This is a genomic window from Paenibacillus sp. GQ49 (genome assembly GCF_059759055.1).
Map to the genome: position 1 here is coordinate 115,344 of NZ_JCAXEL010000008.1, position 57,671 is coordinate 173,014.

The following is a 57,671-nucleotide window of genomic DNA, read 5'->3' on the forward strand; positions in this document are numbered from 1 at the left end:
GCAGGGCATTTGCCATCGTACCATGACTGAATGAACCGAGCAGTCTGCGATTACGAGACATCTCGATATAACGGGCCGCCCATACTGTCGGAGTACCGACATCACAGGTGAAGATGGCATTTTCAGCTGCGGCATCACTAATAACCTTGGTTAGGTACTGCGGATGGATGGGCTTTTTACCCGGTTTTCCAACGGCCAGCTCGTCCAGATCTTTGCGTACTTTCACATAACGATCCACACTTTTACGCAGATGTTTGTCACTGTGTTCCTCTGTCAGATAAGGAAGCAAAGTTTCAATGGTCGCTTTTACATCCCCACATACGCCGTAATCCAGCTTCGTGCGCCGACCCAGATGGGAAGATTGAATGTCGACCTGAAGGACTTTCGCATCTTCGGGATAGAATTGACGATATGGGAAATCCGTTCCCAGCATCAGTAGTACATCACAGTCCATCATGGCATGATAACCGGATGAATACCCAATTAGACCCGTAAGACCCACGGAATAGGGGTTGTCATACTCCAAATATTCCTTGCCTCGAAGTGCAATAACCATCGGGGATTTCAAGCGATCACAGAGCTGCATAAGGGGCTCCCGAGCGCCCGCGCAGCCTGCACCGCACAATAACGTAATTTTTTTGCCTTGATTCAGATACTCCGCCAGTTTCACGAGTTCGGGCTCAGAAGGATGTACCACGGGGTTGGTTGCGTGATACACATGCTCAGGCACAGGAAGATCCGCTGCTTCAAGTCCTGCTACATCCCCCGGCAATACAACGACGGACACACCTGAACGCGCGACTGCTGTCTGAATGGCCATCGTCAGAGAACGCGGCATCTGTTTTGCTGTTGTAATGACTTCACAATAATCACTACATTCCTGGAACAGATACTCCGGATGCGTCGCCTGAAAATATTCACTGCCAATCTCGTCACTTGGGATATGTGCAGCGATAGCGAGTACAGGAACACGATTGCGGTGACAGTCATACAGACCGTTAATCAGATGCATATTACCAGGACCACTACTACCTGCGCAGACAGCGATACTTCCACTGACCTCAGCGTCCGCCCCAGCAGCAAATGCAGCTACTTCTTCATGACGTACATGAATCCATTCGATCTTGCCCGAACGACGAATGGAGTCAAGTACCGCATTCAAGGAGTCTCCAACAATGCCATATATGCGTTTGATGCCAGCGTTCAATAAGGATTCAACCAGAACGTCCGCGACTGTTTTTTTCATAAGTGATGGGTCTCCTTTAATTGCTCATTTTGATTATGTTTCCACTCTGTTAATATACCTATTCTTATACCCCAATCTTCCGAAAACCGAACCAACTCATATGTATGTCTGGATATATGAAACAAAAACCTGCCCCTTGAACCGTTATTCCAGCCAAAGCAAATGCCAAAAAATCCGCTTGTCGAATGACAAACGGATTACGGTTACACTCAGTTTATTCATTTTCATGTGAACTCCTAATCCAAATCAGACATTAGATAGCAGGCATCACGTTGCCACCACTTACCGGAATATAGGCACCTGTGATAAATGAGGACAGATCCGAAGCGAGAAAAGCTACCGCATTGGCGATCTCCTGATCCTCACCCCTGCGCTTCAGCGGCACGGTACGCGTATATGCCTCATCATGTCCAGGCTCACTGGACCGATCACGTTCGCTAATTGTCCATCCAGGTGCAACCTGGTTTACGGTAATCTGATACTCGCCAACCTCCTTGGCAAGTACGCGATATACACCGTCCATTCCACGTTTACCAGCGGTGTAGGCCGATTGGTGAGCGAAATTTTGCATTGCACATTCCGTATTAATACCAATGAACCGACCAGATTTGATATCTTGCATATGTGGAATGAAAGCTTTGGCAAGATAGACACTCTGCATGACACAGGATTCGAACTGGCTCAAGTAATCTTCAGGAGACTGTTCCAACACCGTTGTCCATTCATATTGAATGACTGCATTGGCAACAACGATATCCACTCCGCCGAGGACAGGCTGAATTTCATCACGCATCCGAATTGCTGTATCCTGCTTTGTAATATCTCCCTGTACAATAACAGCCTGACGACCGAGTGCTTTAATCTCACCTTGAAGCTCCCGAGCCTTGGTATCATTATTTATGTAATGTAGAGCCAGATTGGCGCCACAGGCTGCCAACATGCGGGCGATGACTCTCCCCAGTTGTCCGGTTGCGCCTGTAACAAGAGCCGTTTTTCCTGAGAGATCCAATTGCATAACAGCGAAAACCTCCTTGAATTTATTTGGTCGAAATAGTCGAAAACGATTTCGGAAATATGATATTTTTGTTCATTAATTACGCGTTATTCAGAGAGATATACAGCATTGTTCAATGCTGTATATGGTAGTTCAACTTTTTTCCTATATGTGGAGACTATTAATTATGATGTTGAATAAGATCAATTTCCTGGAAGCGACTGACTTCCTTTTCCCAACGCTCTTCTACATATTGATGGTGAACCGGGTGATTGTTGTATGCATCATACGCAGCCTGATCTGCAAAGACCATCGAGAAGCTGTAGTCAAACTCGTTCTTCTCACTTACCTGTCTCAAAACCTGAAATTGCTCTACCCCAGGAATGACAGCCAGTGCATCCGAACTTTCCTTCAAAAAGGCTTCGGCCTCCGGTGTATCTTTACCCGCGTAAAGTGTAAACGTTACCATATGTGTGATGCTGCTCATCTCTATTTCCTCCTCCAATATGTTCGTACTCTGTTTCCTAGTGTACATCCGAATGTGTTGTAAGCGCAATAATTGGTTGAATTAATTTTTAATGTACACAAAAAAACCTCAGGACAAATCCCGAGGTTTTTTTGTAATGTATGGACAAAATTATTTGGTGATGTTGTATTTACGGTTAAATTTATCAACACGGCCACCGATATCCACGTTTCTTTGTTTACCAGTGAAGAACGGGTGGGATGCGGAACTAGTGTCCACACGGATTACTGGGTAAGAGTTACCGTCTTCCCATTCCATAGTTTCGTTAGAGAACTTCGTGGAAGAACTCAGGAATTTGAAATCAGCACTTGCATCGTAAAAAATTACGAGTTGTGTCTTTGGATGGATGTCAACTTTTGGCATAATCTATTTACACTCCTTTAATATGGGTACTTCTTTAGAATCAAACTACATTTTATTATACTCTTTTTTTGGACAAAGTACCAGCAGGTTTTGAGGAATAGCTAAAAAAAATATGATATCTGTGATTTTGCACCTAATCAGGTGTCACGCCGTCCCTTTCTCCAGTACATTCAACATGTACTCCAAAGCCTCCAGTTCATCCCTGCCTCTTGTCTGTAATCTGACAACACTACCATATCGAATGGGTAGTAACGCCATTCCAAGCAGGCTTTTGACATCTACACGATGCTCATGTTCAGACTCCATATACGACAAAATAATATCCGAGGAAAAACGCGACGCTTGAGAAGATACCGACATCAGATCATCCCGATGAAAATCAGCGTGTATCATAAATTCATGTACTCTCACAACCTTCAGTTCCTTTCGCTAAGTACTTATTCACCAATATGGTGTGTATCCATTTATATATTAAAATCTTCATGAATTATACCATGTTATGGGAGCTTGACCCATACTTTTTTGTGAAAAAAAACAAAAAAGAGTCCTGAACCGCAGGACTCTTTCCAGGCTGTTCTTACATACCGTTCGGATAAACCATGACCTTCAGACTGCCACTTTTATTGTGTAATGCACGCTCCATCGCTTGCTGTGTCTCTTCGAGTGAATAACGATCTGTAATCAGGGACATCACGGCATGCTGCCCGGAGCTCAGAAATTCAATTCCTGCCGGATACGTATTGGCATAACGGAATATGCCATAGATATCAACTTCATTGTCCGCAATAAATGGAACATTGAGTGGGATCTCGTCCTGTGCAGGCAAGCCCACAATCGCAAGTTTCCCTCCACGTCGAAGTGAATACAGAGCAGATTGTAGCGCCTTCGGATTCCCCGCTGTTTCCCATGCAGTATCAACACCCACACCATTTGTTAACTCGCGAATCACAGCCAGCGCATCTTCATTCCGCACATTAATGGTATGCGTGGCACCCATGCGGCGAGCTGCTTCCAGCCTAACTTCCTCCAGATCCGTTACTATGATCTTCTCTACACCGAAAGATTTGGCAGCAGCCACGGCCATGAGTCCAACGGGACCCATGCCCATAATCGCCAGGGTTGTACCCGGAGCCAACTTGCTACGGCGTGCAGCGTGAATACCAACAGAGAATGGCTCGTTCATAGCTGCTTCCTCATAAGACAGATGATCCGGGATCGGGAATACCATATCTTCACGCATCACCATGTATTGTACAAATGCCCCATCCACCGGAGGGGTCGCCAGAAATTGTACATCCGGACACAGGTTATAACGACCTTCCTTACATGCCGTGCAGCGTCCGCAAGTCACCCCAGGCTCAATAGCAACCCGATCCCCTGTTTTCAGACGTGATACGTTCGAGCCAACAGCAGCAATGATCCCAGCACACTCATGACCCAGAATGATCGGTTTCTCCACCACAAATCTGCCAATGCGTCCATGTTCAAAATAATGCACATCCGAGCCACACACCCCGACAGCCATTACCTGGATTAACACCTCATCCGCTGCCGGTTGCGGGACGGGTTGTTCCTCAATAATAATGTGTCCTGGCTCTGTCATGACAGCGGCCTTCATGGTCTCGGGTAGTTGATGTTGTCCCATACGGTTCTCCTCCTCATGTATGTCCATGCTGTCTATTGTACATCAAAGAAAACAAGGTATCTTTTTTCTTCATAACACCAAGTTCATCCGCATTCCCAATTCCACTCAATAGATTGTTCGACCTTGTTCATCCGCAATGCCGCTCTTGCGATAGAAGTACGTATTGATCATGTCCCGCCATTCCTTGGCATGTTCGGCCTGGTTGTCCTGTAATGAAGCAACTTTGCTGAAAATAACCGGGTCGATTTTGCCCTCCAGCTGTCTCCATATCTCGGCTAACGCCTCTGCCTGCACAACACCTTCAAAGTGTGTATCATAAATATGCTGAATGACCGTTTTACCAGAATGCAGAACATGGGTGTACGGCACGTGATGGAAAAATAAGATCAGCTCATCCGGACAGGTGTCTACGGACTCATAACGATCAGCATTCTCAGGGTGATACTGTGAAGTGTATCCTGTGCCGCTGTTCACGGTGCGATCTACACCAATGCCATGACAATCGGCAAAGTGATACGTTCCCCATTTGGAATACTCGTATCCATCTACATTCGGCCCGTAATGATGTTCCGGGTTAACCATCCAGCCTACACCGAGAGGCGCCGTATAATTCTCATAGATATCTAGTGAAGTCAAAAGCATGCCCGTAACCTGCCGCACAACTTCGTCTTCATGTCCAAATGTGAGTCTCACCCACTCATCAGCAATCTCTTCCGCGGACAGCTCCGGGTTCCACGCAAGTCTTCCATATCCATATAGATTCGCCTGCGCGAGTGGATGTCCTGTCCAACAGGCATCTGCACCAATATTGGATACTGCGGCGAAGCCACTGTATGGTCGTTTATACAGAGAACCGTCCGCGATTCGCTTGATCTCTGAACCTTCGCCTTTGGCATATGTGTCAAAGTCCAATACTTCTTTCCACTGAGGAACCAGATAACAGAGATGACGTTGTTGCCCGGTATACTCCTGTGTAATCTGAAATTCAATCACCTGATTTGTATTTTCCATGGCACCAAACAGCGGGGATACCGCCTCTCTCACCTGAAAGTCCATCGGCCCGTTTTTGATCTGCAAAATGACATTTTCGGCAAAACGCCCGTCCAGCGGCGTAAAGTGGTCATAAGCTGCACGTGCACGGTCAGTGGAACGATCCCGCCAGTCCTGCTTGCAGTTATAGACAAAGCAACGCCAGATGACCAATCCACCGAATGGCCGAAGGGCTTCAGCCAGCATGTTCGCACCATCGGCATGATCACGGTTATACGTGAACGGTCCCGGACGATTCTCGGAGTCTGCCTTGATCAGGTAACCGCCAAAATCCGGAATCGCTGCGTACACCTTGGCCGTTTGAATGTTCCACCATTCCCGTACCTGCGCATCCAGCGGATCAGCCGTACGTAAACCACCAATCTCAATTGGACTTGCGTAGTTGGCGCTCAGGAACAATCGAATACCATACGCTCTGAATTCAGCGGCAACCTTCGCCACATCACTAAGATAACGTTCTGTCAGAAACAGACTCTCACGGCGGTGAACATTGACGTTGTTGATCGATATGGCATTGATTCCCGTGGAAGCGAGCAAACGTGCGTAATCCCGGATGCGTCCCAAGTCCAGCGTGAATTCCCCGTTATCATAGAAAATGGATTCTCCTGCGTAACCACGCTCAATGCTGCCGTCCACGTTATCCCACTGATTAATCATCCGTAGCGCATTCGTTGGCTGCTCTGTAATGAAGCTCCACTTCTTCACAGCGCTATCCGCCTCATGTGCACTTCCTTGATCCATTGTCAACTCTCGAAGCAGATGGAATGCACCATAGAGCACACCTTGGGGGGTCTCTGATCCAATGACCAGCACACCCTCGGTCTCGTTCTCACGAATGATGTACCCTTCTCCTTGAACAGTTGAACGCTCTGTCTCGCTGAACAACCCGGCCACGGTATCGCTCCCTGTCCAAGTGCCGATTTGTATTGCGGGAGCGGAAGCATGATTGTCCCGTTCACTTTCCTGAGTATCAGACAGATGACTGACCGACGGTTTCACGCCATATAACCTTTCCAGTCCCCGTGAAAGTTCGGTCAGAGCTGTTGTGATCACTCCATGGTCCTCTCCCACCAATATCAGCTTGCTCCACGCAGGAGCCGTCTTTTGAGCAAGTCCATTCGCTTCTGGCAATTCAGAGTGATACCCCAGCCACGCATCGTACTGTGGACCCGACAAGACAGATTGAACGACGGATTGGCTCATTGTACCGCCTCCTTGCTCGCATAGATCTGCGCAAGGCGATTCCCTTTTCCTTCGAGTAGCCATAGAATCGACGTTACACCACGCGGATAGTACTTGCTGCCAACCGCCACACCAGACAGGATCTGGTCACTCCAGCACCAGTAGGATTCCTCCGGATGCAGAAGCCAGTTGACATGAGCCGCGTCTGCTGCCTTGCCTGTCTCATTCCATTCCACACCCAGCAGCTCTCTAGCGATAAACTGGGACAAATAGATTTTGCTCAGCCACGAGTTATTGCTTGTTGAGGACAGTTTCCAGCCCCCATCTTCGAACAGACATGTTGCCGGTACAAGAACCGTGTTCAGATGAGTTTGGAGTGCTTTCAGATAAGGTCCAAAACGACCATTGACATCCAGTGCTGCTTCACAGCCTGTAAAGTACGGGAACACCAAACCTTCAATCGCCGGAATGATTCGAGAATCATTATTTTCTGCAATAACAGCTGGAATGTAGCCGCCATCAGTCAACTGTGCAGCAATACTGGCAGCGCAGCGATCCGCTTGAAGCCCTGCTTGATGGGACAGATCGGCCAACTTCTCAGTTGCGAACAGCTTCTCCAATGCAACATAGACCGCCCAACATTTACCCGCCAGATAGATATTATTGCGAGACTGACCAAGTGACACATCCAGGCTATCGTAAGTTGTAATCTCCGCTCCACCTTGGGTGCGGCTGCTATCCAGACCCATCAGACCGTTACGCTGCTCTGCGTCGGGATGGTCACGATTAAGCATGCTTTCGAAGCAATCCTGGATAACAGGCAACATGTTTTTCACAAAAGCTTGATCCTGTGTCTGTTCAATGTATACTGTCGCGCAGCAGAGCCAGTTCACCAGTTCCTCGTGGCTCATCTGTGAGAAACAGTCGTCAATGCCAACCAGCTCATATGCCGAGTGTCCAGGGCGTGAGAACACATTGGCAACACCAATATCATGGGTAAAGGTAATTCCGCCCGGATATAACTTCTCTTCCCCCGGGAAACGAACCTGATCCGTATAACTGTATCGTTTCACAAACCACTCCAGCTCATTACGCACCGTCCATGGATTCAAGGCAAGCTCGAAGTACAACTGATCAGCCGTCAGATCAAGTGTGTTCATCATCCGATACTCCCCTTCGTTCACCACCCAGAGTGGCTCACCATCGGCATCCAGCAGTTGAGTACTGGCATAATAGCTGTGAATGGAATGAGCAAGCATGAATGATTGATCTTCGGTCAAAGCAGCCGATCCAAGGCGTTGTTCAACCTCTCCACAGGATGCAGTCAACTCACTGAAGCGTTGAAGTGCATACTCTCCTGCAGCCTGAATATCGGAGAAGTACCGCGTATACCAATACGTTGTGTCCATTCCTGTCGTCACAATGCCCCCGCGATAGAAACATACTGCGAATTGATACGTACGTTTCTCTCCAGCCGGAACCTCCATCAGTAGTGCAGCTGTTGAACCAAGTCCAAATGCCAGATTCTCCTGATGTTTCTCCTGCAACAGTTTCTCCAGCGTAAATCCGCGTGCGGGCCACAGTCCGTCATCTGCTGACATAATCGCTGTAAGTCGACCTTGTCCCACACCTGTGATGGAGCCACCTTCCGGTCCCCCAATCAGACGCATCGCAGAGTACGGATCATTGCCCTGATAACCAAAGTAGGCTTTGCGGGATTGTTGACCTTCCGTATTATCAATTGTCATCTCAACCAATACGGCAGGTACGAGTGCATCCATTAATTCTTCACGATCCCCATTCGTTGGATCAGGTACTGGACGTACAGGCGAGTAGATACGGAACGTCAGATCTCCAGCAGTCCACGTATCCGTACCTGAGGTAAATTCACGCGTAATATCTTCATCGCGAAAAGCCGTAATAAGAGGTTGTGGAACTTTGGTCGCTGTTGTCGACGCCGGGTCCCCATTTTCCAACTTCTCTACATCATAGCGGCTGCTCTCATCCTCGGAAGCTTCATAAAAAGGAAGCGCCTGATAATTGTCGCCATCGCGAGATTGTAATCCAATATATACATTCTGGTCAGCCGGCTTGCCGAGTTCAAGACCCAGCCCGCCTTTGGCTCCTTTGTAACCCAGTGTAAAACTCGCAAAAGCACCAATCGGTGCGTGATGTGCATTATAAAAGATGGATTTGAATGTGCTCATGAATCATAACCCCTCTCAGAATGGTATGCATACGTTTTCATTAGCCCCATCCTAACACGTGGTTCCACCTCCGACCATGATCAAATCAATCGGATATTTACCCAAATCAAGCTGATAGACTATAATGAATTAAAGCGGTTACACAAAAACATTCCATTTGATATAAGTGCATGTTCAAAATCGCACTTTTTGAACAACCTCTAAATAAAGGAGGATCTTCCATGTCTTCAACGTATTTGCCTCCTACTTTGGGAGAAAGTGTCCATGAAGTTTTTTATCCAGATGTGCAAACAACGGTTAATCTGTTCGCCATTCATTTACGAAGTGTCGGTACGGACTGGGATTATCCGGCGCATGAGCACCCTCAATATGAATTGAATTATGTCACGGAAGGCGAGCAACGCATGATGGTGAACGGCACCCTATATATTCAAAAGGCTGGCGAACTACTCCTGATTCCTCCGGGAAGTATTCATTCCAGCCAGAGCCATAACGGCAAGGGATTCACGTATTTTTGCATGCATTTTGACATTGATGATCAGTTGTTCCTATCGTTGCTTGCGCGCATCAAACAAGTACGATTCAGTGCAGATAGTCCGGTTACGCAGCAGATCGAGCCTGTTTTGCGCAAATTGATGTCATCTGCGGATGATGAAGTAGCAAGTACAATGGTGCAGCGCATGCAGTTGCAATCTGCGGTATTTGAACTATTTGGCCATCTGTGGGAGGCGGTCTCGCAAGAGGCAGCGCAATGGTTTACCGACGGACACGAGAAGATCGAACTCGCCCACCAGATTCGTAATCGATTGCAAGGCCTGATGAGTCAGCAATTCAAACAGGGACACAAGTCCAACGGTCACTATGGCATTGATGATATAGCAGCAGAGCTGGGCATCAGTTCTTCTCACTGTAATCGAGTGTTTAAGGAGGTGTTCGGTCAGTCTCCACGTGCTGTATTGTCCCAGTTGGTTTTGCATGAAGCGAAGCTTCTTCTGGGCAATCCGAAGCTGTCCGTTCAAAATATTGCCGTCATGCTTGGTTATAAGGATATCGCCCATTTCAGTCGTCAGTTCAAGCGCTGGTCCGGCATGTCACCATCCCGTTACCGACAGGAACAGCCTGCTCTGGAATGAAGTCCAGTAGCAGGCTGTTTGTCTTTCTTATTTTTTATTTCAACAAACGCTTAATCAACTTCAGCTTGTTATCATACGGTGGATACAGAATCGGCAGATTCAATTTGGTGCTTTTTTTCAGTACACTTTTGAGATGAGAGAAGGTTTCGAAGCTGTACTGCCCATGATACGAACCAACACCCGAATGACCAACACCACCAAACGGCAGACGCGGATTAGCAACATGCGTGATGGTGTCGTTAATGCAGCCGCCTCCAAAAGAAACTTCACGCAGCACTTTGTCCTGAATCTGGGTGTCGGAAGTAAACAGATACAAGGCGAGTGGTTTCGGCCGCTTGACGATTTCTACAATGGCTTCATCGAGATTACGGTAGCTAATGATCGGCAGAATCGGTCCAAAAATCTCATCTTCCATCGTTGCTGCTTCCCAGGACTCCGCATCAATCAGCGTAGGTTCAATGAAGCGATCTTCCTCATCCGAAGCTCCCCCATAGATCACTTTGGCGTGATCCCGTTCAATCAGAGTTGTCAGACGTTTAAAATGTCCCTTGTTCACGATTCGCCCATAGTCCTTGTTGTGCTGGATATCCGAACCAAAGAAAGACACGATTGCTGCCTTCATCTCTGTAATTAACGCTTCCTTCACGCGCTCATGCACAAGTAAATAATCGGGTGCGATACAGGTCTGTCCTGTATTGAGCAGTTTGCCCCATATAATGCGCTCAGCTGCTACTTTGATATCCGCCTGTTCATCCACGATGACAGGGCTCTTGCCTCCAAGTTCTAACGTAACGGGAACGAGATTTTTGGCAGCTGCCTCCATCACAATCTTGCCTACCGGTACACTGCCTGTAAAAAAGATATAGTCGAATGGCGCGTTAATCAGCGCTGTCGTTGTATCTTTTGCACCATCAAGCACTTGTACGTATGCCGGTTCGAACACGCTCGCAATCATTTCACGTACAACAGCGGACACCGCAGGTGTATTCTCTGACGCTTTGAGCACGGCTGTGTTACCTGCTGCAATCGCACCAACCAATGGTTCGATTAAGAGTTGAAAAGGATAATTAAACGGTCCGATAATTAGAACCGCCCCGTAGGGTTCGGGTATGATATAACTTTTCGAACCAAGGAGTGCCATTTGCGTTTTCACTTTAACGGGTTTCACCCATTTATTCACTTTACGAATGGTGTGTGTGATGCTATCCATCATAAATCCGATCTCGGTTGTGTAGGATTCGAACTCACTTTTGCCCAAATCCTGATAGAGAGCTTCTGTCAGTCTGGATTCGTACTTTTGAATGGCCTGCTTCAGTTGGGTCAGACGGGCAATTCGAGCTTCTGCCGATCGTGTTGCCCCGGAACGAAAGAACTGTCGTTGCTGCTCCAAGATCTGTTCAACTTCCTGACTGGTTACTTCCTGTATCGTCGTTGTCATATATACATACTCCTCTATTCATTATTGATCAAGCGTTTAAACTTACGAACCTATAAGACACATGCAAAAGCATGTTTGATCACTATTACTCTACAGACACTCTTCTTCCAAAGCAGCTACCAGTTCCTTCAGCAGTTCCACCGATGCATTCAATGAAGCCGAATAATAGCGCTGTGTCCCCTTCTGTTCCACAGATATAAGTCCCTTCTCTAACAACAGCTTGAGATGATGAGATATGGCTGGGCGGGATAGGCTGGATTGTTCGGTAATTTCATTTACCGTCATTCTGCCCTTCTCGGTAAGTGTCAGCAAAATGGATTGACGATGGTTGTCACTTAACACCTGAAATAACGGAATACAGGTTTGAAAAACGCTAATTGCTTTTTGTCCCACGGTTTCACCTCTATACTATTTCTTCTTCATTATTTCTACGTCTATTTTCTCCGTTTGGTGTCTGTTGGTTTAAACATTCGAACCTAATGACTGAATTGTACTCTTTAATTACTTGAACTGCAAGTGAACCATCAACTAAATTTAATATAATACTTATAAAGCGCTTCCATACTACCATACAAGTATGGTAGTATGTCATTGAAGGAGTTGAAGTTGTGGAATATACCCCAAAGTTATCATCCAAAGCCGGTTTGTTACCTGTTGCGAGCAATATGTCTTCCATGAATAATAAGCAGTCTTACTCAACGCGAGATGTCGTTTACTTCACGCTGAAACAACTCATTTTGAGTTTGAAAATGCCTCCGGGAACAGCTATTTCTGAGAAGGAAATTTCGCTGGAGTTCCAGGTCAGCCGGACACCTGTTCGAGAAAGTTTTGTAAGGCTTGCACAGGAAGGTCTGCTGGAAGTGTATCCACAGCGTGGCACATACGTCTCTCTGATTCAGGTCGATCTCGTTGAGGAAGCACGGTTCATGCGTGAACAGCTCGAACGAGCCGTAATCAGGCTCGCCTGCGAGAACTTTCCGAACGAACAGATGGTAGCTCTTGAACAGAACCTTGCGTGGCAACAGGAATGCAGGGTCAAACCGGATGATGAACGAATGTTCCAATTGGATGAGGAATTCCATAGCACTCTTTTTGCAGGCTGCAACAAAAGCAACACCTGGACTGTTATCCAGCAGATGAATGTACATTTGAATCGAAGTCGCATGTTACGCCTGTCCTCGGACCACCAGTGGGATCACCTGATTGAACAGCACCGGTCTATGGTCAAGGCCATTCAGCAGCATGATGCCGACACAGCAGAGCGACTGATGCAGGAACATTTGCATTTAACTGTCACCGATTTGGCTGTCCTGCAGGATACATATCCGTCCTATTTTCAATGACTGAATTTTTCTTCCTACTATTCATGATGAGGTGAACGTGATGAGAATGGTTTTTCGCTGGTTCGGCGAAGGTAATGATACGGTAACGCTGGATCATATCCGGCAGATTCCGGGTGTTGAAGGTATTGTGTGGGCACTGCACGATGTTCCAGCTGGTGAGGAATGGCCGATGGACAAAATACTCGCTGTCAAAACAGCAGCGGACAAGGCCGGGTTACATCTGGATGTCGTTGAGAGTGTGAACATCCATGAGGATATCAAGTTAGGCCTGCCATCAAGGGATAAATACATTGCGAACTATATTAAAACAATGGAGAAACTGGCTCAAGTTGGTGTGAAGGTCATCTGTTACAACTTTATGCCGATCTTCGACTGGCTTCGCACGGATATGCACAAGGAAATGGAGGATGGCTCAACGGCCCTCTTCTATGAGCACAGTAAACTCGCAGATATAGAACCTCTAGAACTCGTTCGACGCATTACGGAAAACTCCGCACTCACCATGCCAGGTTGGGAACCAGAACGATTGCAGTATTTAACAGGTCTGTTCGAAGCCTACAAGGATGTAACCGAGGATCATATGTGGGAGCACGCACGTTATTTCTTGCAAGAGATTATGCCTACAGCCGAACGGCTGGGGATTCGAATGGCCATCCATCCGGATGACCCGCCATGGCCAATCTTTGGATTACCAAAGATTATTACAAGTCAGGAGAATGTTCGGAAATATTTGAATCTTTATGATAGCCCTTACAATAGCGTGACGTTATGCAGCGGCTCTTTGGGAGCGAATGCCGATAATGACATCATCGGGATGATACACGAGTTCAAGGATCGGATTCCATTTGCCCACATTCGTAATGTAAAAATCTACGATAATGGCGACTTTATTGAAACCTCACATCGCAGTCAGGATGGCAGTGTTGATATTGCAGGGGTTGTTGAGGCTTATCACGATATCGGTTATGAAGGTTATGCAAGACCCGACCACGGTCGTCATCTCTGGGGAGAACAGTGCCGACCTGGTTATGGACTCTATGACCGGGCTTTGGGGATCATGTATCTCTGGGGCGTCTGGGATTCCCTGCAAAGGAGGGCAAAAGCATGAGTGAACACCAATATGAACGCTCATCTCGTCTCGAAGGCAGAACGGCTGTAATCACCGGAGGTGCTGGAGTATTATGCCGCTCCATGGCGGAAGAACTCGCTCGGCACGGTGCAAGTGTAGCCATCCTGAACCGCACGGTGTCCAAGGGACAGGAAGTTGTAGCTGCGATTGAAGCTGCGGGTGGCAGAGCGATTGCTATTGCCTGTGACGTAACCCAGGCCGATAGTGTGCAAGCTGCGGCAGATGCGGTGCTGGAACAGCTTGGACCATGTGATATTCTGATCAATGGCGCGGGTGGCAATAATGCCAGTGCCAACACCACAAATGAAATTTTTAGATTGGAAGATCTGGAAAAGAGCGATGTCACTACATTTTTCGATGTAAGTGTAGAGGGATTTCGTCAAGTGATGGATCTGAATTTTGTCGGTTCTCTCATCCCCACTCAGATCTTTGCAAAACATATGATAGAGCGCGATGTTCCCGCTACTGTCATAAACATTTCTTCCATGAGTGCCCCATCGCCCATGACCAAAGTTCCAGCGTACAGCGCTGCGAAGGCAGCCATTAACAACTTCACGCAGTGGCTCGCCGTGCATCTGGCCGAATCCGGAATTCGTGTCAATGCTATTGCACCCGGGTTCTTCCTGACCGAGCAAAACCGTAATTTATTACTGCAACCAGACGGCTCACCAACGGAACGTTCCAGTAAAATTATTGCTCATACACCCATGCGCCGCTTTGGCAAGCCGGAAGACCTGCTTGGTACATTGATGTGGCTTGCGGATGAAAGACAGTCCGGCTTTGTCACTGGTACAGTCATTCCGGTAGATGGCGGATTTATGGCCTATTCCGGTGTTTAACGATTTCTTACACAGACACTCCGATGAAAGTTTTTTCTTTCCTCTCCGTTACGTGTAAATAATCAGTTCAACTAATATAGAGAATTTTAGAGACCGAAGCTTGGGATACATACCCAGGTTTCGGTTTTTTGCGTTCAAGCATAAGATCCTCCAGCATAGGAAAAGCTTGTTATAGTACTATGCGAAGTGAAGTAAAGGAAGGTGATACATACATGATGGAAGAAACATGGGTTGTTGCCGTACGGTCGATTATCGCCTTTATAACCTTGATCATCTATACAAGGGTACTGGGCAAACAACAGATGGGTAACTTGACGTATTTTGATTACATTAACGGGATCACCATCGGTTCCATCGCAGGAACATTTGCGACGGAGTTATCCTCTAAAGCATGGATTCATTTTGTCGCCTTGACCATTTTCACAGTCATTACAATCATATTTCAGTTCATAACGATGAAAAATCGAACTCTCTCCAAATTGATGGATTCCGATCCTACCCTGGTGATTCAGGAAGGCAAAATTCTGGAACAAAACCTGCATAAAATGCGTGTGAAATTCGACGAACTGACCGTCATGCTTCGCCAAAAGGATGTATTTGATATCACTACAATCAACTATGCAATCATGGAACCCGATGGAAGTCTCTCTGTGGTGTTAAAACCGGAGAATCAGCCTCTTACAGCTAAAGATATGCATATGCATCCGCCGAAAAGCAAGCTGATGACCGAACTGATCATTGATGGTGTTCTGATCAAACAGAACCTGTATGAGAGACATAAGGACATCCAGTGGCTTACCGAACAGTTAAAAAAGAAAAAAATAACGATTCAGGATATTGCATTTGCTGCCATTTTACCCAATGACAAATTGTACATTGATCTCTTCGATGATCGTTTTAACGAGAAAGTGGATATGGGTGACTATGAAGGACCATTCTAAATGTTCACATTGCGGGAGGTGGTTGAATGAAAACACGTTTCTGGTTGCTATATGTACTTCCGATCTTTTTGATCTTGTTATTCGTAGCGATCATGGCTGGCGGAACATATCTCAAAAAACCATTTGGTACCCAAGATCGATTGCTCGAATCAGTGCAGAAGCTGGAAAAGCACGTTGAGAGCAAACAGTGGACGGCAGCCAAGTCCCAGGTTGAGTATGCAATGAAGGCCTGGGATCAAATCGTCAACCGAATTCAATACAGTGTGGAACGTGAGATGATCTATGATATACTCGGTGTCCTAGCACGGATCAAAGGCGGCATTGCAGCAGAGGATGATCAGGCGATCATGGAAGAAATCTATTACTTTTACGTCTTATGGGACGAATTGGGGAAATAAAGTAAAAAGCACCTCCTTTGTCGAAAAAGGAAGTGCTTTCTGGTGTTACTATACAACGTTAAGCTCTTCGTAATCCCCGAGACCGTGACGATCGCGAAGTGCTTTCTTTGCGGAAAAAGAGACCGAGTGCTCTGTTCGCACACCACAGTGCAAACAAAGCGAACAACGTGCCCCAGAACAGCGCGGGAAGGAACGTCTGCTGAGCGAGATTCGCTGCATCCCCTGCCCGTGAAGGCTGAGTCCAAGACATTAATCCAACGTATACGGCACTAACGACCGACTCTTCCAGCGTAAGAAACGCCAGTAACAGATAATAGAACTTCACGATCTTGGCACCAAAAATCATAATGACAACGTTCAGTACAATGAACCCGGTCAGCCATAACATGCCAAACTCCCCTCTTACATATAACAGGAGTGACACCAGAGCGACAGCCGTCATAATACCGAGTCCCCACATGTGCAAGCCTTTGCGGTATAAGTAGAACAACAGCCAGGCGAACAGTGATGCACTGATATATCCCGCAAGAGAAACCATGATCGATCTGCCTGGCGTCAGCATGGAAGAGTAAGTTACACCACTATGATCAGCGTACAATTCAATGCGCAGCACTTTACCGGACAATACCAGTGTCATTAGTGCATGACCGAATTCGTGAATCATCGTATCCAGGTTACGGAACAAGGACGAAAATGGGATGAATCGTGTAAGAAAGACGGAGCCTAGTAGAAAAAGTATCGTTTTGACCCACTTATTCAATCGTGTATACCTCCTTTACCTTCAAGTAAACAATCAAGTAAACAAGCCTATCCTTTATACTACGCTTTTTTCGCTCGATTCGTTTCGGCTTCCAAACTGTCGGGCACAGTGCTCCATCCACCAGCAGAAGCTCCGATTGTGTCCAATGAAAAAAGAAGATAGATCATAGCGGCCCTTTTCAGTCTCTAGCGTAACGAGCAGTCGATTCCGCATCTGACGGAGAGCATAGTGCACGAATTGATCCGCAACTTCACTTTGTATCAGGGTAACATAAGCATAGAGGGAATGATCGACAGGTTCATCCAGCGGACTCACCCCTGCACATGAAAATTCCGTCTTTACTCCCGCATTCTGAAGTACAGACAATGCGTTCACAAGCTCGGCATCCACTTCAACGCCATTCCATATCTCCGTTTTCTTCGCGGATACTGTATGTTTGTCACGCTCCGTCCAATTCATCAGCTCCAGCTTGCGCCGTCTCCACAGATGGGTGGGCTGTTCACTTAACAGCACTTCATGTTCCTCATTTGAATTCATCTACTGCTTCCTCCTGTTTCTTCTCAATCCGGTCACCTTAAACGAAGCAGAGAGCACATCACTGTGCTCTCTGCTTCGCAAAAAGGCAAAGGAATGGCACTCCATTCCTCAGCATGTTGTATTATTGTACCCTTTTCGGTGACAGGCATCAAATTGATCTTTTATTATTCGTTCAGCGCCAGTTTCAGTGCCTCCAGATTCTGTTTCATCACGCTAATGTAGTCCATTCCCGCCGCAATTTCTTCCTCGGTGAGTCCCTCAATCGGGTTCAATACAGCCGTCTTGGCCCCCACTTCACTTGCAATCGTCTCAGACACTTTGGATGAAACCAATGTTTCGAAGAAAATCGTCTTCACCTGATGCTCTTTCGCAAAATCAATAACGGATGCCATCTGCGCTGCTGAAGGTTCCTGCTCAGGGGATAGCCCGGCAATAGGTACCTGCTGCAGATCATATTCTTTAGCCAGATAACCAAATGCAGCGTGTTGGGTGATGAAATCCTTGCGTTTGCTATCCGTCACAGCGGTCTTGAAGTCCTGATCCAGTGACTCCAGTTGAGCAATGTAAGCATCTGCATTCTGCTTGAACTGTTCAGCGTGTTCTGGAGCAGCCTGCGCTAATCCTGCTTCAATATTGCGTACTTCTTTGACAGCCAGTGCAGGCGACAGCCATACGTGGGGATCGAGTCCACCGTGATCGTGATCATGTCCTTCTTCTGCCTCGGCATCATGATCGTGGTCGTGTTCTTCTGTAGTCGCTTCATTCGCATGGTCATGATCGTGCTCATGTTCTGTTGCCTCTGAATCTTCATGATGGTGATCATGCTCTCCACCCTCAAGCAGGTTGATGCCCTTGCTTGCTTCCACCTGAATGAGCGAAGCGTTACTTAGACTTCCGGTGACCTGATCCATCCATGATTCCATACCCGCACCGTTGTATACAAGCACATCCGCTTTTTCAATGCTGGCAATATCTTGCGGTGTGGGCTCCCAATCATGAGGCTCCATTCCTGCTGGAACGAGGGTATGTACATCCGCTAGGTCACCTGCTACATTTTTAGTGAATTCGTACATGGGATAGAAACTAACCTGCACGTTTAATTTTGCTGCTTCATTCTCTGTGGAGACCGTATTAGCAGCACCCGTAGAACTTGTATTTGCATCAGAAGCGGATTTTTGTCCGCAGCCTGCGACGATAAGTGTGAGACTGAACAACAATCCAAGCGTTGCTTTTTTACTGAATTTCATGTGATGTATTCCTCCTAGAATGGTTGACCAGAATGACGTGCTGTGATTTCGTTTCTTTACGGTGACGCTTGCGGTTATATCGTGCAATCAGCTTTTGCGCTGATACTCCAGTCAATAGGAAGACCAACAGGATGAGTGCAATTGTTCCTCCCGGTGGTGTATTCAGATGATAAGATGTTGTGAGTCCGCTAAAAATACCGATTAAACCTGTAATTACCGCGACAATGATGGCTGCTGTAAAACTGCGAGACACTCTTAGTGCCAAGGCAGCGGGCAATACGATGAGAGCAGACACCAGTAGCACACCGACGATCGGCATGGCTGATGCTACAGTCATTCCTGTCAGAATGGCAAATGCAAACGATAATCCTTTCACTTGAACGCCTCCAATGGAAGCTGTCTCTTCATCAAACGTAAAGCTATAGAGCGGTCTTCGGAGAATGATGAAAAAAAGCAATCCCGTGACACATACCCCTGCCATCATCCACAACTGCATATCGCTAACCGCGACAATAGATCCAAATAAGTATGAGCTGAATGTTTTGGACAGATTGGTTTTGAGACTCATCAATACCACTGCAAGAGCCAGCCCCGAAGTCATGATGATCGCCACAGGTACCTCGCTGTAGGTTCGGTAACTTCGCCGGAGTTGTTCAACCAGTAATGCACCGATAATGGCAATGGCGAATCCGCAGATTACCGGGTTAAGATTCATGACCGAACCGAGCGCCACCCCTGCGAGTGAGACATGGGATAACGTGTCTGCCATAAGGACCTGCCGCCTGAGCATCAGATAGACACCCAGAATCGGAGCTATGACCCCAATCAGTCCACCTGCCCAGAAGGCACGTTGCATGAATTCGTACTCAAACACTGCCATTCCTCACTTTCTTGCCGCTCCAGAGTAATCGTTCGATCCAATCGATTCCCCATCTCTTCCAGCCCATGAGTAACCATAATAATGGTTAACCCATGAACATCAGCATAGTGGCGCATCAGATTGTAAAATCCTTCACGGCTGTGGCTGTCCATTCCCGTTGTTGGCTCATCCAGTACCAGAACCTGCGGTTGCCCAGCCATAGCTCTGGCAATACAGATCCGCTGTTTCTGTCCACCGGACAGCTCACCAACACGTGTATTCCGATATTCCCACATGCCGACCTCACGCAAACTGCGTTCAACGATGGCATCCTGTTCCGATGTAAATCTTCGGAATAGTCCCAGTCTGGTATAACATCCGGATCGGACCAGTTCGTTCACCGTGCTGGGAAATCCACTATTAAACGATGCCACCTGCTGGGGCACATAACCGATATTGGACTTGTTCCCACGTTTCAACTGCGGATTCATATGTATCGTGCCGCTCCAGGGCTTCAATAGCCCCAGCAGCAGCTTTAACAGGGTTGTTTTGGCAGAACCATTGGGGCCAGTAATGCCTATGAACTCTCCCAAATGGATATCCAGCGACAGTTGATCAATGACCGGCTCTTTGCCATATCCAAATACAACATCACGCATGGAGGATAGTATCATGCCTTTCCCTCTTTTCGTAAATATTACGATTTAAAAACAACAAAAAAATTTATCTGGTTTCCCGGTGGATCGTCATTTTCTTCAAACGAGGGGAGTACTTCTTCATCTCCAGACGCTCTGGATGGTTACGCTTGTTCTTGGTTGTTGTGTAGTTGCGGTCCCCGCACTCGGTGCAGGCTAAGGTTACAATGACTCTCATGGTTGTTGCCTCCTCTTATTTAATCGTAATAATTACTATTTAATGATATTAGACTATGGATTTTCTTTTGTCAACTCCACGCCGGAAAAGGGTCTTTCAGTTCACGCCAGTTCATTAACATCTCTTCCTCCGTAAGAAGAGTCTCATCCAATGTACGTTCAATCTCTGCCCGGTCCATGTCAATGCCGATGAATACTAATTTAGTTACCCGGTCACCCCACTCATCCTCCCAGTCCGGTATGCTTGGCAGCGTGTCGCCAAAATGAAGTTGCCTTTCCTCTTCACTCATCGCACCTACCCATATTCCTGCTGGCGCAAGCTGCTTCGATGTGCCTGCATGACTGAAAGAGATTGCCATATGGTTTCTTGTCGCCAGCCACATCAGACCTTTGGATCGCACGATGTTATCTGGCCATTTCGCAATCCAACGCAGTAAGCGTTCTGGGTGGAATGGACGTTTACGATGATAGACAAATGAATGAATTCCATATTCTTCAGTCTCCGGGGTATGTTCCTCTTTCATTAATTCGCGGATCCAACCCGCGGACTGGCTTGCTTTTTCAAAATCAAAACGTCCCGTATTCAATATCTCTCTCGGATCAATCTGCCCATGTGTCGTGCGAATCAACTTAGCTTCCGGTTGCATGGCATGTAGTGCCTTCTCAAGCTTCGAAAGTTCTTCCTCCGACACCAAATCACATTTGTTCAGAATCAGCACATCACAGAATTCCACCTGATCCGTCAGCAGATGAACGATTCCACGAACATCGTCCTCCCCCGCTTCCTGTCCACGATCCTTCAGTGTTTCTTTGGAATAAAAATCACGCCAGAACTGGGCAGCATCGACTACCGTAACCATCGTGTCGAGTCGAGTGAATTTCGTCAAATCAATGCCGAGTTCCTCGTCGATATACGTAAACGTCTGCGCAACAGGTACCGGCTCACCAATCCCAGTGGATTCAATCAATATGTAGTCAAAAGAACCATCCAAAGCCAGCCGCTCGACTTCTTTCAGCAGATCCTCCCGCAATGTGCAGCAGATGCAACCATTGGACATCTCTACAAGCTTCTCATCAATGCGCGATAACCCTCCACCATCTCGTATTAAACCTGCATCAATATTAACCTCACTGAGATCATTGACGATGACAGCAACCCGCATCCCCTCGCGGTTATGAAGCACATGATTGAGAAGTGTCGTCTTGCCTGCACCCAAATATCCACTCAGTACTGTTACTGGAACCCGCTGTTGAACCTGTTGATCTGACATTTCTGCTTCCTCCATTCTGCTTAAGTTGGATTGACTAATCTTCTTTATGAGTATGAGAGAGAAAAAATAGGCTCCCTTCCTTTAATCGTAATAATTACTATTAATGACGATCAATCCGAACTATACCGCAGTTTTCTTTGGGTTGTCAACTCTAATATGATGAAGAATCTTGATTAATCGTAAAAATGTTGATTAGAACATAGGAATGATGTATGTTGCTGCATGTACAAGCATATATTTTAGCAAAGTCCTAGTTGTGGAGGTCTGTTTCATGAAAATGGCAGCCAATTTGAAGCTCCTGTCCTTCCTGATCCCTTGTGCATTTCTTGTTCCCGTGTTGATCACAATGGCTCCAGACCTGAAGGAAGCATGGAACAGTGAAGCTTTGCAAAATATGAAAACCATATTCATAGGTATTTTCCTTGAAGCCGCACCTTTTCTGCTCATGGGTGTGTTATTGTCCTCGCTCATGCAGTGGTTCGTATCCGAAGAAATGGTCCGCAGACTTACACCCAAGAATCCGATCGGCGGTGTACTTGTCGCAGGGCTGCTCGGTATTATTTTTCCCATCTGTGAGTGTGGCATGATCCCGGTAGTAAGACGGTTAATGCACAAAGGCATGCCTGCCTATATCGCAGTGACGTTCATCTTGAGTGGTCCCGTAGTCAATCCCATCGTATTTACCGCAACCTTGCTCGCCTTTCCCTCCCATCCTGAGATTACCATTGCCCGAATGGGACTGGCCTTTGCTGTAGCAGCTTCCATAGGCATGCTTGTGTATGTGTTCGTTCGTCGAAATCCCCTTCGGATACCAAAAGTCGTAGTGCCAGAGGTTAAGACACATCCTGGTTTTAAAATGGCGCAACCTCGCGCGCACGCAAATGTACATGATCATAACCATGTAAAAAACTGGCGTAGCTTCTTCATTCACGCCGGAGATGAATTTGTCGATATGAGCAAATATCTGGTGATCGGTGCCCTGATTACAGCCTGCATCCAGACATTCATTAGCCGCAGCGATCTGATCTCACTTGGCAATGGTCCTGTCGCCTCCTATGTGTTTATGATGGGATTTGCTTATGTATTGTCTCTCTGCTCCACTTCAGATGCTTTTGTGGCTTCTGCGTTCTCACATACGTTTGCATTGGGGCCGCTGGTATCCTTCCTTGTGCTTGGCCCAATGCTGGATTTCAAAAGCACCCTGATGCTGCTCTCGACCTTCCGTACCCGGTTTGTTATTGGTCTAAGTCTAGCAATTATTACGCTCGTTTTTGCCGGCTCGTGGTTGATTAACCTACTGGTATAACGGTTGAGCAACATACTTCATGACCTAAATGGTTAATCCCATGAACTTTCATCCTGACGATTAATAGAAATGAGGTGATGTTATGAACCACACTATCTATACGATGACCAACCCTCCTGTTCCAAGGTCACACGTCATCCAATGGCATAACTTGATCCGTGCGGTCTGGATAGGAGGTCTTGCGCTATACATTATTCACTTGAATTCAAGTGACTCGCTTCATTATTATTTGGCGCCTATCATGCAAAAACTGCTGTTATGCTGCCCTGTTCCCTTATCTTTTATTGCCGTTATCATGGCATGGCATGGACTGTTCGGCAGAAACGAGGTTCATTGCGACTGTGAACATCCACCGCCCTCGGGGTTCCTTCGTAGCTCAATGGTATATGGTCTGATTGCCATCCCTTTGTTGCTGGGGTTTCTGTTACCTGATCGGGCGCTCGGCAGCTCCATGGCCAGTCAGAAAGGCATGTCTCTCACCTATGCCCCTCCCGAGATTCGTCGAAAAGAGCCTTTACCTGATCCGGCAACGCAATTGAATGTACAAGATCACACACAAAAACCAACGACCGTTCAGCCTGCATCGGCTACCAAAGTACAATTCATTCCCCCAGACGAGTATAGCCGTGAATTCGCTGAACTGGCGGAGAAGTTGTATGCAGAACAGGTCATCCGAGTCTATCCCGAGATCTTCTCTGAAACCCTCGGCACGATCGATATGTTCCAGCGACAATTTGCAGGCAAAGATATCTCCTTAACCGGGTTCGTTTATCGGGACAAAAGTATGGATCATGAATCACATTTTGCGCTGGGACGATTTCTGGTCATGTGCTGCCCTGCTGATGCGGCTCCCTTTGGCGTGATGATTCACATCCCAGAAGCGGATAGCTTCCCTACAGACAGTTGGGTGCAAATCGATGGCAGCATCGGGTCTGCACAGGTGAGCGGTAAGGATACGATTGAGATTCGGGCAACAAAGGTGACACCTGTAGCCGAGCCATCCACGCCTTACATTTATACCAATGCGGACTCGGTGATGGCGTATGAGAAAATAAAGAGCCCGTAGTTGCTCGTAGTAACAACTTGCACCTCAACGACAAAAAGCCCCAAAGCGATGGATTACATCGCTTCGGGGCTTTCATGTTAAGTCAGACATGAGATTACATCGCGTCTGCTCTGATTCTATTATTCCGTTACGATATCATGAACCAATACAGGAGCATCGGCATGATCCGCAATTGTAATGTTTTCTTTGATCTTCGCGATGACATCTGCTACGTCTTCACGATTGGCATGGATCGTTACGAGGGACTCACCCGCTTTGACTGGGTCACCGACTTTTTTGTTCAACATCAGACCAACCGCGAGATCGATCTCGGACTCTTTTGTTGCACGGCCTGCGCCGAGCAGCATTGCTGCAGTTCCGATTTCGTCAGCGACGATTCCGGCAACATAGCCGTCTTTGTCTGCTGGGACTTCAACCAGATATTGTGCTTGTGGCAAACGATCTGGATGATCTACAACCGAAGCGTCTCCGCCTTGGTTTGCCAGGAAATCTTTGAATTTCTCCAGTGCTTTACCGTTCTGGATCACTTCTTTCAATTTCTCCTCAGCGTGCTCCAAGGAATCTGCCTTGCCAGCAAGGAATACCATCTGACGTCCAAGTGCCAGACACAGTTCTTCCAGATCTTTTGGACCTTTACCTTGCAGGGTGAGGATTGCTTCTTTCACTTCAAGCGCGTTACCAATCGCCAGACCCAGTGGTTGGGACATATCGGAGATAACAGCCATCGTTTTACGTCCAACATTGTTACCGATGCTTACCATAGCATGCGCCAGTTCTTTAGCATCTTCCGTTGTTTTCATGAATGCACCAGCACCCGTTTTAACATCCAATACGATCGCATCTGCACCTGCTGCAATTTTCTTGCTCATGATGGAGCTGGCGATCAGTGGAATGGAGTTAACGGTAGCTGTTACGTCACGCAGTGCATAGAGCTTTTTATCTGCAGGCGTAAGGTTACCACTTTGTCCAATAACTGCAACCTTGTGTTCGTTTACGAGGCGAATGAACTCTTCTTTTTCAAGCTCTACGTGGAAACCAGCAACGGATTCCAACTTGTCTGTTGTACCACCCGTGTGACCAAGTCCACGTCCGGACATTTTGGCAACAGGAACATCCAGCGCAGCAACAAGCGGAGCAAGTACCAGTGTTGTTGTATCGCCCACTCCTCCTGTGGAGTGCTTGTCTACTTTGATGCCTTCGATAGCTGACAGGTCGATCGTTTCACCGGAATTCACCATTGACATCGTCAGATCCGCGCGTTCCTTGTCTGTCATATCTTTGAAAAATACTGCCATCGCCCATGCGCTGACTTGATAGTCCGGGATCTCTCCTTGTGTGTATCCTTGAACCACAAAATCAATCTCAGCTGTTGTCAGTTCTTTTCCGTCGCGTTTCTTGGCAATAATGTCTACCATTCTCATGATGATCTCTCCTTGTGTGTGTATTGATTGTATAGAACACTTTGTTGTTTGTCCGTTCCGGCTCCGGATCGTTCCTTCGATCGCTGTTGTCTCCAAGTTTTTTTGATTCCATTTTGCCAATGGAGAAAACTCGGAGACAAAGGCGAACGCTAACGCTTCTTCAGAATCGATTCCGGTTCCTTCACTCCGTGCTTAAAACAAAAGTTTCGATCCACATCAATTGATTATGAATATAATATGCAACAAAATCTTGTTGTCATCCTACAAAACACTTTGTGCAGCAACCGTTACGGCTCCGAATCGTTCCTTAGATCGCTGTTGTCTCCAAGTTTTTTTGATTCCATTTGCAATGGAGAAAACTCGGAGACAAAGGCGAACGCTAACGCTTCTTCAGAATCGATTCCGGTTCCTTCACTCCATGCTTAAAACAAAAGTTTCGATCCACATCAATTGATTATGAATATAACAATTACAGTGTGATTGCGGTGTCCAGGGCAACTACCATCATGTCGTTGAACGTTTTTTGACGTTCTTCGGCAGATGTTTCTTCGCCTGTCAGCAAGTGGTCACTTACCGTCAGGATGGTCAGTGCGTTAACACCAAACTTGGCAGCAATAGTGTACAGTGCTGTTGTTTCCATCTCTACGCCGAGTACGCCGTGTTTCATCAACTTCTCGGTGATGGAACGGTCATCGCGGTAGAAAGAATCGGAGCTGAATACGTTACCGACGTGAATCTTCATACCTTTAGCTGTTGCACGGTCATATGCTTCTTTCAGCAGGGAGAAGGTAGCGATTGGTGAGAAGTCATATCCACCGAATACGTGTTTGTTCATGCTGGAATCTGTACATGCTGCTTGTGCAAGGATGACGTCACGTACACGTACATGCTCCTGCATACCGCCACAAGTACCCACACGAATCAGGTTTTTCACGCCATATTCGCTGATCAATTCGTTAGCATAGATTGCAAAGGACGGAATTCCCATCCCTGAACCTTGCACCGAAATCCGGTGTCCTTGATATGTACCTGTGTAACCGAGCATTCCACGAACTTCGTTGTAACATACAACATCTTCGAGGTACGTATCTGCAATATATTTCGCGCGCAAAGGGTCTCCTGGCAAAAGGATCGTTTCTGCGATATCTCCGGGTTTTGCTCCAATATGTGTACTCATGAATGAATCTCCTCCAGTTATACAATTAGTCTATTATGATGGCAGGACCGGAGCAGCTTAAGCTACTCCGACCTCCCCTATCCAGTTTTTGAAAAACTTATTTCAAATCCTTCAGGAAGCTGGTACCATATTCCGGCATTTTCACTCCAAAGTTCTCAGCTACGGTTGCGCCAAGGTCAGCAAATGTGCTGCGCAGATCAAGCTTTTTGCCCTCGCTGAAGCGCGGTGAGTAGGCAAGAAGTGGTACATATTCACGTGTATGGTCTGTACCGCGGTATGTTGGATCGTTACCATGGTCAGCAGTGATCAGCAGCAGGTCATCATTAGTCATTTTGGCAAAAATCTCTGGCAGCCGTGCATCATAGTCTTCAAGTGCCTGAGCATAACCTTGTGGATCACGACGGTGACCGTACAGGGCATCAAAATCAACCAGGTTCAGGAAGCTGAGTCCAGTGAACTCTTCATCCATCGTTTCAGACAACTTGTCCATGCCATCCATGTTAGAGACGGTACGAACAGCCTTGGTTACACCTTCGCCATCATAGATATCTGCGATTTTACCCAAAGCAATCACATCAAATCCGCTATCTTGCAGTTCATTCATAACAGTACGACCAAAAGGCTTAAGCGCATAGTCATGACGATTCGCAGTACGTTTCCAGTTACCCGCTTCTCCTACAAATGGACGTGCAATAATGCGGCCCAGCATGTACGGATCTTCAAGTGTAATCTCACGGCAGAACTCACAGATCTCATACAGTTCTTTCAGTGGAACAACGTCCTCATGTGCTGCAATTTGCAGAACCGAATCCGCGGATGTGTACACGATGAGCGCGCCAGTTTCAACATGCTCTGCACCCAGCTCATCCAGAATTTCCGTGCCACTGGCCGGTTTGTTACCGATCACCTTGCGGCCCGTTTTCTCTTCAATGCGCTGAATCAACTCATCGGGAAAACCATTCTCGAACACACGGAAAGGTGTATCAATGTAAAGACCCATCAGCTCCCAGTGACCTGTCATTGTGTCTTTGCCTCTGGATGCTTCCTGCATCTTGGTGTAGTACGCTTTAGGTGCATCCGCTACAGGGACACCCTCGATTTCTTTGATGTTGGACAGTCCAAGACTGGCCATGTGAGGCATTTTCAGACCTCCGCGTTCACGTGCAATGTGACCGAAGGTATCTACATCAAAATCATCAAATTCTGCTGCATCCGGCGCTTCGCCGATTCCTACAGAATCCATAACGACCAGATGTACTCTTTTGAATGTTGACATAACTTAAGCACTCCTTCCAAATAATCCAGCTTACAAGAACAGTCCAGTAATGATCGCTGACAGCACGCTGACAAGCGATGCACCGTAAAGCAGCTTCAGACCGAAGCGGGCGACCACATTACCTTGCTTCTCATGGAGTCCCTTCACCGCACCAGCAATGATACCGATAGAGGAGAAGTTGGCGAACGACACGAGGAAGACAGATACGATACCCGTTGTTCTGGCAGACATTGCAGTCTCCTTCAAATTAAGCATAGCTACGAATTCGTTGGATACCATTTTGGTTGCCATAATACTTCCTGCCTGAATCGCTTCTTTCCATGGAACACCCATGATGAAGGCAAATGGTGCAAACACATAACCAAGTAGCTCCTGGAACGAAATGCCAAGCACTGCGCTGAAAATTCCGTTAACAAGTGCAATCAAGGCAACAAAACCGATTAACATCGCAGCTACGATGATAGCAACTTTGAATCCATCCAGAATGTACTCGCCAAGCATTTCGAAGAACGATTGTTTCTCTTCATCCTGCACTTCCAATATATCTTCTTCTTCCGTCACCCGATAAGGGTTAACGATCGAAGCAATGATAAATCCGCCAAACAGGTTCAGTACAAGAGCTGTAACCACATATTTCGGCTCGATCATGGTCATATAAGCACCAACAATCGACATCGATACCGTGGACATCGCCGAAGCACACAAGGTGTACAGCCGATGTTTTGGCAACAACCCAATTTGTTTTTTCACAGAAATGAACACTTCAGATTGCCCCAATACAGCCGAAGCAACCGCGTTATATGATTCCAGTCTGCCCATTCCGTTGATTTTGCTTAATACCAGACCAATATATTTTATAACAAAAGGTAAGATTCGGATATACTGCAGTATCCCAATGAGTGCAGAGATGACAACGATTGGCATCAATACGCTGAGGAAAAATGGTGTCCCCCCGCTTTCGGCACCTACGGTAGTCAAACCCCCAAATACAAATGCGATACCTTCATTCGCATAGTCGAGTAAACTTTTAAATACGGTCGCGAAACCGCCAATTAAAAAAGTACCCACTCCTGTATTCAACAGAGCATAAGCTAGTATAACTTGCAAAACAATCATGATAGCCAGCGGCCGGTAACGAATCTGCTTTTTGCCGTTGCTTGCGATATAAGCCAGTCCAAAAACAACGAGTAAGCCGATAATGGCAATTAGAAATTTCATTTGATTTCTCCTTTGAAGGTAGTTAAGCCGGATGTGAAAATTCAGCTCAAAGGGCTCTTAAGCATTCTTATCAGTAATCTTTCAGAAAACTTATGAAGCGCTTACAATTAGTTCCGTTATTTAAAATATAAGTGTAAGTTGTATTCCCTGTACCTGAGTCGAACGCCCAAGTACAGAGAATATAACATTACTTTTATTTATTAAGCTTTTTTCTTGATAAGATGCTTTTGCTTAATAAGAAGATGTAGACTGACCACCCTGCATAATCTTCACGCCAGAGCTTGCACCGATCCGAGTCGCACCCGCTTCGATCATTTTCTGCATATCTTCCAGGCTACGTACGCCACCGGAAGCTTTAACGCCAACATCAGGACCTACCGTACGACGCATCAAAGCGATATCTTCTGGCGTTGCTCCACCTGTGGAGAAACCTGTAGAAGTTTTAACAAAATCAGTTCCAGCTCTCACAGCTGCCTGACAAGCACGTACTTTCTCTTCATCCGTCAACAGACAAGTTTCAATAATAACTTTCACCAAAGCTTTACCCGCAGCCGCTTCAACAACAGCACGAATATCTTGTTCAACGAAATCATCTTTGCCATCTTTCAAAGCACTGATGTTGATGACCATATCGACTTCAGTTGCACCTTTAGCAATCGCATCTTTCGTTTCGAAAGCTTTTGTCTCCGATGTAGATGCCCCCAGAGGGAAACCAATAACGGTGCAGATATCTACGCCAGAACCCTGCAACTGCTCAGCTGCATAAGCAACCCAACCTGGGTTAACACATACGGAAGCAAACTGATATTGCTTTGCTTCTTCGGTTAACTTGGCCATTTCACTTTGTGTTGCCTCCGCACGAAGCAACGTATGGTCGATCATTTTAGCTAATTGTGGTGTAGTCAATTGAATCTCTCCCTTATCTGAACTAGTTATTTTCTATACCCTTACACTAACATGAACATATGTAAAAATCAACTTGAACTTTTGTTCACAGTTACACTTACATTTCTTCTTCGTTATATTTTCTTCCTAAAAAAGCAAAACATCCGCCCTTTTTGCGTGGCAGATGTTGTCATCCGTATCCATTTGAAATTAAAATCGAATTAAAATCGAAGTAATGCCTGCGCTGTGTACTGATCCGTAACCAGAATATTTGCGTAATGACCTTTGAGCGCGGCGTGAATGGCTTCAATTTTGCGTTGTCCCCCGGCAACAAGGATTGATTTTTCCTTATTTCTCAACTCTGCTAGATCAATTCCAACGGTTCTGCTGTTAATCTCTTCACTGATCAACTGACCTTCCGCGTCGAAAAAGCGTGAACATATGTCACCTGCACCGGAGTTCATCAGCAATTGTTGCTCTTCTTCATTGAAGTAACCGAGCCTGAACAGTAATGCATCTTCCTTCACAGTACCCACGGTAAACAAAGCAATGTTGGCCTGCCTGCCAAGTTCCACGATTCTGCCGATATGTCGATCCGCTTCCACCATGTTTTTCACTTCAATGTTGTCGAAAATAACAGGCAGTGGCAAATACCTTGGTACCGTATGGAATGCCTCAGCGAACAAATGAACAATCTCAGCGGCATACGTATTGACATGGGAGTGGCTTACGCCCCCCTTTAATTGCACGACTTCGACACCTTTCACCTGTTTGGGACGAAGTTGGCGTGCTACTGCATGCATGGTTGTTCCCCAGGTCACCCCGATAATATCTGCATCCTGAACCGTCTCCTGAAGGTAGTCTGCTGCTCTTTTGCTGATATGCTTCTGTATTTCCTCATCACTCTTCAACGGGGCAAAACACACAAGTGCCGTATCCAGATCATATTTCGACTTGAGTTCTCCGGCAATGATATCGATATCCTCCAGCGGGTCCATAATTTCAATCCGGACGTATCCACGATCTTTGGCGTACTGAAGTAATCTTGACACCGTTGGACGCGACACGCCCAACCTTGCGGCAATATCCTGCTGGCTATAATCGGACTGATAATACAATTTCGCTGCTTCAATGCTTAATCGTTGTTTCTCCAGGTCCATTCCCATGTGCGCTCATCTCACTCATCCTATTGTCTTTGGAAAATAAATACTCGTCCTGTATATTATACATGGATTGAGTATCTGGTCACCATATAGTATCCAATTCAGTATCATGATCGATCCATTCATATCCCTTTCTGACGTATAAAACGGGGGAAACGATGCATACTACTGCGGTCGCTTCATCGTTGCCAAGATTGCTTCACCCCATTAATCGCACAGAGAGGAAGAACTACATGTCTACCTTATTGTATATTACTGCCCATCCTCATGATCATGAAACCTCCTTCAGCATGGCTACAGGCAAAGCATTTATTGATGCATATCGTGAAAGTCACCCGTCTGATGAGGTTGTTCACCTCGATCTGTATCGTTCGGATATCCCCCATATCGATGCGGATGTCTTTAGTGGTTGGGGCAAACTGCAATCGGGTAGTGATCTGACTGCCGAAGAGCAGACGAAAGTAAGTCGTTTGAATGAACTGTCGGATCAATTTGCCTCAGCAGATAAATATGTTTTTGTAACCCCGATGTGGAACTTCTCGTTCCCTCCTATTCTAAAGGCTTATGTGGACTCGATCTGCGTAGCTGGCAAAACATTTCGTTATACCGAACAAGGTCCTGTTGGACTGTTGTCTGACAAAAAAGCGTTGCATATTCAAGCGCGCGGCGGCATTTATTCCGAAGGCCCAGCGGCTCAGATGGAATCCGGTCATCGTTACTTAAGCATTATCATGTCATTCCTCGGTGTGCCGAAGCTTGATGGCATTTTTGTTGAGGGGCATAATCAATATAAAGATCGTGCAGATGAGATCAAGCAACAAGCTATCGAGCAAGCACGCACTTTCGCAAAACAGTTTTAAGAGAGGTAGTTCAAAAAAGTCCTATTTTTGAACATACACTTTAAGGTAGCATAACAAACAAAGCAAAAAACAAAACCCGCGTGCCACCTAGGGGATAATCCCAGGAAACACGCGGGTTTTCGATGTATAATCAACCTAGAGCTTACTGATGTCCAGCACTGGCACGGCTCATGGTTTCAAGTTTACGTGTGATCGCATGACGGTCTACTTTCAATCCCCAGATCATTTCAATAATCTGTTCTTTCTCCTCAGGACTGTCCGCATGCTTCAATTGCATTAACAGATCATGCATTTGTTCATTAATGCCTTCAAATTGAATCCATAAATCCTGTCTTACCTCTTTAGAATCCAGATGATGATTCGCATCGACTTCTTCCTTCAATGCTTGCAGAATAGCATCTTTCCATTCGTCATCACCTAGCTGTTTCGCAATGTTCAGGAGATCCAGATAATCGTCAACAAGAAGTGAGTTCAATTCAGCATGTGTTTTCATCGTTTATTGCATCCCCTTTTTGTTCTATTTACCAAGTATTATACTCGGTATTTCAGGTTATGCAATAGTTGACGAGAAAAATAGTGGATTGTCCGGTTTCATGTCATGTTTTGACGAATGATTAATCTCAGTTTAAGACTTGAGTTGTTGCAACAACTGTACACGATAGGCTTCACTTTCAAGGGATTGAATTTCCTTATATTCTTCAGCAGTTAACACTTTGGGTTCCCCCGCTGCCTTGGCGATCATATATACTTTAGCGCTTTCTTCCACCACTTGGGTGCGGTAATAGGCTTCGCGGAGGTTTTTACCGGTCGTAACCAATCCGTGATTGACAAGAATGAGTGCCGTATGTTCTTCTACCTTTGCGGAGACTGCATCGGCAAGAAGTTTCGTCGTTGGCAGAACGTATGGAACAAATCCGATATCGCCCACCAATGCCGACTGATCAGGAAACAAGTGTGGCAATTCATCGAAAACAAGACTAAGTGCGATCGTATATGCCGGATGAGTATGCACAATGGCTTGGATATCAGGATTCACACGATAACTATACAGATGCATTAATACTTCGGAAGACGGACGTGTTGATCCCGCGCTAGTCGCCCCTGTCTCGATATCAATTGCGATCCACTCGTCCGGTTCCAGGTCTTCAAGTGCATAACCGCTCGGAGACAACAACATCGTTCCGCCAGAGCGAGCGCTCAGATTCCCACCGGGTCCGACAACCAGTCCTTGAGCAACTGCTCTCCGGGCATACTTCGTTAACTCTTCCCTTACTTGTTGTTCAGACATGTCTTCTCCACTCCTCATACTTTTCTTTTTAGCATTTTGCGTCAATGTTCATTGCATTGAATCTGTTCATTACCTTTTGATTTGATTCAGACTTTGGTAGTTTTCATAAGCTTCCTGCCACAGCTCTGTATCCTCAGGCTCGTAGGTCTCGGGGGAAAAGGAAGCGGCCATGACCTCCCGTATCTCGGCCAAGCTACTCACTTCTCCATACGCAAGGAATTGCAGCATGCAATTCCCGGCTGAAGTCGCCTCTGCCGGGCCTGCCACCACCGGGACACCGGCTGCATTGGCTGTAAACTGGCATAATAGTCGATTGTGCACACCGCCACCAACCATATGAATGACACGAGGTCTTGTACCTGTAATCAACTGCAATTCATCCAGCGTTTGTCTGAATTCCAATGCAAGACTTTCCAGAATGCAGCGCACAATCGCTCCAGTCGTTTCAGGCACAGTCTGTCCGGTGAGACTGCATTGTTGCCGTATTCGTTCAGCCATATTTCCTGGCGCCAAATACACGCCATCTCCCGGCGATACATAACTTTGATGCGGCGTTGCCAAGGTAGCCAATCGAATCAGTTCATCGTGTGTAAAAACTTGATTCTCCCGCTCCCATTGCCGTTTGCATTCCTGCAGCAGCCATAAGCCTGAACGATTTTTCAGGGTGCGTACTTTTCCACTTACCGTCCCTTCATTGGTAAATCCCAATGCACGACTTCGGTCATCCAATACAGGTGTATCACGCTCCACCCCCATAAGAGACCAGGTACCGCAGCTGATAAAAGCGAAATCCGAATCATTCGCAGGTATTGCTGCCAAGGCAGATGCAGTATCATGTGAGCCCACAGAGACTACCTGCATCGGTCCAGTCCGTAACTCGGCGCACAACTCATTTGTTAAATCACCCAGCACGGTGCCCGGTTGAACGAGTTTTGGAAATAATGTTTCCGGTATACCGAGACGCCCGATCAGATTTTCATTCCAACGTGCCTCGCCTGCATGCAACAGCCCACTGGTACTTGCAATCGTATACTCACAAGCCTGCTGACCAGATAGATAATAGTGAAATAAATCCGGCATAAATAACATGCGCACATCCGGACGCAAACCTTCGGCCTGCTCTCGTGCACTGCCTAGCAGTTGAAATACTGTATTGATCTGCTGCGGCAGAACGCCAGACATGGCATACAGTTCTTCTTCTTTCACCATGTGCAGAACTTCTTCCATCCACTGCTCATTGCGTGCTTCCCGATAGTGACGTGGGTTCGAGCACAACCTTCCAGCACCATCCACCAGTCCATAGTCCACTCCCCACGTATCCACAGCTATAGAACGGACCGATGGAGAGACGCCTTGCGTCCCTTTCACAATGCCTTGTTTTAATTCATGAAAAAGTCGCAAGAAATCCCAATACAATCCATCTGCCAGCTGCACGGGTTCATTGTTGAATCGATGCACTTCTTGTAACGAGAGTCTGTTTCCATCAAAAGAACCACGGACTAAGCGTCCACTACCGGCGCCGTAATCGGCAGCAAGCACATGTGTTGCTTGATTGCCCATTCTTTCAAGCCTCCTTAACTCTACGCGATAAGCCGTATTCGAGTTCTGAGCACAGCTTTCAAGAGAAAGCCATGTTACCTCATTTCACAAGGTACATGGCGTTTGACAGGAATGGAACTTTATTTTAACGATACAACGGGCCAAATACACTGCAAGCACGGTAGTCTGCACTCTCCTGCTCACTTGTGCCGAACAATCCCCATGCACGCGGACGGAAAATTTCCGTTTCAGGTACATTATGCATATTTACCGGAATTCGAAGCATGGAAGCGAGGGTGATCAGATCAGCACCGATATGTCCGTATGAGATGGACCCATGGTTCGCTCCCCATTGATTCATGACTTCGTATACGGAAGTAAACGCTCCCGATCCGGTTAGAACAGGTGCAAACCAGGTGGATGGCCAGGTTGGATCTGTTCGCTTATCCAGCGTATCATGCACATCTTCAGGCAGATCGACTGTGTAACCCTGAGCGATTTGCAGCACGGGCCCCAGTCCTTTGACCAGATTCAGACGTGTCATCGTTACAGGCATGCCGCCTTTGGTCAGAAAATCCGCTGAATAGCCGCCCCCGCGGAAATACTCTACGGATGCCGGTCTCCACGATGTTGCTTTCAAGCAGTCCTGAACTTCCTCATCTGTAATTTCCCAGAATGGCTTGAGTACAGGCTTACCATCTCTGGACTGTTGTCCAGTGCCATCCAAGGCTGCCGAACCAGAGTTGATTAGATGCAGAATGCCATCCTTTGCGTTTCCTTCCAACTGGTGCCCCGTCACACGCTGTACCGAATCCGGACTCCAATACGTACGCACATCAGCAAAGATCTGTGCCGTATGTGTGAGCAGCGAACCGAATAACATCGATACCCCGTTCAGGCTGTCATTCTCCGTTGCAACCAGATAAGGCGCACGTTTGCCATTCCAGTCAAAGGAAGAGTTTAATATCGACTCCAGAAAATCTCCGTTAGGTGAATGATCCGTCCACTGCCGTTGCCCTTGGAAGCCGGATACAATCGCGTGGTGACCCATCGATTCCTCTGTAAAACCAAGCTCTGCCAATCTTGGATTGCCCGCCATCAAGTCACGCACAATTTGGGTCATTTTCACAACGGTTTCCCATTCGTACTCTTTGCGTTTACGATCCGTTTGCAGATGGGCAGCGTTGTTGTCCGGACCTTCGTTACAGTTCTCCTTCACCCAGGCCAACGCGAGCTTATACTCCTCAGGATCGTAGATTTCTTCTTCAATACGACGAGTGAGTTCGCTCATATCCACATATTCGTTGCGCATGCCCAGATACTCCTGGAAAAATGAATCGTCCACAATCGAGCCTGCAATCCCCATGGATACCGATCCAATGGACAGATACGCTTGCCCTTTCAAGGTAGCGGCTGCAAGACCCGCACGGCTGAACCGGAGCAATTTCTCACGCACGTCCTCGGGAATTGTTGTATCCCCTCCGTCTTGAACATCCTCTCCATAGATTCCAAAGGCAGGAATCCCCTTCTGTGCATGAGCAGAAAGTACCGCTGCCAGATAGACAGCACCCGGACGTTCAGTCCCGTTAAAACCCCAGATAGCTGTAGGAATGGATGGTGACATATCCATCGTTTCCGTACCGTAACACCAGCACGGTGTCACGGTGATCGTTACACCAACGTTCGAACGGCTGAACAGTTCTGCTGCTGCGGCCGCTTCGGCTACTCCGCCAATACAGGTCTCGGCCACAACACACTCTACGGGGGAGCCGTCAGGATAACGTAGTTCGGCTGCAAGCAGTTCCGCAACAGACGTCGCCATCCGCATCGTTTGCTCTTCCAGTGACTCCCGAACACCCTTGCGTCTTCCATCAATCGTGGGACGAATACCAATCTTGGGGAAAGCCTGCTTATAACGATAATCCTGATGTGTCATACTGGAATGTCCTCCTTCAATTCGTTTCATAGAATTTGGGTTGAATCGAGAAACCTTCTGTCTGATCCATGTGCGTTGATTGGAATGAGATAATGGGAGATATAACCGATACCCGAGTTGCACGAAAGAACTACATACACAGATTACCAAGAGCCTTACTTGATATTGAATGCGTTTACATATTTAAAAAAATAACAATAAACCACTTCATTAATTAGCTTTGTATGTAGTTCCTCTATTCAAGAAAATGGAACGTGCATGAGCGAATTCAACGAAATGGTTTATGTAGTAAAGACGTTCAGAACCTTTTAGGGTTATCGGTAACCCTAACATAGCATGAGCCTATGTTGCTGTCAATTGGCATTATCCTATAGAATGGTAAGACTATGTTGCGGAAAGGTTAGATTCTAATGATTACCATTTATGATATTGCCAAAAAAGCCAACGTCTCCGCCATGACGGTCTCCAAGGTCATTAATCATACAGGCCGCATAAGTTCCGCGACACGTGAACGTGTGCAACAGGTGATCGACGAACTGGGTTACATCCCGAACTCCAATGCACGCAGCCTTGTGCTTCAACGAACCCAGATGCTCTCCCTGCTTATTACGGATATTACCAACCCTTTTTATACAACACTGGCGCGTGGTGCTGAAGATGCAGCCCATCTTCGTGGGTACCGTCTTTTATTCGGCAATAGTGACGAGGATTATAATAAGGAAAAGGATTACGTGGATGCGATTCTATCTACTCGCGTGGATGGTGTACTCTATGCCCCAGCGGGAGATCGTTCTCTTCCTCATCTAAAACAACTGCAGGAACGTCACATTCCGTTTGTCTTTCTGGACCGCATCGTACCTGGCATTACGTCAGATATCATTGCCGGAGATAGCCGGGAAGGCGCTATTCAGCTAGTCCGCTATCTGGTGCAATTGGGGCACCGACGCATTGCTCTGGTCAATGGTTCTTCAGAGGTTTCTACCGCCAGACTGCGGGAGGAAGGTTATATAGCGGGTTTAAGTGAGACTGGATCTGATATCGATCCCGAGCTTGTGCTTCGAACCGGGTACCGGGATTTCAGCGATGAAGAGGGACTGGATCGACTACTCTCTCAACCGAATCAACCAACAGCCATTTTTGCCGCCAACAACATGCTGGCGATTGGGGTCATTCGGCTTTTGCGCAAACGAGGACTACGTGTGCCAGAAGACATCTCCGTCGTGTGTTTCGACGATCTGGATCTGGCTTCTGCTTTTGATCCTTTCCTGACTGTAGCTGCACAGCCAGCATATGACTTTGGATTTCAGGGAGTACAGATGCTGATTGACCGAATTGAGGGTAAGGCCCCTTCCGAAGCCCAAACCGTCATTCTACCGTCAGAACTGCGCATACGGGCATCAGCTACTGCTCCATGTGAGCAAGAATAGAGTTAAGCACAAGAATTGACTAAATAATATCGTGTAAATGATTAGTCCCACTTATCTAGATGAGGTCCCGTTCAAATTCGAAAAATGTAAAACATGAACAGGGTGCACCGGAGATTACGCTCTGGCTGCACCCTGTTTTACATTCATTCGTTGAAAAGATTTAGTTCGTCCGAACCGATTTGCCCATCAGGTTTATTTCAGTTCCATCCATGCCGATATTCTACCGCTCCGACTGTAATGCAAGAGCGACCTCACGAACGAGTCCCGGGAACCAGTCCATCAGAGGTTCAAACGTATAACCTGCTTGTTCTGCCTTGGTCGTCTCCATCGTCCATGATTGCTCAATTCCGAAGGGTGACATGTCCTCTTTCACCGTTTCCGTGAGGATCTGGGACTGCATGCCCGTGACCGTCTCGATCAGATGAATCATGGCTGACAGCGTAATCGCACCCTTGGAAGCTGCATTCACCGGACCGGTAATGGACGAATGTCCAAGCCAGGCGAGAAATCTTGCCGCTTCGGTGGAATTGATAAATCCAATCTCCGCATCCGGATTTGGCATGCCGATCGGTTTTCCTTTTTGCACATGTTCAATATGAAAATGAAGTCTTCTCGTATAATCATCAATCCCGAGTACAATGGGAATGCGCATCGCCACAACCGGGAAATCCGCTTCCTGGAAAAATACAGTCTCCGCAAGCCGTTTGCCTTCTCCATACGAAAAATCCTCCGCACTCCCATACTGTAATGGATATGTATACGGGTCAAAATCCGTTTCCTTAAATCCAGGTCTGGGATCACCGTACACGGATAGTGTGGATGTCAGAACGTATCTTTTGGTGCGTCCTGCAAAAGCGTCACATGCCGCTTTCGCCGCATCTGGGGAATAACAGATATTATCGTACACGACATCCCACATGTCTGTCTGCGCAACCTGTGCCAGAGATTCCGGGTCTTCACGATCCATCTTGATTCGGTTGACTTCGGGTCCGAAGTCAACATCTGTTTTACCACGAGTTGCGACTGTGATCTGAGACTTCCCTTCCCACAGCAAGTGATCCACCAGACGTTTACCGAAAAAACGTGTACCCCCAAGTATAAGAACTTTATTCATCTGAAAAACCTCCTATCTTGTTCAATTATGTTTAACAATTTGAAGCATGGTGTGCGCATTCCGTTGAAACTCATATGAAGTTGGTTCTTCGGATACCGTGCACCCACATTCTTCGAGTATTAATTTCAACTCATCCATGTGCTTGTAACGTTCGCCAGACAGATCAACTGTTGGAAAAATGCGAACCTCTCGTTTGGTCACGCGCAGTAGTTCCATCACGGTTGCAACATGAAAATCAACATCCAATCGATCCGCATACGTAAACAGGAAATGCGCGGATAACGTCAGATCGAATTGTTCATCGGCAAAGGGTAGATCCGGGAGCACAGACGCCACATAAAGGTCAGGAAACATTCTCATATCTGCGATGCAATCTGTGATGGCACGAGTTCGTTCTTCCTTTAACCCCTGGACTGATCCAAATTGATCCCACACATATATGCCTTGCACCGATTCCATCTGTTTCATCGTATGCACAATGTCCTGAAATCCCTTTACTTCAAGCTCGTCGATCTCGTATTTGTAGGCCATATCCACGGCCACGGGATCAGCACCCAACTTGCGCGCCTGGCTACTGAACGAACACGCTCCACCTGGACAATCCAAAATGGACTTGCTTGTAAGATCCTCCACCGTCAGGTTGAACATCTTCATATACTCCTCGAAGGTTCTTCCTATGAAAACGATCTGTTTCAGTTCCAAACCTCCAGAATCATTGGACTGCTGATCTTCTCCGCTGTTCTTCTGACGCTCTCTATTGTTGCTCTGCTCATCTCTGCTCATCTCGTCTCAGCTTCCTTTCCTGCGCTTGAATCAATCGTTAGGGAACACAAGCCCAATCTGCTTTCGAATCTGATCCATGACCTGCATCGTAACATAGGAGCGTTCATATGTGTTCATGTCAGACTCCTTTTTGCCTTCATGAACCAGATTCACGAACTCCTCCACTTCATAATACATCGCCGGATGGTTTTGTTCGACTGTGAGCTTCTCCACCGTACCGTCATTGTAACGTATCTCTGCATGTTCCGGTGAACCAATCTTATCAATGATGATGCTTCCCCGTTCCCCCATAATTTCGCTTGGTAGATGAGAGTTGGAGATTTTGGAGTATGTAACAACCGCATCCATCCCATCATAGTCCAGCAGCACACTGCCTTGTCCATCCACGCCAGATTCCAGCATCATTGCTTGGGATTGAACCCGATTAGGTGCACCGAACAATGTAATCAATGGATAGAGACAATACACACCGAGATCCATTAACGCCCCATTAGCGAGTTCAGGCTTGAACGCGTTCAGGACGATGCCTTCTTTGTACTTGTCGTAACGCGAAGAATACTGAGAGTAACCTGCTACGTATTTGCGGACAGGACCGATTTTATGCAGGTTAGACTGCACCATTTTGAACTGGGGAACAAGAGTAGATTTCATCGCTTCCATGAGCAGAACCTCGTGTTCTCGTGCTGTATCGATTATGCTCCGAACTTCGGCGCTATTTGCAGCCAGAGGTTTCTCACACAATACATGTTTACCGTTTCTCAGAAAAAGCTCAGCCTGCTCTGCATGAACCGTATTTGGTGTTGCGATGTAGACTGCATCAATCACATCACTTGCCGCCAACTCTTCCAGATCGGTGAAGCGGTGTTCAACATCATATTTATCTGCGAATGCATTAGCCTTATCTTCAGTTCTTGAATACACGGCGGCTAATTTGAATCCATCAACCTGCACTGCGGCTTCAAGAAGCCTTTCTGTAATCCAGTTAGTACCCACTACACCAAATCGAACCATGCTTACCTACCTCTTTCGTCTATAAATTTCCTTGGAGTTCTATCCTGTATACCATCTTGTATATTGTAGCTCATATTTCGTTCAGATTGAAGGAAGGTGCTTTATCCCCAAATATTGATATCTTGCTTTTTAAGTTGAAACTTCGTCAATCCCTTCGAATCAGGGGTATAATTAGAGATGAGGTGATCACCGTGGAAAGTCGAGATCAAGATCGCATACTGCCCGAATCTATAGATGAAAAATACTGGCATGCCATCATCAACAACGATAATTCTTATGATGGAACGTTCTTTTATGGCGTGCAGACAACGGGCATTTTCTGCCGACCTTCCTGTAAGTCCAGAGCACCCAAAGCTGTAAATGTGCTGATATTTCAAGATGTTGAAGAAGCATTGGCACGAAAGTTCAGACCCTGCAAACGTTGTAAACCTACAGGCGAGCGGGTACCTGATCAGGAGTGGATATACGGAATCACGGATTACATCGAACATCATTACGCCGAACCTCTAACACTGGATGTCCTTGCCACTGTAAGTCATGGCAGTCCTTATCATCTGCATCGTGTGTTCAAGCGGATTACAGGCCGCACACCGGTTCAATATATTCAGGATAAACGAATTAGCGAAGCCCGGAAGTTGCTTGAACATACCGGACTTACCGTCACCGATATTGGTCGCCATGTCGGTATACCTAACTCAGCTTATTTCATTACTGTATTTCGCAAACACACAGGTCTCACACCTGCACACTACCGCGAAAGGCATGAGAACTTATGAAGACGAATCTTACGTACAAAGTACCCAAAACGTTACTCAACAAGGGAACAGGGTTCCTTAATGGATATACACATACGCTGAATCCTTACACAGGCTGCGCCTTCGGTTGTTCCTATTGTTATGTCAGACAGATGCCTGTCTCCTTATTTCGCAAAGAGGTTTGGGGGAGCTGGGTGGATGTGAAACAACAGGCCTCCCGAGTATTCGCCAAAGAATTGCAACGTGCCCTGACCAAAGGCAAAGTCACTCTGTTCATGTCATCCAGTACCGACCCGTATCAACCCGCCGAGTACAAGGAGTGTATCACACGTTCATTACTTGAAACGATGGTACAGCATCCACCCGATTATGTATTAGTCCAAACCCGCAGTCCACTCGTTACCCGGGATATAGATCTGTTACAACAGTTAGGTGACCGGGTTCGGGTCAGCATGACGGTGGAGACGGATCTGGACGATATGCGCAAGCATTTCAGTCCTTCCGCTCCCCCAATTGCAGGCCGATTACGTGCACTGGAACAGTTGCGGGATGCCGGAATACCGACACAGGTTGCGATTGCTCCCGTATTACCCAGCAGTGAACAGTTTGCAGCCATCTTGAGACCTCTGGTTCAGCGTGTATGCATTGACGATTATTTCATGGGTGATGGCAGCGAGGGCAAGCGCACCCGGCGACTCGGCATGGAGTCGCTCTATCAGCAAGTAGGCATGGAGCATTGGTACCATCCAGATGCGTATCAGACTGTGGTTCAGCGGATGAAAGACTATTTTGCCGAGGATGAGATCTGGATCAGTCAGGCGGGATTTGAGCCATAAATGGCTATATAAGTTGGACTAAAGAATATTTACACTGGTCACTCCAATGACCGAACAAGCTTCTGATCGCTGTTATCCCCAGTTTTTTTTGATTTAATATATAAACAGCCCCTTTCCTTGTTTGAAGGAAAGGGGCTGTTTATCATGACATAAAGAATAATGGCTATCTTATTTATCCAATGTATACAATGGCAGATCCACCGGCAATGCAGCAGGTCGCTGGCACGAGCTTTTCATCTGGTAAAACGTCTGCTCATCTGATGAATCGTGGAATGCCCACATGGCTTCAAGGACATGGTAGGCCAGTTCCCCACTCGCCCGGTGTGCACGTCCACTTTGGGCTGCATAGGCCATATCTGCCACACCGATGCCACGTGTATTTTCCTGATATCCTGGGAGAAGCGGAACTTCTGTCCATTCATGTTCACCCAGTAAGCGGTAACGAACCGGACCGCCAAAGGTGTTAGGGTCAGGTACCTGCAACGTACCATGCGTGCCATATATCTCAATCGGTGGCAGTGCACTTCCGCCAAATACGTCAAAACTTGTAATCAGTGTGCCAATGGCTCCCTGTTCAAACTGTAACAGACCCGTAACGTGAGTAGGAATTTCGACGGGAACCGTCTGTCCTCTCTTTTTCTCACTCGTAATCGTCCGCTCTTCCATGGCTTTACCCGTCATACCTGCGATCGACTTGATCGGTCCCATTAGTTGAACCAGTGCGGTGAGATAGTACGGACCCATGTCAAACATTGGCCCACCGCCTGACGCGTAATAAAACTCCGGATCTGGGTGCCAGTGCTCATGACCACGGCTCATCATAAATGCGGTCGCCGCCACCGGCTTGCCGATTACTCCTTCCTCCACCAATTGAAGTGAAGTCTGGATGCCTGAACCAAAGAAAGTCTCTGGCGCGCAGCCCACGAGCAATCCTTTACGCTTCGCTGTTTCGAGCACGGCCTGCCCTTCTTCACGGGTAACAGCGAGTGGTTTTTCTACATACACATGTTTGCCAGATTCAAGCGCCCGCAAGCATACATCGGCATGGACGGAAGGAATCGTCAGGTTGATGATCAGCTCAATCTCGGGATCAGCCAAGATTTCGTCGACGCTGTATACGTTAGGCACATTATAGGCTGCAGCCTGCTCCTCGGCACGTTTCCGGTCGAGATCCGCAACAGCAACAAGTTCCAGCACCTCGAACCGATGACAGTTTTCCATATAGATGCCGCTGATTTTACCGCAGCCAATAATGCCTACTTTCATTGTTTTCATACCTGGGGCTCCCTTCGCCGTGGATCAGAAATGGTTTATCCGTTAAGGATGAATGGTTAATACTGAAGTTACGTTTGCAATCCAACTACAATCTCATTAGTTCTGGTTGTCCGCCATACCTGTGTACACTTCGGTTGCTGAACTTACTCGACTCTTGGCAAGTTCTTTGCCTGCTGCTGTCCATTTGAATCCACTGCGCATCATTTCAGTCACGGGTTTCATGTCTACAATGTCTGCATGGTGTCCCAGTGAGTTGTAGAATACCCGCCCTGCGCCCCAGCGTTTCGTCCAGACAACAGGCATATCTACGGGGCCATTCGCCGCATGCGGACCAGTCACCACTGGAAAACGAGTGGTTGCCAGCACTTCCACTGCCGGGTCTACGTGCAGGTAGTACTGTTCACTTTTCACCTGAAAATCTTCAATATGATCCAATAACGGGCTAGAGCCACGCTTCATGTTCACCATATACTCCACACCATCATTGCCTGGATGAGCAACCCATTGTCCACCCGTCATAAACTGCCAGTCTACGTTATTTCGGAAGGCATCACACATCCCGCCATGAAGACCAGCCAAGCCCACACCGCTCTGGACAGCCGCTGATACGTTATTGACGAGTTCTTGCTCAATCTGTCCCATTGTCCACAACGGCACGATCAAATCCAGACCCATCAGCTTCTCTGCATCCGCATAAGACTCCAACGTATTCGAGACTTCAACCTCAAACTGCTCTTCCTTCAAAATACGTTCAAAAATCGCTGCTACCTGCTCCGGTTCATGTCCATCCCAGCCGCCCCATACAATCAGTGCTTTACTCATCGTTTATTCACTCGCTTTCGCCTAGTTAGTTGTGTTCAACCCTATTCCTGACGTCACTGTCTTGCTTGCTCACATCTCTTCAAGCGTCACCCAGCGCCGTTCTGTTACCGAACGTTCTACCGCTTCCAGTACAGCCTGACAAGCGACCCCATCGTGGAAACTCGGTGATGGTTGTCGTCCTTCAGAGATCGCTGTCACCAGCTCCAGCATTTCATGGGTGAACGTGTGCTCGAATCCAATCGTATGTCCGGCAGGCCACCAGGCTTCGGCATATTTATGTGCCGGATCGGTTGCCAGTACACGGCGGAATCCCTGTACGTCCTCTTCATCCTTTGTAAAATACACTTCCAGTTCGTTCATCCGCTCAAAATCAAATCGTACACTGCCGAGACTGCCGTTAATCTCAAACGAGTTTGTACTCCGATGCCCCGCTGCAAAACGTGTAGCCTCGAAGCTGCCCAGCGCACCTCCTGCGAATCGTGCCAGGAACAACGTAGCGTCGTCGACGGTCACTTCTCCTTTCGGTGCATCCGCATTTGAACTGCCCTTTGCACTCAGACCGGTCATCTCGGCTGCAAGCGGTCGTTCTTTGATGAAAGTTTCGCTCATGCCGATGACTTCGTGGAATTCACCAACAAGGAAACGAGCCAGATCGATTAAGTGCGCGCCCAGATCCCCATGGGAACCGGATCCAGCCACTTCTTTTTGCAAACGCCATACCAGCGGGAACGAAGGGTCCATGATCCAGTCCTGCAAGAAAAAAGCACGGAAATGATAGATCTTACCCAATCGTCCGCTCTCCACCAGATCCTTCGCTAGTTGCACCGCTGGTGAGAAACGGTAGTTGAACCCGACCATATGTGCGACTCCAGCATCCTCAGCTGCCTGAAGCATCTCACGCGAATCCGCAAGCGACAGGGCCAGAGGCTTCTCACAAAACAGATGTTTGCCCTGACGAGCTGCTTCCAACGCAATTTCCTTATGGGCATCACTTGGTGCGTTAATATCAATCAGATCGATATCATCCCGCTTTACCAGTTCACGCCAATCCGTTACACTTTCGGACCAACCGAACTGATTCGCTGCCTGGTGCACTCCCTGCTCGTTACGTCCACAGATCACAGACATCTCAGGTTGCAACGGAGCAGACGGGAAAAACATCGGCAGACTGCGATAGGCATTACTGTGGGCCTTCCCCATAAACTTGTATCCAACCATTCCGACACGAAGACGATTTGACATGATCATTTCCTCCTTTGGAATAATAAAAAGTCTTTCAATATGTGTACCAATAAACTATTGACGGATAGAAGAAGCACGGATAATCAGTTCGGTAGGCAACAACGCTCTCGCAGATTTGGGTACCGCTACAACAGAGTTATTCACTTCATGTGTATCACCCACAGACCCATGCATAAGCTTTGATACTGCAAGTTCACCCATCTCGAAAAATGGAACCCTGACGCTGCTCAGCGGCGGAACCGCCATCTCGGCGGCATCGGAGTCGTCATAACCCACAAATGCCGGAAAATCCGCAGGCCCTATTCCCCGCTCACGCAAACCATGCATGACACCAATGGCCATCCGGTCATTGGCCGCAAATACAGCATCAATCTCATGTAGGCGATCTGCTACAATCGCTGCCGCCTCAATGCCACTTCTTCTACTATAATTCCCTTTAAGCAATAGACTCGGGTCCAGCTCCATACCTGCTGCTTCTTGCAGGCCAAGACGAACGCCTTCCATTCGCTCCTGACTGTTGGAATAGCTGTCCGGACCATTGAGAAAAGCGATTTTGCTATACCCCTGATCCGTCAGATGACGTATGGCAAGTCTGCTTCCTTCCACATGATCCGCATCCACTTCCGTGAATGATTGGCCCTCAAAATGCTGATTCATGACACAGAATGGGTGTCCTTCCTGATGAAGTTGCTGCATGGCCGCCAGTTCTTCATGATCATCTCTGGCACCAAGGATAATGCAGGCGTCCACTTTCTGACGCCGGAACAGATCCGTATAATTCATCACTTCACCGGGTGTTCGGAACATAACCAACAGGTCCATGCCATTGTCTCTGGCTTTGCTTCCAATCCCACTCAGCATTTCCGAGAAAAAATACGCCGAGAACAGATGCGCCTTCGGAACATAAGGCAATACTACGCCAAGGTTCCCGCTTTTACTTCTGGCAAAACTGCGAGCAAGAGCGCTGGGCACATAGCCTAACTGTTCGGAAGCTTCAAGAACCTTGCGGCGTGTCTCTTCTTTAATAGGACCTACCCCATTAAGCACCCGGGAGACCGTCGCCTCGGAAACACCCGCAAGATCAGCCACTTCTTTACGAGATGCCATGATTTTACCCCTTTCTAGCCCACCTATTAATGATGTAATATTTAAAAATCGATATTTATGTACGCGCGTACATTTTCTCATGCCATGTAACCGTTGTCAATGCTTTTAACACAAAAAATAATGAGGGTTTGGGTTAATCCAAGCCCTCATTATTATCTTGCCAGAGATGGTACTTTCATTGAATCCGTGCCCTGTAACCTTAGGGGTTCAAGTTACTTATCAAACTCACTAATACGATTTCAGTTGATCCTGTTTGTTCAATAATGGGGAGTGCAGCTCACAACGTCGTTGTAACGCCAAGATCAACGGAGGATTGACTAAACTCAGCCTGCTCCATTGTTTTCGCATGACTCGGAATGCGATCCGAGGGTTCTGGCGTGGATTGGAGCTGTCTTACTTTGTGCAACACTTCTTTGTTCGGCAGAAAGTGTTGGGAACGAATAAACCGAATTGTTTTGGTTTTGGCACGCATAACAATTGAATCGGTCTCGGCACGATCATCCGCAAGATATCGTACCCCTCCCAGAATCTCACCTGGCGTCACACCTGTTGCGGCAAAAATGACATCCTCTGTGCCGATCATATCCTGCATCGTTAACACTTTGTAGGGATTATCGATCCCCATCTGCAAGCAGCGCTGGAATTCGTCTGCGTTGGCAGGCATCAGACGACCTTGAATCTCACCCCCAAGGCAAGATAGCGCTGCGGCAGCCAGCACACCTTCTGGCGCTCCTCCAGATCCGACATAGAGATCAATGCCTGCCTCCGGGAAGGCCGGTGCCATCGCCCCAGCAACATCACCGTCACTGAGGAACTTAATTCTCACGCCAACCTTGCGAAGTGTCTTGATTATGCTCTCATGTCGTACACGATCCAGAATCATCACAGTGAGGTCCGAGATGTTTTTGTTCAATGCGGCAGCGGCTTTCTCCAGTGTGACTTCAACCGGGTCTTCAATGCTGACCTTGCCTACAAGAGCAGGCCCTACCGCCAGTTTCTCCATATACATGTCCGGTGCGTGGAGCAGGTTACCTTTTCCCGCCACTGCAATAACCGATAGAGCGTTGTTTAGTCCTTTGGCCACGATTTCTGTACCTTCGAGCGGGTCTACAGCCACGTCAACCTCAGGTCCTTCAGCGTTGCCCACTTCCTCGCCGATGTACAACATGGGTGCTTCATCCATTTCTCCTTCACCGATTACCACCGTGCCGCGAATGGACACGGAATCGAACATGGCGCGCATGGCCAAAGTAGCCGCTTCATCTGCACTGTTCTTGTCGCCTCGTCCCATCCAGGGTGCTGAAGCTAACGCAGCCAATTCTGTTACTCTGACAATTTCCAACGCCAGTTCGCGTTCCATTTTTCCCACTTCCTTTCCAATTTCCAAAAGCATAACGTGAAAGCGGTACTAAATCCATCGCAAATCCATATGAAATTGATCTATAATCGGCGTAGTAGCGCCTTTTCAACGATGTATACCTTATTTATCCAATTAATATTTTGATCAATTTCGCTCCTTTTTTCGGCTGGTTTTAAGAGTCCAATCCTCCTGAATTCTTACTTAAAATATTAATTTTATTTTCCATTTTCCGCGTAAAAATCTAAACGGTTCAACATGGTGATTTAACGTGTCCGTTTCATGCGCAAAAAGTTCTTTTAACATGAGGTATATACAACTTATTTACTGATTATTAAGAACGTAACGCTATCTAACAAACTACGAACGAAAACGATTTTCGGCTGACTGTCCAAACGTAGAAATATACTAATAAATTGTAATGATGATCCTTGAGATCAGCCTATTACTTTCACGATTATTGGGGAAAATTATACTGCCAGTTATGTATTAATCAGGGCTTTAACTTTTGCTAAAGCCATAGATGCAGCTTATGAAGGTCATCGAAAATAATAAGTTTACATAATATTTATTATGTATTAAAATTCATCGATTTCTTCATTTTATGATTCAACAGTTCTGGCAAAACATAAAAAAGCCCGAAAGAATTCTGCTCAATAGCATTTTTCTCCCAAGCTTTTCCCTCGATGATCCAGTTACAATATCTTTTTGGTCATTATAAAATCAATCTGTTCCTCATCTCCCATGTAAAAAGCATGGGCTCCAGTCTGAACAAACCCCATCTTTTCATAAAATGCGATGGCATTTTCATTTTTCTCCCACACGCCTAACCAAATATTCGTCTTGTGATGTTCAGCTGCTATCTCTATAGCTTTATGGAGCAACACCTTACCAAGCCCATGTTTTTGGAACTCTTTCTTGATGTATACCCGCTCGATCTCAAGGGATTCCTCCCCCATCTTCTCAGATTGAACATCATTAATATTCACCTTCATATAACCAGCAATCTGATTATCGACATAAATAAAAAGAAATTGTGAATCCGCAATGGATAGTTCCGTTTCTAATTGCTCCCGATTAAACGCCTTTTCCAGATAAGCTTTCATATTTTCGGGTGAATTTTGCGCTTTAAACGTTTCATTAAACGTCTCATAACTAATCTCCTGCAGTTCACACACCTGTTCGATGGTACATATCCCTATACGAATCGTCATCTATAATCACATTCCTTTATCAAGTTAATCATTTGTTGCAAATGCACTAAAAAAGGATTACATTGAATTTAGCTCATTTTTGTTGTATTTGCAACATAATATCAAAAAAGAGGTTGAATGAATTTGAAATATGTACTTTTTGTCGCAGGTATTCTCATCTTAACACTTGGCATTTCCCTTACCATCCAATCTGAACTGGGTACCTCACCGTTTGATGCACTTCTGGTAGGGCTGTCCCATCATGTAGGGCTAAGTGTAGGAAGCTGGGAGGTCATCATTGCTTTCCTATTAATTGGATGTAATTCGCTTTTGAAGCAGCAAAAACCCGAGTTTTTGGGGCTCGTCACCGCATTCATTACTGGGGTGGGGATTGATATCTGGCTTTATGTATCTGATTCCTTGATCACACCCGAAGTTTGGTACAACAAACTAATGACTTTTGTCATTGGTTTAGTGATCATAAGTATCGGCACGGCAATTTATTTACAGACCAATTTTGCACCCATTCCGATTGACCGCTTAACATTAGTCTTGCATGAAATCACTCAAACGCCCTTATTTGTATCGAGAACATTCATTTACCTTGTATTTTTAATTCTGGCGTTTCTGCTCAGTGGGCCAATCGGGCTTGGAACGTTGATAACCGTATGTTGTGCAGGTGTACTTCTTCAGTTCATTATGGGTCCTACGAAAAAGATAATAGATCGCCTATTAACAGATATGGATACATCGTCACATACTAAAAATGAAAAAGAACATTCCGTCTAATAGAGTACACCTTCGACGCCATAAAAAGGCTGAATCAGAGGTTCAACCCCTGATCCAGCCCATTAAACGTGCTATCTACCTTTACGGCTCAATTCCCCATACCAGCTGACCGTTCACATACCCGGTAACCTTATCATGGTTTGCGAACTGACTACCGGTTGCCTTGAACGAGTAATCATCAGTCTGTGTGTAATTTGTCCAATTGTTTTTGGAAAAACGTGTTTGAATCTCTGCGCTCTGGCCCGCATTCAGTGATCCCGCCGCACTTGTAAAGCCCACTTCCAGATAATGATCCGCTCCGGCAACTGGAGTCGCCAGTTTAACGAAATTACTCGTTACATTCGCACTGCCCATACTGGCCCAGTCGGACCAGAAACTCTGAGCTTCCTCCCCGTCAATAGTATAGTAATACCGGAGTTTTACATCACTTAGCGGAATAGCCGAATTACCTGAGTTGACCAATTTGAACTTGGGTGAAATTCCGTTGGCAGATGCACTTGTATTGCCGTTAAAAGCTTGAATCGTCAAATCCCCCGCAGGTACAGTAACCGTGCTGTCTACTACACTCACTGTAAGTTCAGCGTTATTGCCTCCATTAAAGTGAAATGTTAATACGTTCTCGCCCAGCGGCAGTACAGCAAGGTAGGATTGGTTCAGAACAACAGCAGAGCTGGACGCTGTATAATTCTGACCTGATACAAGCGTAACATCCCCCTTTGTGATGCTTGTAAGCTGACGGCCATTTAGGGTGAGAGATACGGAAATATCCTGCGCGGGATTCGTCGCTTTATCAAATGTTGCATTCACAGGAGAAATCACAGCATTTGTACCCGGTGTTGAATCCACAATTTTGACTTTTAACACAGGGTCCTGACCTTGATTAAAATCCAGAACAATCGAATGCTCGCCAACTGGCAGGGTTGCCAGATAAGATTTTTTCAGCAGCAATGTGTTTCCGTTCAAGGTATAGTCTGTCGTTGCGGTCAAGGCATTGTTGCCTGCCCGGAGAGCAGTTAGCGTATTGCCGTTTGCATTCACGGTTACGGTTTTATCGCTTTGATTGGGTGTGTATTTGTCAAACTCAACGTTTCCAGGTGTGATGGATGCACTGGGGTTGGGATTGTTAACCTTTAGATTTGGCAGCTCATCCAACGTAATGACATAATCACTTTGATAAAGCGTTTTCAATGTTGCCGGGTAATTAAAAGCAGAACTCATCAGATGCTCGCCATACCAAGGGCAGAAGTACAGCCATCCTGATTTCTCCTCTGTAAGATTTTTCACACTTGGAATCGTGTCGTTCTCCGTCATGGCTACCATTTTCGTACCGTTCGTCAACTCAACAAGCTTATAGAAAATCGAGGTAATCGCATCTTCATTCGGTACGCCGGACAAACCGTCATAACGGTTGTAGATCGTATTGTATTTATCATATCCGACGAGATCTACCTGATCATCGCCCGGATACCAGGCAGGAGAAGTGCTGTATACGTAGCTGTTGTAGGTCCAGATCAGATTGTGCAAGCCATACGTCTCGGTCAGTTCGGTATATAGCAGATCCCATAGCTCTTTGTACACTTCTGCGCCTGCCGAAGCCCACCAGAACCATGCACCTTCCCCGTTCAGCCCGCCGTTGCCTTCTGCTTCATGATACGGACGGAACAGAACCGGCACGTTGTTATCTTGCAAAATCAGCAATTGTTCTGCCAGATCCTCGATGGTCATCATCACGTATTGATACTCTTTCGTACCGGGAATTACCGCATTTGCTGTATTAAAATTCGTTTCGGTTGGCTTGTACGTAGCTTCTTTCCAATCCACAAAGTCACCGAGCTCATACGTATTGAAATTACGAGGAACATTGATATGCCAGGAAGCTGTTGCAATACCTTCACGGTTATTCACCCAATCAATCATGCGATCGGTTGTACCGTCCTCCCAACCATACAACGGATTATAGTTCATCAGATCAAAGCCACGGATTGCAGGATACTTTCCAGTAAGATCATAAATCCACTCGAATTCAAGCTCTGTATCTCCGTCATTCCCTCCTCCGTAGATCTCTTGCTGACCAGAAATAATGTTGTTTCCGTATACCTCCGTTAAATAATTCATCAAAATTTGAGTTTCCGGTGTAGCTTCAGGATCAGTGAGAACTGGTTGTACATTCAAAGGGTCCAAATCCGCATAATCCACTGTAAAAGTATCAAAATACGCGAAGCCCCAGCCAGCCTTCAGCTCAATCGTGTTGGCACCCTGATTCAACTTGTGAAAGCCAAAATCGAAGTCTGACCATGTTGTCGTGTAAGGCAGCATGTACGCCCCTTTCGTAACACCATTCACGATTAAATTTTGTGACCTGCCATCTGCACTGAGCTCCTGCATATATCGTGTGGAGATCGCGTACATGCCGGTTTCCGGGACAGTAACGGTGAAGGTTAATGTGCCAGAGTTCTGCATCCAGACAAATCCGGCCCCTGAGAATCCGGGCTTGGGCTGCCCATAGATTGAAGTAACCACTTGAAGATCCGGGGTGAGCTGCGCATCTTCGCTTTCGATGGTGAACAATGGTGTGTCTGCATGAACGGGCGCTGTCATTAATCCAAGCAGTAGGACCAATGCCAGCATCATTGCGGTTGCCTTTTTGAGCAAATTTTTCATCAATTCCATCTTCCTTCCCAAGTGAAATATGATAATGAAATGTCAATGAACCCATTCATGATGGCGCTTTCATTTTAAACATAGCATGCACATCAATATTTGTAAATATATGGTGAATGAGAATGATTGAAATTCTTTTGTATCAGTACTTTGAACATTATATCCCCTTTCTCTCATCCGACTTGATAATTGACGAAAACGGTTCATAATCTAATCAATTTAGCGTATGAAACTTCATCTCACATTAGATGTGTACTTAAAAGAAATACTGATAAACAACAAAAAAAGCATTCCTGTTCGGATGCTTTTTCACGTATGTTTCTTCAGTTGCCCTTACTTATATCTTCGGCCTAGGTCCCGGCTCAACTTACGGTTTCCTCGGCAGACGTTTCTTTTACCACACAGCGTTCCCCTGCCTTGCGTACCGCCCGAATAATGCCACCGTAACCGGTACAACGACACAGATTTCCGCATAATCCCGTTTCAATCTGTTCTTGAGAAGGCTCAGGATGTGCATCCAGTAATGCCTTGGTTGAGATCACCATGCCTGGAGTACAGTAGCCGCACTGAAAACCACCTTCCTCTACAAAAGCCTGTTGAATTGGATGCAGAGTGCCTTTCTCCTCGCCGTGCAGACCTTCAATCGTCATAATGTCACTTCCTTCACATTGATAAGCCATGACAAGACAGGAATTCACGGGTTCTCCATCCATCAGAACCATACATGCGCCGCAGCGACCAACTTCGCAGGATACTTTGGTACCCGTTAGTTGCAAATGAGTCCGAAGCACATCGACAAGTCGGGTTGTTTGCGCGATCTCCAGATGTTTCTGTTCGCCATTCACAACGGCTGTCCAGTGATTCTCAAGTGGCTTACTCATGATGGACTCACTCCTTCCTGCAAAGGTACATTTAAAGGTCTGACCAGTTGTTCCCTCGGTACAGGAAGACGGTTAACCCATACGCCTGTCGCCTGGTGAATTGCAGCTGTTATGGCCGGCGCAAGCGAAACGGAGCCTATCTCACCGATCCCCCTAGGGCCAAATGAATCCCCTTCGGGCAAGTCTTCAATAGCCTCAACTTCCAGATTGGTATGAATATCCTGAATGGTTGGGATCAGATACGTGTCGAGGTTGGTGGTTACATAACGGCTGTCCTGCATGACCGCATCCTCGGTCAACGTGAATCCAAGGGCCATGACACTGCCACCTTCAATCTGTCCGATATAACCCATCGGGTTGATAACCGGGCCTGCCGCTACAACATGGCGCGTATCAAGAAGCTTGGTTTCTCCGGTCAAAGTATTTACTTCCACCTCTGCCGCAACCGCCGCGTACGTATACAAATAATGCCCGCCTACCACATTGTCCGGCGTAGTTGGATAATCAAACTTTGTATCGAAAATCCATTCATCGGCTTCGCCCTGCGTTGCGAGTTCAGCATACGAGATCAATAAGCCTGATTCTGTTTCTACTTCTGAAGTTTCGGCAGGAAGCTGGCCTTTGCGCCATACACCGCCAGGTCCTGTCACCAGTTGCTCTGCCGGAATGCCCGACATTTCAGACGCGACAGTCAGAACACGGGAACGAAATGGAGTCTGCAAGCGTTGAAGAGCCATCCATGCCATCGTTGTTGAACGTGAAGCTGTGCTTGATCCGCTGTGTGGCACACGATCCGTATCTCCAATGATGATACTGAGATCCGACGTACTGCATTGGAACAGATCACACAACATAATTTCCAGCGTTGCAATGAGCCCCTGACCAAATTCCTCGTAGCTGAACGCCACCTCAATCTTGCCTTCGTTGTTCAGGGACAGGCGGCCTCCTGCAGGATCTGGAATGCCATAACCTAGCCCTGCACCATGCATGGCGATGGCTGCTCCGACTCCGCGTTTGATCCACGGCGGCAGAGCAGGATCTGCCGGGGGACTCTGATGTTTTTGCCACAGTTCGGAGCGATCCAATGCCTCCCACACTTGGGACAGTCCATCCGTAACCAGAATGCGTTGATTCAATGGTCCAGGATCATTCTTTTCCCTCATATTACGTCTGCGGAACTCCCAAGGGTCCATGTTCATGATTGCTGCAAGCCGATCCATCTGGCCTTCCATGGCAAAAATCGCCTGATTCCCGCCAAATCCGCGAAACTCACCTGACAGCCCGTTATTCGTATATACAGATACACCTTCCACATCCACATTTGGAATAGCGTACGGTCCAAGGCAATGCTCGGTACAGAAGTTCAGTACGGGTGCACCAAGTGTGGCGTACGCTCCGGTATCTGCTGTTATACGGACACGATGCGCTTGGATGATGCCTTCTCGACTCATGCCGGTCTGCATTTCAATCTTCATTGGGTGCCGTTTCAACCCTGCACGCACGGATTCTTTACGTGAATTATGCATTTTCACAGGACGTCCGCATCTCAAGGCCAGCAATGCACCATAAGGCTGTACATTTAGTTCATCTTTTCCGCCAAATGAACCACCAATCGGTGAAGACACCACCCGGATATCTTCTTCAGGACAGCCAATGATGCGCGCAAGCTGCATCCGGTCTTTATAGCCATGTTGCGTTGCCGCGTAAACATTCAGCCGCCCCTCTTCGTCCGGGACAAACAGGCCACCTTCTGTCTCCATGTATGCATGCATCTGGCGAGGCGTATAATATGTCTCTTTTACGATATGATCACATGTCGCAAAGGCTTCCTCGGCGTCTCCACGTTTGATCTCCGTGCGATGCAGCACATTACCTGGTCCATGCTCATGTAGCTCTGGTGCACCGGGAGCCAAGGCAGCATCTGTACTATTCAGAGGTGTGAGTTCCTCATACACTACACGGATCGCATCCAGTGCAAGCGCCGCACGTTCCGGGGAGTCCGCAGCAACCGCTGCAATGGCATCCCCAACATAACGTACAATATCCTCGCAGAACACAGGCTGATCCGGGGTCGCAATACCAAAACGATTCAGACCAGGCACATCTTTGGAGGTCAAAACCGCATAGACACCTTCCAACGCCTCAGCTTCCGAAGTATCTATAGACAGTATACGAGCATGAGGATATTCACTTCGCAATACTCTGCCATGAATCATGTCAGGTAGCGTCATATCCGTCAGATATTGAAGCTGGCCTGTTACTTTGGGTGCCCCATCTGGCCTCAGGTGCCAACGTTTTCCGCTCTGTTTCCGATTCAGCAGCATGATGCCTCTCCCCCTTTGTTTGATCCCATTCATCTATTCGTGAAGTGCCTGCCATAGCCCGGCGCCCAGCATGTTGCCTGCGGTCTGTTTGCGATAATGTTCTGTTGCAAATGCATCGCCATACGTCGTAAACTCGTCAGTCACAGCAGCTGCAAGAGTTGCTGCTTGCATGACAGTAGCTTCGCTACGAAGAAGCTGTTGTTCCGACTCCAGCAGTCGCATCGCCATGCCTGAGCCTCCGCCAGCCGCAATCGCAATCTTGGTCCAGCGGTTATCCGAGTCCATCTCTCCATACAACGCAACCGTCACCAGCGATGCACTGAACGTCTCCCGTCGACCCAGCTTGCGGTAAAAGGAAACTTCTCGTGTAGCAGGTGTGTGCTCACCCATCACATCGAACATAGATGACGGTCTCATCGGAATATGAATGGAAATCAACACATCACCTGGATTTCGACTTCCATCCCGTCCACCTCGAAGCCAGGATGACACACTGCGAATCTCAATGCCGTTGTCAGTCAACCAGTGCAGCTCCGCATCATATACAAGCAAAGCAGGCAGCGTATCTCCTACTCCGGACACAATGTTCCCGCCAATGGTTGCCACATTTCGAATGGAAGGAGCAGCAATTGCGTTCACCGCTTCTTGCAGAATCGGCAGTTGATGCAGCAACGCTTGTGCAGCACATTCCTTTAATCGGGTCATTGCGCCAATGACCATCTCATCTCCACGAATAGATATACCGCTCATTTCAGGAATACAACCCAGACTAATCATGTGTTCAGGTGCTGGAACCAAGCCGCCCTCCCACTGGGTTCGTAGCAATGTTCCACCTGCCGTGAAACAACATATCCCCTTGAGTCTTCTTCTTAACGTTTGCAGTTCTTGCAGGTTCTCAGGCTGCCATACCGATGGAAATGCTCCAGAACCGTATGCCGGTGTTACCATCGCTGCATCCCCTTTCTCTCTCTTCCTTGGG

Annotated in this window: 53 protein-coding genes (1 of these 53 only partly in view); 13 read left to right on the forward strand and 40 right to left on the reverse strand. The window is 47.0% G+C overall.

Annotated features, from left to right (window positions below):
- From poxB to AC6CIF_RS15920, 8 genes are all read right to left on the reverse strand, one after another.
- A protein-coding gene (gene poxB, locus AC6CIF_RS15885; protein ID WP_498200384.1) for a ubiquinone-dependent pyruvate dehydrogenase crosses the window boundary here: on the reverse strand, positions 1 to 1,246 show its 5' portion. The gene continues 482 nt to the left of window position 1, outside the view; the window shows 1,246 of its 1,728 coding nt (coding positions 1-1,246); the start codon lies at positions 1,244 to 1,246; its stop codon lies off the left edge, out of view.
- Positions 1,247 to 1,499: 253 nt separating this feature from the next.
- Positions 1,500 to 2,261, reverse strand: a complete 762-nt coding sequence (locus AC6CIF_RS15890) for an SDR family NAD(P)-dependent oxidoreductase (RefSeq protein ID WP_498200386.1) — start codon at positions 2,259 to 2,261, stop codon at positions 1,500 to 1,502.
- 160 nt (positions 2,262 to 2,421) lie between these two features.
- A complete protein-coding gene (locus AC6CIF_RS15895) occupies positions 2,422 to 2,727 on the reverse strand; it encodes a Dabb family protein (RefSeq protein WP_498200387.1) in 306 nt (101 codons plus the stop codon).
- Positions 2,728 to 2,877: 150 nt separating this feature from the next.
- Positions 2,878 to 3,129, reverse strand: a complete 252-nt coding sequence (locus AC6CIF_RS15900; protein ID WP_036613829.1) for a type B 50S ribosomal protein L31 — start codon at positions 3,127 to 3,129, stop codon at positions 2,878 to 2,880.
- Between the two features lie 144 nt (positions 3,130 to 3,273).
- Positions 3,274 to 3,540, reverse strand: a complete 267-nt coding sequence (locus AC6CIF_RS15905) for an HPr family phosphocarrier protein (RefSeq protein WP_026081056.1) — start codon at positions 3,538 to 3,540, stop codon at positions 3,274 to 3,276.
- A gap of 166 nt (positions 3,541 to 3,706) precedes the next feature.
- Entirely contained in the window at positions 3,707 to 4,774 is a 1,068-nt protein-coding gene (locus tag AC6CIF_RS15910; protein ID WP_498200389.1) for an NAD(P)-dependent alcohol dehydrogenase, read from the reverse strand.
- Positions 4,775 to 4,879: 105 nt separating this feature from the next.
- Positions 4,880 to 7,027, reverse strand: a complete 2,148-nt coding sequence (locus AC6CIF_RS15915) for an alpha-glucuronidase family glycosyl hydrolase (protein ID WP_498200390.1) — start codon at positions 7,025 to 7,027, stop codon at positions 4,880 to 4,882.
- Positions 7,024 to 9,213 carry a glycoside hydrolase family 52 protein gene (locus AC6CIF_RS15920; RefSeq protein WP_076215381.1) on the reverse strand — a complete coding sequence of 730 codons (2,190 nt, stop codon included), beginning with the start codon at positions 9,211 to 9,213 and terminating at the stop codon, positions 7,024 to 7,026. Before AC6CIF_RS15920 ends, AC6CIF_RS15915 begins: the two co-directional genes overlap by 4 nt.
- 221 nt (positions 9,214 to 9,434) lie before the next feature.
- Between AC6CIF_RS15920 and AC6CIF_RS15925 the strand changes: the two genes are divergently transcribed.
- Complete coding sequence (locus AC6CIF_RS15925; protein ID WP_076215383.1) at positions 9,435 to 10,346, forward strand: AraC family transcriptional regulator; 912 nt, start codon at positions 9,435 to 9,437, stop codon at positions 10,344 to 10,346.
- Between the two features lie 34 nt (positions 10,347 to 10,380).
- Here the strand turns inward: AC6CIF_RS15925 and AC6CIF_RS15930 are convergent, their stop codons facing one another.
- Positions 10,381 to 11,784, reverse strand: a complete 1,404-nt coding sequence (locus AC6CIF_RS15930) for an aldehyde dehydrogenase (RefSeq protein ID WP_076215386.1) — start codon at positions 11,782 to 11,784, stop codon at positions 10,381 to 10,383.
- Between the two features lie 90 nt (positions 11,785 to 11,874).
- A complete protein-coding gene (locus tag AC6CIF_RS15935) occupies positions 11,875 to 12,177 on the reverse strand; it encodes an ArsR/SmtB family transcription factor (RefSeq protein WP_017688208.1) in 303 nt (100 codons plus the stop codon).
- 272 nt (positions 12,178 to 12,449) lie between these two features.
- On the opposite strand from AC6CIF_RS15935, the gene AC6CIF_RS15940 reads away from it, so the two are divergent.
- The 5 genes from AC6CIF_RS15940 (at position 12,450) to AC6CIF_RS15960 (ending at position 16,434) form a co-directional block, all read left to right on the forward strand.
- Positions 12,450 to 13,127, forward strand: coding sequence for a GntR family transcriptional regulator (locus AC6CIF_RS15940; protein WP_026081054.1), 678 nt, complete (start codon positions 12,450 to 12,452; stop codon positions 13,125 to 13,127).
- A gap of 40 nt (positions 13,128 to 13,167) precedes the next feature.
- Positions 13,168 to 14,235, forward strand: a complete 1,068-nt coding sequence (gene uxuA, locus AC6CIF_RS15945; protein WP_036673719.1) for a mannonate dehydratase — start codon at positions 13,168 to 13,170, stop codon at positions 14,233 to 14,235.
- Positions 14,232 to 15,095, forward strand: a complete 864-nt coding sequence (locus AC6CIF_RS15950) for an SDR family oxidoreductase (protein ID WP_076215391.1) — start codon at positions 14,232 to 14,234, stop codon at positions 15,093 to 15,095. Before uxuA ends, AC6CIF_RS15950 begins: the two co-directional genes overlap by 4 nt.
- A 212-nt stretch (positions 15,096 to 15,307) precedes the next feature.
- Positions 15,308 to 16,036 carry a DUF421 domain-containing protein gene (locus AC6CIF_RS15955; protein ID WP_498200393.1) on the forward strand — a complete coding sequence of 243 codons (729 nt, stop codon included), beginning with the start codon at positions 15,308 to 15,310 and terminating at the stop codon, positions 16,034 to 16,036.
- Between the two features lie 26 nt (positions 16,037 to 16,062).
- Positions 16,063 to 16,434: a DUF4363 family protein gene (locus tag AC6CIF_RS15960; protein ID WP_076215394.1), complete on the forward strand. Its 372-nt coding sequence runs from the start codon at positions 16,063 to 16,065 to the stop codon at positions 16,432 to 16,434.
- A gap of 58 nt (positions 16,435 to 16,492) precedes the next feature.
- On the opposite strand, the gene AC6CIF_RS15965 is transcribed toward AC6CIF_RS15960, so the two are convergent.
- The 7 genes from AC6CIF_RS15965 to AC6CIF_RS15995 all read right to left on the reverse strand — a co-directional run bounded on the left by AC6CIF_RS15965 (position 16,493) and on the right by AC6CIF_RS15995 (position 21,980).
- Positions 16,493 to 17,194 (reverse strand): M50 family metallopeptidase, encoded by a 702-nt coding sequence (locus AC6CIF_RS15965; RefSeq protein WP_498200394.1) that lies wholly within the window; start codon positions 17,192 to 17,194, stop codon positions 16,493 to 16,495.
- Between the two features lie 54 nt (positions 17,195 to 17,248).
- On the reverse strand, positions 17,249 to 17,731 hold the full coding sequence (locus AC6CIF_RS15970; protein ID WP_498200395.1) for a hypothetical protein: 483 nt from the start codon (positions 17,729 to 17,731) through the stop codon (positions 17,249 to 17,251).
- Positions 17,732 to 17,895: 164 nt separating this feature from the next.
- On the reverse strand, positions 17,896 to 18,978 hold the full coding sequence (locus AC6CIF_RS15975; protein ID WP_498200397.1) for a metal ABC transporter substrate-binding protein: 1,083 nt from the start codon (positions 18,976 to 18,978) through the stop codon (positions 17,896 to 17,898).
- Complete coding sequence (locus AC6CIF_RS15980) at positions 18,965 to 19,858, reverse strand: metal ABC transporter permease (RefSeq protein ID WP_498200399.1); 894 nt, start codon at positions 19,856 to 19,858, stop codon at positions 18,965 to 18,967. The genes AC6CIF_RS15975 and AC6CIF_RS15980 overlap by 14 nt, the downstream gene beginning before the upstream one ends.
- A complete protein-coding gene (locus AC6CIF_RS15985) occupies positions 19,804 to 20,511 on the reverse strand; it encodes a metal ABC transporter ATP-binding protein (protein WP_498200400.1) in 708 nt (235 codons plus the stop codon). Before AC6CIF_RS15985 ends, AC6CIF_RS15980 begins: the two co-directional genes overlap by 55 nt.
- Positions 20,512 to 20,560: 49 nt before the next feature.
- On the reverse strand, positions 20,561 to 20,710 hold the full coding sequence (gene rpmG, locus AC6CIF_RS15990; RefSeq protein WP_036613813.1) for a 50S ribosomal protein L33: 150 nt from the start codon (positions 20,708 to 20,710) through the stop codon (positions 20,561 to 20,563).
- A 70-nt stretch (positions 20,711 to 20,780) separates the two neighbouring features.
- Positions 20,781 to 21,980 (reverse strand): GTP-binding protein, encoded by a 1,200-nt coding sequence (locus AC6CIF_RS15995; RefSeq protein ID WP_498200402.1) that lies wholly within the window; start codon positions 21,978 to 21,980, stop codon positions 20,781 to 20,783.
- Positions 21,981 to 22,251: 271 nt separating this feature from the next.
- Between AC6CIF_RS15995 and AC6CIF_RS16000 the strand changes: the two genes are divergently transcribed.
- Positions 22,252 to 23,286 carry a permease gene (locus tag AC6CIF_RS16000; protein ID WP_498200403.1) on the forward strand — a complete coding sequence of 345 codons (1,035 nt, stop codon included), beginning with the start codon at positions 22,252 to 22,254 and terminating at the stop codon, positions 23,284 to 23,286.
- A gap of 82 nt (positions 23,287 to 23,368) precedes the next feature.
- Positions 23,369 to 24,352, forward strand: a complete 984-nt coding sequence (locus AC6CIF_RS16005; protein ID WP_498200404.1) for a TIGR03943 family putative permease subunit — start codon at positions 23,369 to 23,371, stop codon at positions 24,350 to 24,352.
- 119 nt (positions 24,353 to 24,471) lie between these two features.
- On the opposite strand, the gene AC6CIF_RS16010 is transcribed toward AC6CIF_RS16005, so the two are convergent.
- From AC6CIF_RS16010 to deoR, 6 genes are all read right to left on the reverse strand, one after another.
- On the reverse strand, positions 24,472 to 25,773 hold the full coding sequence (locus tag AC6CIF_RS16010) for a pyrimidine-nucleoside phosphorylase (RefSeq protein WP_036613808.1): 1,302 nt from the start codon (positions 25,771 to 25,773) through the stop codon (positions 24,472 to 24,474).
- Positions 25,774 to 26,242: 469 nt separating this feature from the next.
- Positions 26,243 to 26,950 (reverse strand): purine-nucleoside phosphorylase, encoded by a 708-nt coding sequence (gene deoD, locus AC6CIF_RS16015; protein WP_091019465.1) that lies wholly within the window; start codon positions 26,948 to 26,950, stop codon positions 26,243 to 26,245.
- 97 nt (positions 26,951 to 27,047) lie between these two features.
- Positions 27,048 to 28,226: a phosphopentomutase gene (gene deoB / locus AC6CIF_RS16020; RefSeq protein ID WP_076215417.1), complete on the reverse strand. Its 1,179-nt coding sequence runs from the start codon at positions 28,224 to 28,226 to the stop codon at positions 27,048 to 27,050.
- 30 nt (positions 28,227 to 28,256) lie between these two features.
- Positions 28,257 to 29,444 (reverse strand): NupC/NupG family nucleoside CNT transporter, encoded by a 1,188-nt coding sequence (locus AC6CIF_RS16025; RefSeq protein WP_076215419.1) that lies wholly within the window; start codon positions 29,442 to 29,444, stop codon positions 28,257 to 28,259.
- A 231-nt stretch (positions 29,445 to 29,675) separates the two neighbouring features.
- Positions 29,676 to 30,326: a deoxyribose-phosphate aldolase gene (gene deoC, locus AC6CIF_RS16030; protein ID WP_498200571.1), complete on the reverse strand. Its 651-nt coding sequence runs from the start codon at positions 30,324 to 30,326 to the stop codon at positions 29,676 to 29,678.
- 224 nt (positions 30,327 to 30,550) lie between these two features.
- Positions 30,551 to 31,489 (reverse strand): DNA-binding transcriptional repressor DeoR, encoded by a 939-nt coding sequence (gene deoR / locus AC6CIF_RS16035; protein WP_062836066.1) that lies wholly within the window; start codon positions 31,487 to 31,489, stop codon positions 30,551 to 30,553.
- 236 nt (positions 31,490 to 31,725) lie between these two features.
- On the opposite strand from deoR, the gene AC6CIF_RS16040 reads away from it, so the two are divergent.
- The gene (locus AC6CIF_RS16040; RefSeq protein WP_036613802.1) at positions 31,726 to 32,352 is read left to right on the forward strand and encodes an FMN-dependent NADH-azoreductase; all 627 of its coding nucleotides are present in this window, start codon (positions 31,726 to 31,728) and stop codon (positions 32,350 to 32,352) included.
- A 142-nt stretch (positions 32,353 to 32,494) separates the two neighbouring features.
- On the opposite strand, the gene AC6CIF_RS16045 is transcribed toward AC6CIF_RS16040, so the two are convergent.
- The 4 genes from AC6CIF_RS16045 to AC6CIF_RS16060 all read right to left on the reverse strand — a co-directional run bounded on the left by AC6CIF_RS16045 (position 32,495) and on the right by AC6CIF_RS16060 (position 37,115).
- Positions 32,495 to 32,845, reverse strand: a complete 351-nt coding sequence (locus AC6CIF_RS16045; RefSeq protein WP_036613800.1) for a hypothetical protein — start codon at positions 32,843 to 32,845, stop codon at positions 32,495 to 32,497.
- A gap of 132 nt (positions 32,846 to 32,977) precedes the next feature.
- Positions 32,978 to 33,640: a class II aldolase/adducin family protein gene (locus AC6CIF_RS16050; protein ID WP_498200405.1), complete on the reverse strand. Its 663-nt coding sequence runs from the start codon at positions 33,638 to 33,640 to the stop codon at positions 32,978 to 32,980.
- A 69-nt stretch (positions 33,641 to 33,709) separates the two neighbouring features.
- The gene (locus AC6CIF_RS16055) at positions 33,710 to 35,200 is read right to left on the reverse strand and encodes a rhamnulokinase (RefSeq protein WP_498200406.1); all 1,491 of its coding nucleotides are present in this window, start codon (positions 35,198 to 35,200) and stop codon (positions 33,710 to 33,712) included.
- A gap of 124 nt (positions 35,201 to 35,324) precedes the next feature.
- Complete coding sequence (locus tag AC6CIF_RS16060) at positions 35,325 to 37,115, reverse strand: L-fucose isomerase (protein WP_498200407.1); 1,791 nt, start codon at positions 37,113 to 37,115, stop codon at positions 35,325 to 35,327.
- Between the two features lie 410 nt (positions 37,116 to 37,525).
- On the opposite strand from AC6CIF_RS16060, the gene AC6CIF_RS16065 reads away from it, so the two are divergent.
- Positions 37,526 to 38,542 carry a LacI family DNA-binding transcriptional regulator gene (locus tag AC6CIF_RS16065; protein ID WP_498200408.1) on the forward strand — a complete coding sequence of 339 codons (1,017 nt, stop codon included), beginning with the start codon at positions 37,526 to 37,528 and terminating at the stop codon, positions 38,540 to 38,542.
- 220 nt (positions 38,543 to 38,762) lie between these two features.
- Here the strand turns inward: AC6CIF_RS16065 and AC6CIF_RS16070 are convergent, their stop codons facing one another.
- From AC6CIF_RS16070 to AC6CIF_RS16080, 3 genes are read right to left on the reverse strand one after another with little or no spacing between them, the layout of a single operon-like run.
- The gene (locus AC6CIF_RS16070; protein ID WP_498200409.1) at positions 38,763 to 39,656 is read right to left on the reverse strand and encodes an NAD-dependent epimerase/dehydratase family protein; all 894 of its coding nucleotides are present in this window, start codon (positions 39,654 to 39,656) and stop codon (positions 38,763 to 38,765) included.
- Between the two features lie 21 nt (positions 39,657 to 39,677).
- Complete coding sequence (locus AC6CIF_RS16075; RefSeq protein ID WP_498200410.1) at positions 39,678 to 40,439, reverse strand: class I SAM-dependent methyltransferase; 762 nt, start codon at positions 40,437 to 40,439, stop codon at positions 39,678 to 39,680.
- Between the two features lie 30 nt (positions 40,440 to 40,469).
- Complete coding sequence (locus tag AC6CIF_RS16080) at positions 40,470 to 41,450, reverse strand: Gfo/Idh/MocA family protein (RefSeq protein WP_498200411.1); 981 nt, start codon at positions 41,448 to 41,450, stop codon at positions 40,470 to 40,472.
- 191 nt (positions 41,451 to 41,641) lie between these two features.
- Between AC6CIF_RS16080 and AC6CIF_RS16085 the strand changes: the two genes are divergently transcribed.
- Both AC6CIF_RS16085 and AC6CIF_RS16090 read left to right on the forward strand, forming a co-directional pair.
- Entirely contained in the window at positions 41,642 to 42,226 is a 585-nt protein-coding gene (locus tag AC6CIF_RS16085; protein WP_498200412.1) for a bifunctional transcriptional activator/DNA repair enzyme AdaA, read from the forward strand.
- Entirely contained in the window at positions 42,223 to 43,041 is an 819-nt protein-coding gene (locus AC6CIF_RS16090; protein WP_498200414.1) for an SPL family radical SAM protein, read from the forward strand. The genes AC6CIF_RS16085 and AC6CIF_RS16090 overlap by 4 nt, the downstream gene beginning before the upstream one ends.
- Before the next feature lie 168 nt (positions 43,042 to 43,209).
- Here the strand turns inward: AC6CIF_RS16090 and AC6CIF_RS16095 are convergent, their stop codons facing one another.
- From AC6CIF_RS16095 to paiA, 6 genes are all read right to left on the reverse strand, one after another.
- Positions 43,210 to 44,316: a Gfo/Idh/MocA family protein gene (locus AC6CIF_RS16095; protein WP_124115171.1), complete on the reverse strand. Its 1,107-nt coding sequence runs from the start codon at positions 44,314 to 44,316 to the stop codon at positions 43,210 to 43,212.
- 96 nt (positions 44,317 to 44,412) lie between these two features.
- The gene (locus AC6CIF_RS16100; protein WP_076217226.1) at positions 44,413 to 45,138 is read right to left on the reverse strand and encodes a ThuA domain-containing protein; all 726 of its coding nucleotides are present in this window, start codon (positions 45,136 to 45,138) and stop codon (positions 44,413 to 44,415) included.
- Between the two features lie 69 nt (positions 45,139 to 45,207).
- On the reverse strand, positions 45,208 to 46,380 hold the full coding sequence (locus tag AC6CIF_RS16105) for a Gfo/Idh/MocA family protein (RefSeq protein WP_427431875.1): 1,173 nt from the start codon (positions 46,378 to 46,380) through the stop codon (positions 45,208 to 45,210).
- A gap of 54 nt (positions 46,381 to 46,434) precedes the next feature.
- Positions 46,435 to 47,487, reverse strand: a complete 1,053-nt coding sequence (locus tag AC6CIF_RS16110; RefSeq protein WP_498200416.1) for a LacI family DNA-binding transcriptional regulator — start codon at positions 47,485 to 47,487, stop codon at positions 46,435 to 46,437.
- 277 nt (positions 47,488 to 47,764) lie between these two features.
- Positions 47,765 to 48,847: a class II fructose-bisphosphatase gene (gene glpX, locus AC6CIF_RS16115; protein ID WP_498200418.1), complete on the reverse strand. Its 1,083-nt coding sequence runs from the start codon at positions 48,845 to 48,847 to the stop codon at positions 47,765 to 47,767.
- Between the two features lie 692 nt (positions 48,848 to 49,539).
- A complete protein-coding gene (gene paiA / locus AC6CIF_RS16120) occupies positions 49,540 to 50,058 on the reverse strand; it encodes a spermidine/spermine N(1)-acetyltransferase (protein ID WP_498200420.1) in 519 nt (172 codons plus the stop codon).
- A 123-nt stretch (positions 50,059 to 50,181) separates the two neighbouring features.
- Here paiA and AC6CIF_RS16125 point away from each other — a divergent pair, with 123 nt between their 5' ends.
- Entirely contained in the window at positions 50,182 to 50,826 is a 645-nt protein-coding gene (locus tag AC6CIF_RS16125; protein ID WP_498200573.1) for a YczE/YyaS/YitT family protein, read from the forward strand.
- 81 nt (positions 50,827 to 50,907) lie between these two features.
- Here the strand turns inward: AC6CIF_RS16125 and AC6CIF_RS16130 are convergent, their stop codons facing one another.
- The 4 genes from AC6CIF_RS16130 to AC6CIF_RS16145 all read right to left on the reverse strand — a co-directional run bounded on the left by AC6CIF_RS16130 (position 50,908) and on the right by AC6CIF_RS16145 (position 57,640).
- Positions 50,908 to 53,487: a glycosyl hydrolase gene (locus AC6CIF_RS16130; RefSeq protein ID WP_498200422.1), complete on the reverse strand. Its 2,580-nt coding sequence runs from the start codon at positions 53,485 to 53,487 to the stop codon at positions 50,908 to 50,910.
- Positions 53,488 to 53,849: 362 nt separating this feature from the next.
- Complete coding sequence (locus tag AC6CIF_RS16135; protein ID WP_036673756.1) at positions 53,850 to 54,368, reverse strand: (2Fe-2S)-binding protein; 519 nt, start codon at positions 54,366 to 54,368, stop codon at positions 53,850 to 53,852.
- Positions 54,365 to 56,692, reverse strand: coding sequence for a xanthine dehydrogenase subunit D (gene pucD, locus AC6CIF_RS16140; RefSeq protein ID WP_498200424.1), 2,328 nt, complete (start codon positions 56,690 to 56,692; stop codon positions 54,365 to 54,367). Before pucD ends, AC6CIF_RS16135 begins: the two co-directional genes overlap by 4 nt.
- A 33-nt stretch (positions 56,693 to 56,725) precedes the next feature.
- Positions 56,726 to 57,640, reverse strand: a complete 915-nt coding sequence (locus tag AC6CIF_RS16145) for an FAD binding domain-containing protein (RefSeq protein WP_498200426.1) — start codon at positions 57,638 to 57,640, stop codon at positions 56,726 to 56,728.
- Positions 57,641 to 57,671 lie beyond the last annotated feature (31 nt).

What these genes read in the sequence shown, in the direction of transcription:
- pucD (WP_498200424.1), bottom strand. Translation starts at nt 56,692, where the DNA reads ATGCTGCTGAATCGGAAACAGAGCGGAAAACGTTGGCACCTGAGGCCA.
- AC6CIF_RS15895 (WP_498200387.1), bottom strand. Translation starts at nt 2,727, where the DNA reads ATGAGCAGCATCACACATATGGTAACGTTTACACTTTACGCGGGTAAA.
- AC6CIF_RS16105 (WP_427431875.1), bottom strand. Translation starts at nt 46,380, where the DNA reads ATGTCAAATCGTCTTCGTGTCGGAATGGTTGGATACAAGTTTATGGGG.
- AC6CIF_RS15980 (WP_498200399.1), bottom strand. Translation starts at nt 19,858, where the DNA reads ATGGCAGTGTTTGAGTACGAATTCATGCAACGTGCCTTCTGGGCAGGT.
- AC6CIF_RS15915 (WP_498200390.1), bottom strand. Translation starts at nt 7,027, where the DNA reads ATGAGCCAATCCGTCGTTCAATCTGTCTTGTCGGGTCCACAGTACGAT.
- AC6CIF_RS16100 (WP_076217226.1), bottom strand. Translation starts at nt 45,138, where the DNA reads ATGAGTAAAGCACTGATTGTATGGGGCGGCTGGGATGGACATGAACCG.
- deoR (WP_062836066.1), bottom strand. Translation starts at nt 31,489, where the DNA reads ATGGACCTGGAGAAACAACGATTAAGCATTGAAGCAGCGAAATTGTAT.
- AC6CIF_RS15925 (WP_076215383.1), top strand. Translation starts at nt 9,435, where the DNA reads ATGTCTTCAACGTATTTGCCTCCTACTTTGGGAGAAAGTGTCCATGAA.
- AC6CIF_RS15995 (WP_498200402.1), bottom strand. Translation starts at nt 21,980, where the DNA reads ATGTCAGATCAACAGGTTCAACAGCGGGTTCCAGTAACAGTACTGAGT.
- AC6CIF_RS15975 (WP_498200397.1), bottom strand. Translation starts at nt 18,978, where the DNA reads ATGAAATTCAGTAAAAAAGCAACGCTTGGATTGTTGTTCAGTCTCACA.
- AC6CIF_RS16000 (WP_498200403.1), top strand. Translation starts at nt 22,252, where the DNA reads ATGAAAATGGCAGCCAATTTGAAGCTCCTGTCCTTCCTGATCCCTTGT.
- AC6CIF_RS15900 (WP_036613829.1), bottom strand. Translation starts at nt 3,129, where the DNA reads ATGCCAAAAGTTGACATCCATCCAAAGACACAACTCGTAATTTTTTAC.
- AC6CIF_RS16135 (WP_036673756.1), bottom strand. Translation starts at nt 54,368, where the DNA reads ATGAGTAAGCCACTTGAGAATCACTGGACAGCCGTTGTGAATGGCGAA.
- AC6CIF_RS15950 (WP_076215391.1), top strand. Translation starts at nt 14,232, where the DNA reads ATGAGTGAACACCAATATGAACGCTCATCTCGTCTCGAAGGCAGAACG.
- AC6CIF_RS15940 (WP_026081054.1), top strand. Translation starts at nt 12,450, where the DNA reads ATGTCTTCCATGAATAATAAGCAGTCTTACTCAACGCGAGATGTCGTT.
- AC6CIF_RS15910 (WP_498200389.1), bottom strand. Translation starts at nt 4,774, where the DNA reads ATGGGACAACATCAACTACCCGAGACCATGAAGGCCGCTGTCATGACA.
- AC6CIF_RS16045 (WP_036613800.1), bottom strand. Translation starts at nt 32,845, where the DNA reads ATGAAAACACATGCTGAATTGAACTCACTTCTTGTTGACGATTATCTG.
- deoC (WP_498200571.1), bottom strand. Translation starts at nt 30,326, where the DNA reads ATGATCGACCATACGTTGCTTCGTGCGGAGGCAACACAAAGTGAAATG.
- AC6CIF_RS16040 (WP_036613802.1), top strand. Translation starts at nt 31,726, where the DNA reads ATGTCTACCTTATTGTATATTACTGCCCATCCTCATGATCATGAAACC.
- AC6CIF_RS15970 (WP_498200395.1), bottom strand. Translation starts at nt 17,731, where the DNA reads ATGAATTCAAATGAGGAACATGAAGTGCTGTTAAGTGAACAGCCCACC.
- paiA (WP_498200420.1), bottom strand. Translation starts at nt 50,058, where the DNA reads ATGACGATTCGTATAGGGATATGTACCATCGAACAGGTGTGTGAACTG.
- AC6CIF_RS15985 (WP_498200400.1), bottom strand. Translation starts at nt 20,511, where the DNA reads ATGATACTATCCTCCATGCGTGATGTTGTATTTGGATATGGCAAAGAG.
- AC6CIF_RS16025 (WP_076215419.1), bottom strand. Translation starts at nt 29,444, where the DNA reads ATGAAATTTCTAATTGCCATTATCGGCTTACTCGTTGTTTTTGGACTG.
- AC6CIF_RS16130 (WP_498200422.1), bottom strand. Translation starts at nt 53,487, where the DNA reads ATGAAAAATTTGCTCAAAAAGGCAACCGCAATGATGCTGGCATTGGTC.
- AC6CIF_RS15920 (WP_076215381.1), bottom strand. Translation starts at nt 9,213, where the DNA reads ATGAGCACATTCAAATCCATCTTTTATAATGCACATCACGCACCGATT.
- AC6CIF_RS16055 (WP_498200406.1), bottom strand. Translation starts at nt 35,200, where the DNA reads ATGGGCAATCAAGCAACACATGTGCTTGCTGCCGATTACGGCGCCGGT.
- AC6CIF_RS15930 (WP_076215386.1), bottom strand. Translation starts at nt 11,784, where the DNA reads ATGACAACGACGATACAGGAAGTAACCAGTCAGGAAGTTGAACAGATC.
- glpX (WP_498200418.1), bottom strand. Translation starts at nt 48,847, where the DNA reads ATGGAACGCGAACTGGCGTTGGAAATTGTCAGAGTAACAGAATTGGCT.
- AC6CIF_RS16090 (WP_498200414.1), top strand. Translation starts at nt 42,223, where the DNA reads ATGAAGACGAATCTTACGTACAAAGTACCCAAAACGTTACTCAACAAG.
- AC6CIF_RS16005 (WP_498200404.1), top strand. Translation starts at nt 23,369, where the DNA reads ATGAACCACACTATCTATACGATGACCAACCCTCCTGTTCCAAGGTCA.
- AC6CIF_RS16060 (WP_498200407.1), bottom strand. Translation starts at nt 37,115, where the DNA reads ATGACACATCAGGATTATCGTTATAAGCAGGCTTTCCCCAAGATTGGT.
- AC6CIF_RS15955 (WP_498200393.1), top strand. Translation starts at nt 15,308, where the DNA reads ATGATGGAAGAAACATGGGTTGTTGCCGTACGGTCGATTATCGCCTTT.
- AC6CIF_RS15890 (WP_498200386.1), bottom strand. Translation starts at nt 2,261, where the DNA reads ATGCAATTGGATCTCTCAGGAAAAACGGCTCTTGTTACAGGCGCAACC.
- AC6CIF_RS16095 (WP_124115171.1), bottom strand. Translation starts at nt 44,316, where the DNA reads ATGAAAACAATGAAAGTAGGCATTATTGGCTGCGGTAAAATCAGCGGC.
- AC6CIF_RS16065 (WP_498200408.1), top strand. Translation starts at nt 37,526, where the DNA reads ATGATTACCATTTATGATATTGCCAAAAAAGCCAACGTCTCCGCCATG.
- AC6CIF_RS16145 (WP_498200426.1), bottom strand. Translation starts at nt 57,640, where the DNA reads ATGGTAACACCGGCATACGGTTCTGGAGCATTTCCATCGGTATGGCAG.
- AC6CIF_RS16080 (WP_498200411.1), bottom strand. Translation starts at nt 41,450, where the DNA reads ATGGTTCGATTTGGTGTAGTGGGTACTAACTGGATTACAGAAAGGCTT.
- AC6CIF_RS16075 (WP_498200410.1), bottom strand. Translation starts at nt 40,439, where the DNA reads ATGAGCAGAGATGAGCAGAGCAACAATAGAGAGCGTCAGAAGAACAGC.
- AC6CIF_RS15960 (WP_076215394.1), top strand. Translation starts at nt 16,063, where the DNA reads ATGAAAACACGTTTCTGGTTGCTATATGTACTTCCGATCTTTTTGATC.
- AC6CIF_RS16050 (WP_498200405.1), bottom strand. Translation starts at nt 33,640, where the DNA reads ATGTCTGAACAACAAGTAAGGGAAGAGTTAACGAAGTATGCCCGGAGA.
- AC6CIF_RS16070 (WP_498200409.1), bottom strand. Translation starts at nt 39,656, where the DNA reads ATGAATAAAGTTCTTATACTTGGGGGTACACGTTTTTTCGGTAAACGT.
- uxuA (WP_036673719.1), top strand. Translation starts at nt 13,168, where the DNA reads ATGAGAATGGTTTTTCGCTGGTTCGGCGAAGGTAATGATACGGTAACG.
- AC6CIF_RS16110 (WP_498200416.1), bottom strand. Translation starts at nt 47,487, where the DNA reads ATGGCATCTCGTAAAGAAGTGGCTGATCTTGCGGGTGTTTCCGAGGCG.
- AC6CIF_RS16010 (WP_036613808.1), bottom strand. Translation starts at nt 25,773, where the DNA reads ATGAGAATGGTAGACATTATTGCCAAGAAACGCGACGGAAAAGAACTG.
- deoB (WP_076215417.1), bottom strand. Translation starts at nt 28,226, where the DNA reads ATGTCAACATTCAAAAGAGTACATCTGGTCGTTATGGATTCTGTAGGA.
- rpmG (WP_036613813.1), bottom strand. Translation starts at nt 20,710, where the DNA reads ATGAGAGTCATTGTAACCTTAGCCTGCACCGAGTGCGGGGACCGCAAC.
- deoD (WP_091019465.1), bottom strand. Translation starts at nt 26,950, where the DNA reads ATGAGTACACATATTGGAGCAAAACCCGGAGATATCGCAGAAACGATC.